Genomic DNA, 54946 nt, shown 5'->3' on the forward strand with positions numbered 1-54946 from the left:
TTGGGCACGATGACATCCTTCCAGCCCGTCCCGCAGGACAAGCCAACTCAGATGTCACCTACTCGTGCAGCAGACCCATTCCCGGGATCGTGGTGGCGAAGGGGAAATCTGACGGGGATGCCACGTTGCCACCTCACATGCAGATGTCATTGGATGCGCTCTTGTCCTCGATCTTGGCTGCGGTTCGCCTCGCTGGAATCGACGTCTACCGCAACGACGAAGATGAGCTCCCCTCAACGGGATTCACGCGCGCTGCAATCCGAGGAACCGTCGCGGACCTAGTTGCGGAAGGGCTGCTCCATGCCGGAACAGAACTGCACTGCACACGTGCCGGACGGCAAGGTGTTGGCACGGTTGCATCAGACGGTCAAATCATCGTCGACGGTGTCGGATACAAGGCGCCATCGCGCGCAGCTGGTGCGTCCCTGGGCGCGGATACCTCCACGGGATACGGAGGTTGGGAGATGTGGCATGTGGGTTCACCCGGCGGCCCGACGCTCGCGGCGCTGCGAGCTGAACTGCGGGGACGTTAGAAGCGCCGACGCCTTGGGAGAGCCACGCTGCGGCGCGACTCGTGGACGGGTCGCACTTCGATGTCGTGGGCAAGGGCTACCGTGTTGTTGTGGAACTCACCGATGTACTGGACCACGCGGAACGAGAGCGTCTCGCTGCGCTTGGCGCGCTTGATGGCGCAAGGCAAGGTGAGCTGGGGCAGTTCTTCACGCCGGCCCCCGCCGCGCAGCTCATCGCATCGATGGCGAAGCTCCCGCCTGTTGATACGCTGCGTGTACTCGATCCTGGAGCCGGATCAGGCATGCTGTCGGCCGCGGTTATCGCCCGCGTACTCGCAGAACGTCCCGAATCTTCGATAGAGGTGGTCGCGCTCGAACGCGATCCCACGGTCATCCCGCACCTACGGGCAACCCTCGGAGCATGCGAGAGTGCATCTAGTGGACGTTTGTCGGTTCGAATAATCGAGGCGGATTTCATCCTCGGCTCGACCGGTATGGATGGACTGCTACCAAGCTTGGGCGAGTTCGACTTGGTTATTGAGAACCCGCCATACGGAAAGCTCGCTGTGTCGAGCGCACACCGGCGCGCGATGCGTGGGTCTGGGGTCGATGCCCCGAACCTGTACGCTGCGTTCCTCGCGCTCTCGGTGTCCGCTCTTCGACCCGGGGGTCAGATTGTCGCAATCACCCCTCGGTCGTTCTTCAACGGCCCATACTTCTCCACTTTCCGCCGATTCTTTCTGAGCCGTGTCGCACTAGACCACATTCACGTATTCGAGTCGCGCTCGACCGTCTTTGCAGACACCGGCGTCCTTCAAGAGAACGTAATCTTCGCGGGAACGATTGACGGTGATCGTCAACAAGTCGAGCTTTCGGTTAGTCGCGACCATACCGACGCGACTTCGCGGCGCACCGTCCCCTATGACGAGGTCGTCCAGCCGCACGACCCGCACCAGTTCATTCGACTCGCGACAGATGCCGAGGATATGGCAACGGCGGAACTCATGCTCTCGCTACCCAGCAGCCTAAGCGACCTTGGCGTGGAAGTGTCTACTGGGCGGGTTGTCGACTTCAGGTCACGTCATGCACTGCATCACGACGCGACTGACGGCGCGGTCCCTCTCATCTACCCGGGAAACATTCGGGAAGGCAAAATCGATTGGCCGAGGGAAATCCGCAAGCCTCAGTGGTTCTCGACGACCGAGCCAAGAGATCAGAACCTACTTGTTCCGGACGGATGGTACGTCGCAGTTAAGAGGTTCAGCGCAAAGGAGGAGCGACGTCGCATCGTCGCCGGCGTATGGTCACCCATGATGGCTGGAGGGAGGGTTGCATTCGAGAATCACCTCAATGTATTCCACATTCGAGGCGCTGGCCTCGATGAGGCTCTCGCGCGGGGTCTCACCGTTTGGCTCAATTCGTCGTTGGTCGATCGCTTCTTCCGCACGTTCTCAGGGCACACCCAGGTGAACGCGACCGACCTCCGCTCAATGAGATACCCGAGCCTAAACATGCTTCGAGCGCTCGGAAAGACCGGCGCAATCATGCAAACGGAGGTAGACGAAGCTGTGCGGGAACAAATCGCAGCCTGAGACTGCCGGCCATCATCAACGCTCGATAGCACCCATGAGCGTTTCCTCCACATCAATTCTCAGGTTGGGCAGGCGCGGCGTACTGGCCGCGGATCACGCTTTGGCCCCGCTGGCAGCCGCTACCTGCTGTACAGAAGTGGGAAGCCTTCCTCACGCATGATCGCCTCGTCCTGATCGAATTCATCTTCCAGATACGTCACGAACTGCGAGAATGGCCGGAACATGCCCGTCTTGTAGTAGGCGGCATCCCGGGTCTCCCGAGGACGTCGACGCACATCGACAAGATTGTCGATCATGTCCCACGGCCGCGCGAACCATAGCCCGACACCTACGAACCGCTCAGTTGGCGCTTGCGCGCGCCCAATGACCTGCGCGTGAAGCAGGAAGACCGGGGCTTCCAGATCCGAAGCAGCACTGACGATGTCGTCACAGTCCGTTGTGTCGAGCTGGAACTGGGCCATGGGAGAACCAACTCCTCCGTGCGGAAGCGAGCTCCGACCGCTCTTCAGCTCGAGCCCGAGGCGCGCTGAGCCGTTGGCGGAGCGCGCGACAAAATCCGCGGTCGCCACCCTGTTGGGGTCGGAGCGCAGTCCTCGCGGCTGGAGTGTTACGGGGTCGACTTCGGACAACTCCAGTTCCGCGAGGTCGCCAAGAAGCTCCCGCCACTGAGTCTCGACGTATCGCGCCGAAGCGATGCCGCGACCCAGCGAGCGGATCACCCGATCACACGTGCCGCACAGGAACCACTGAGTGAGGCTCACGACCGTCTCTGTGTTGCAATGACTGCAATAGCCCTCGATCTGCTCCCCCGAGATCCACTCCGGATCGCGACCGCTGAACGCGTCCGCCGAAAACGCCTGACGGCACGCCTCGCACAAGAAGTAGGACCGCAGCTCGCTGTCTCGCGCAGGCGCTGAGTCTCGAGCGCAGGTGTACGAGGCGTAGGGATCGGCTGCGAGGCTGCGTCCAGTTGAAGCCAGGGCAGCGACGATAGTTACAAGCGATGACTCACCAATTCCCGGAATCGCGAGGACCTCGCGTCGGTTCAATGCAGCAAGTCCATCCAGATCGGTAATTCCAACCTTCTTGAGTCTGGTCCCAACCCCGCGCATATGCTCAATAGAATCGCTCACGCGAATCGACAGTAACGGAGTTCGACCGGGCACAGGCACCAACGTGGCGACCACGAGCAGGCCGACCATCCGAGGCAGAGGACCTGCGACGTCACGCACCCGCAGCAGATCTTGTGCCATTAATGTGCCATTAAGTGCGCGAAGACGAACTGAAACCAACTGTAACGGTGTCGAAGAATCCCAGATCAGCGCGATATCGCGACAACAAGAACTGAGCGGAAACCGCCCAGGCTCACTGAAAATCGAAAGGTCACCGGATCGATGCCGGTCGGAGCCACAACGAAAACCCCCGGGAGACCGGGGGTTTCGTCGTTTCACCTGCACGTCGACGTGTCACCACGTGCGTGAACCCGCCGGGGGCCGCACCACGCGGCCCCGACGAGGATTCAGTAGGGGTGATTCGCGTTGTTGTGCGTCGGGATGTCGATGTTGATCTGCTGGAACGGCTCGAGGTAGAAGAGCGCGAACTTCCGGATCAGCTCCTCGAACGCGGTGTACAGCGCCGGCGCGCCGGGCAGCGGCAGGCCGGCCTCGCGAAGCTTGATGAACACCGGCCACACCTCCTCGACGGTCGCCTCGAGGACCGGGCGACGGGTGAGCTCGAGCATGTCGGTCACCTCGTCGCCGAGCATGTAGCGCGTGACGGCCTCGAACAGCGGCTGGGTGACGAGGGAGAAGTCGATGTACTGGCCGAGGTTGACCAGCATGTCGGCGAGCTTCACCCCCTCATCCGTGCGGGCCAGGATCGGAACGAGCACCTGCTGGCGCTGCAACTCCGCCTCTTCCCAGCTCGAGGGGATGAATTCGTCGATCACACCCAGCATGTGGGCCGTCACCTGCCACAGGTGCAGGTAGGCATCCCGCTCGTTCTGCGGGATCTCCACACCCCACTCGTCGAGCTTCTGCATGACCGACGAGGCGAGGCTGTGCCACGTGATGAGGATGTCGAACTGACTGATCGGCCGCTTCTCCGGCTCGTCGGCGACCTGCATCCAGTACGGCGACTGCGGCAGCAGGTGACGCACGGCGGAATGCGTCAGGCGCGTCTTGACGCACGTGACGATCATCTTCCCGTCCGGCCGGTAGGCATGGAAGTCGCCGATGTCGTACCCGAGCTTCGCGGTCTTCGCGATGCGATCCCTGATGTCGGCACCGCCCTTCGACCAGTACACGGCCCGGGCCTCGCGCGGGATCGCGGCGCTCATCATGCCGCTGTTCATTCCGTAGAGGACGCCGAGGTACAGCCCACGCTTCGTGGCGAACCGGTACGCGACATCGAGCTTGCCGAGGTCCGCCCAGTCGGGAAGCCTGCGCGCCTCGTTGACGACACGCCTCACGTCGGACGGCAGGAGCCACGACGGGGACTGCCAGTTGTAGACCCAGGGCTTGAGCAGTGCGTTGACGCCGGGGACGCCGCCGCGGTCGAGCAGGTCGGCGATGACCGGGTCGGTGAGGTCGTCCCAGACGTACCGCGGGTCGCGAACGGTATCGGTCGCGGCGATGGACCCAGCCGAGGACCACGTCCATGCGTGTGCCGGCGAGATCGCGTTGAGAGCACCTGCGGCACCCAGGGCTCCACCTGCGAGCAGCAGTTTGCGTCGACTGAGATCTGGCATATCGAACTCCCTTGTCCTCCAGCTGCCGCGACGGTGCGGCTTCTGCGCATCGTATTGCCTTATCGGCAGATCGACAATAACTACCGACGATCTGCCGATACGGGTGGACTCCGGAGCTTCTCGCCGGGCTCGCGGTCCTGGCGGGAGGCGTACGGCAGGATGGCCGCATGGGGACAACGCGTCACCGCCTCCCACCCGACGAGCGGCGCAACCAGATCGTGGCCGCGGCCGGCACCGTCTTCGCCACGCGCGCCTACGATGACGTCTCGACCGGCGAGATCGCCGACGCGTGCGGCGTGAGCCGCGGACTGCTCGGCCACTACTTCCCCACCAAGCGCGCCTTGTACCTCGCCGTCGTGGAACGCCTGCTCGGGGCACCGCGGCTCCTGGCGCCCGCCTTCGTCGAGGGCGCGACGGTCGAGGACCGGATCCGACAGGGCACCACCGCCTGGGTGGACAAGATCGCCCGCGGTCGCGAGACATGGCTCGCCGCATCCGGCTTCCTCAACTCTTCGCTCGACCCCGACCTGGCTCGGATCGTCGACGCCTACATCGACAGCATGTCGGACCAGATCTGCGAGACGGCGGGTCTGCACGAGGTGCGTGACGACCCGGCCGTCCGCGCTGCACTGCGCGGGTACTCCGCCTACGCCACGACCATCACGCGCCGCTGGCTCACTGCGGGCGACATCTCTCGCGAGCAGCTCGAGACCCTGCTCAGCAGCACGCAGATCTCGCTCGCGCGACGCACCATCCCCGAAGTCCTCGGAACGGACTGACGCCGCCCGCATCCTCGTCTCGACCCCGACTACTTCCTCTTCTCCGTCTTGGCAAGCGTCTTTCTGCGAACCGTCGGTGGTGCTTCTCTTCGAGGACACCCCCCGCGATCACGAGGAGGAGGCGATGATGGACTCGAGCAGGACACGGCGTGAGGAGCAGCGGACGGGCGCACGGCTCCGGCGGCAACGCTGGACCGACGCATGCCTGGCGGAACTGCCGCGGCTGCGCGGGCGACGGCGCGGAGCGATCGAGGACGCCATCGTGCGCGCGCACTTCGATCTCGTGGCGGGGATCGCCCGGCGCGTGGCGCCGGGCTACCGGGAGCAGGAGGACCTGCGCCAGGTGGGGTGCATCGGCCTGGTGCACGCGGTTCGCCGCTACGATCCCGAGGTCGGCGACGACTTCGTGGCCTTCGCCATCCCGACGGTCATGGGTGAGATCAAGCACTACCTGCGCGATGCCGGATGGTTCGTGAAGCCGCCGCGTCGCGTCCAGGAGCTCGCCGTCCGGCTCGATGCCGCGAGCGGCGAGCTCTCGCAGCTGCACGGCCGCCCGGCAGACCTGGCCGAACTGGCCAGGCACCTCGGCGCGACGCCGCTCGACGTCGGCGAGGCGATGCGCGCGAGGGAGAACCTCCGCCCCGCATCGCTCGACGTGGCGGCGGGCGGTCGCGAGGAAGCCGAACCCGGCGCGATCGCCGGCGGCGAGGACGATCCGGGGTTCGAACGCGCCGAGATCCGCGTCACGCTGCGCCGTGCCGCGCGCAACCTGCCGGAACGGGAACGCCGCATCCTCTACCTGCGCTTCGTCGAGGAGCGCACGCAACGCGAGATCGCGGCCGACGTCGGCGTCACGCAGATGCAGGTCTCGCGGCTCCTGAAGGCGACGCTCGAGCGCATGCGGCACGAGCTCGAGGGCGGCGCGTCCGCCGAGCGACGAGCCGGGTCCGCGCGCGGCGGCACGGCTCCGGTCCCGCAGCGGGCCGGCCGACCGGTCGATCTCGCACCGGACACGGACGCGCTCGCGGCCTGACCCCGCCGCGGCGACGCGCCTCAGGCTCGGGTCGCCGCGCGGGCGAGCAGGTCCTCCGCCGCGGCCAGCACGTCGTCGGCGCCGACCGCGAGCAGGGCGGGGTCGGGCTCGTCGGTGAAGACTTCGCCGCGACGGACCGACGGGTCGGTCAGCACGACGTGCCGACCGGTGTCGGGCGGGCCCCACTCCTCCGGCGTCGCAGGGCCGAAGAGCACCACGGACGGCCGCGCGTAGGCCGTCGCGAGGTGCGCCGCGCCGGTGTCCGCGGAGACGACGAGCCGGGCATCGGCGATGAGGGCCGCGAACCCCGCGAGGTCGAGCCGACCGGCGAGGACCGCGGCATCCGGAAGCCCGGCCGCCCGGGCGACCGCCTCGGCGCGCTTGCGCTCCTCCGGGCCCGCGGTCACGACGACCGGCAGGCCGCCTCGGGCGAACGCTCGGGCGACCGCGGCGAACCGCTCGACGGGCCAGCGTCGGGCGCCGTGGAAGGCGCCGACGTGCACCACGACCGCTTCGCCGACCGCCGGGTCGGTGCCGGGCCGGGCGATCCCCACGTCCGCCGCATCCGCGGATGCGCCCCACGCCCGCACCAGCCGCACCCAGCGCTCCCGTTCCTGCATCCCCTCGATCCACTGCGGTCCCTCCGGCGAGTCGGGGGCGTGCGCCAGAAGCCGTCGCGGCCCGGTCTCGGCGAGGAGCCGGGTGCTTTCGGGGCCGCGTCCGTGCAGGTTCACGGCGAGGTCGACCGGGCGCCCTGGCAGGTCGAGCGGGTCGTCCAGCCCGTTCGCGGGCAGCAGTTCGTCCACGGCATCGACCAGTTCGACGAGCGGGGCGAGCCACGAGCTCGTCGCCAGGACGATGCGATGCTCGGGGAAGCCGCGCCGCAGCCCGCGCAGCGCGGGCACCGCGACGAGGAGGTCGCCGAGCTTCAGCGCGCGAAGCGCCAGGAGCATCGGTCGATCGGCTCCGCGCGCGGACATCGGGACAGGATGCCACCTCGGGGCCGGGAAGGGAACCCCCCTCCCGCGTCGTTTCGCCCGACCGCCTCTGGGTAGCGCCACGGTATGGACCATCGCCTCCCTCGCGCCGTGCTGTTCGACCGCGACGGCACGCTCATCCGCGACGTCCCGTACAACGGGGATCCCGATCTCGTCGAGCCCATGCCGACCGCCGTCCAGGCGGTCCAGCTGCTCCGCGCGCATGGCATCCGCATCGGCGTTGTGACCAACCAGTCCGGCATCGGCCGGGGCCTCGTCGGCGCCGCGGAAGTGGAGGCCGTGAACGCCCGGGTCGAGCTCGTGTTCGGCGGATTCGACGTGTGGCGCGTGTGCCCGCACCATCCGGACGACGGGTGCGCGTGCCGCAAGCCGGCGCCGGGGCTCCTCATGGACGCGTGCGACGCGCTCGGCGTCGCGCCGGAGGACGTGGCGATGCTGGGCGACATCGGCGCGGACATGGCCGCCGCCGAGGCCGCAGGGGTGCGCGGCATCCTCGTCCCCACCGAGGTGACGCGCCACGAGGAGATCCGAGCGGCGCGGGAGGTCGCCGCCACGACCGGCGATGCCGTCCGCACCCTGCTCGGGGACCGGAGCGCCGCATGATGGGCGTTCGCACCGAGCGCGTGCTCGTCGCGCGACTCGACAGCCTCGGCGACCTGCTGCTCTGCGGACCGGCGATCCGCGCCATCGCGGCGCGCGCCGAGGTGCACCTGCTGTGCGGACCCCGCGGCGCGGCCGCGGCGCGGATGCTGCCCGGCGTCGCCTCCGTGCACGTCTGGGACGCGCCGTGGATCGCATCGCCCCCGCCCGTCGCGTCGCGCGGGCACCTCGAGGAGCTCGCCGGGATCCTCGCCGAGGTGCGGGCCGACGCCGCGGTCGTGCTCACGTCGTTCCACCAGAGCCCGCTGCCGCTCGCGCTCCAGCTCCGCCTCGCCGGCGTGCCGCGGGTGACCGGCGCCTCCGTCGACTACGCGGGATCGCTCCTCGACGTCCGGTTGAAGCCCGGCGAGGACTTCCCCGAGTCGCAGTCCGAGGTCGTGCGCGCGCTCACGATCGCGGCAGCGGCGGGCTACGAGCTTCCCGAGGGGGACGACGGCCGCCTCGCCGTCGAGCCGCCGCCCGAGCGCTCGCCCGACCTCTCAGAGCTTCCGGAGCGGTACGTGGCCGTCCACCCCGGCGCCGCGGTCGGCGCACGCGCCTGGCCGCCCGCGAACCACCGCGACCTCGTGCGGCGCCTCGCCGAGCGCGACGTGCCCGTCGTCGTGACCGGCGGACCCGACGAGCGGGAGCTCACCGCCTCCGTCGCCGCCGACCTCGCCGTCGACCTCGGCGGCCGCACGCCCCTGCCCGACCTCGCCCGCGTCCTGCGACAGGCGGACGTGGTCGTGGCGGGCAACACGGGCGCGGCGCACCTGGCCGCCGCGGTACGGACCCCGATCGTGAGCCTGTTCTCACCGGTCGTCGACGAACGGTGCTGGCGACCGTACGGGGTCCCGGTCGTCCTGTTCGGCCGGACGGATGTCGCGTGCGCCGGCACGCGCGCGCGCGACTGCCCGGTGCCCGGTCACCCGTGCCTGGCCGACGTGTCGGCGCCGGCCGTCGCCGACGCCGTCCTCGCCCTTCGTCCCGCCGACGCGGCACGAGCCGTGCCCGCGGAGACGGGCTCGCGCCGAGCCGAGGCGGTGCCGGCATGAGGATCCTCATCTGGCACGGGCACGGCGGATGGACCGACGCGTTCGTCCGCGGACCCCACGAGTACCTGCTGCCCGTCGACGAGCACCGCGGCCCGTGGGGGCTCGGGCGGGGCGGACGCGACTGGCCCGCCGCGCGCGAGGTGCCCCTCGCCGAGCTCCGCGACGAGCACGTCGACCTCGTCGTCCTGCAGCGCACCGAGGAACTGGTCCTCGCCGAGGCCCTCCTCGGGCGCCGGCCGGGCCGCGACGTGCCGGCCGTCTTCGTCGAGCACAACACCCCAAGACCCGAGGCGGCGACCACGCGGCATCCGCTCGCCGACCGCGACGACCTGCTCATCGTGCACGTGACCTGGTTCAACCGGCTCATGTGGGACGTCGGCCGCACGCCCACCACCGTCATCGAGCACGGCGTGCCCGACCCCGGGCTGCAGTACCGGGGCGATGTCGAGCGCATCGCCGTCGTCGTCAACGAACCGGTGCGGCGCGGGCGGATCACCGGGACCGACCTGTTGCCGAGCTTCGCGGCCGCCGCCGGCGTCGACGTCTTCGGCATGGGCGCCGACGAACTGCCCGGCGCGCTCGGCCTCGACGCCGCGCGGCTGCGACCCTGCGGCGACCTGCCCACCGCGCGGCTGCACGCGGAGATGGCGCGGCGCCGGCTCTACCTGCACCCCATGCGGTGGACCTCGCTCGGGCTCTCGCTCATCGAGGCCATGCAACTCGGCATCCCCGTCGTGGCGCTCCAGGCGACCGAGGCCGCGCGCGCCGTGCCGCCCGGCGCCGGCTTCCTCTCGGCGAACGTCGGCGAACTCGTCACCGCGGCCCGGTCGCTGCTCGCGGACCCCGAGGAGGCCGCCCGCCTCGGCGTCGCCGGCCGCGAGGCCGCGCTCGAGCGCTACGGGCTCGCCCGATTCCTCTCCGACTGGGACGCGGTGATCGCCGACCAGGTGGAGCGCACTCCCGGCCGCGGTCGCGCACTCGTCTCGGGTGCCGCGACGCGGTCGGCCGGATGGAAGGAGACCTGATGCGCATCGCGATGGTGTCGGAACACGCAAGCCCGCTGGCGACGCTCGGCGGCGCGGACGCGGGAGGCCAGAACGTGCACGTCGCGGCGCTCGCCACGGCGCTCGCGCGTCGCGGCCACGACGTCCGCGTCTACACGCGGAGGGATGACGCGGCGCTGCCGCGCTCGGTCGACTTCGCGCCGGGCGTGGAGGTCGTCCACGTCGACGCCGGACGGCCCGAGCACGTGGCGAAGGACGACCTGCTGCCGTTCATGCCGGCCCTCGCCGAGGGCATCGCGGAGGACTGGGCCGGCTGGCCGCCGGACGTGGCGCACGGGCACTTCTGGATGTCCGGGCTCGCCACGCTCGACGCGGCCGACGCCACCGCCGATCCCCCGGCGGTGCTGCAGACCTTCCACGCCCTCGGCGTCGTCAAGCGTCGCCATCAGGGCGCGGCGGACACGAGCCCGCCCGAACGCGAGTGGCTGGAGCCCGGGGTCGGCCGCGGCGCCGACCGCGTGGTGGCGACATGTTCCGACGAGGCGTTCGAGCTGAAGAAGCTCGGCGTCCCCCAGGACCGGATCTCGGTCATCCCCTGCGGCGTCGACCTGCAGCACTTCCGCCCCGACGGCGACACCGCGGCGCGGGGCGACCGCCCGCGCGTGCTCGTCGTCGGCCGGATGGTGCCCCGCAAGGGCGTCGGCACCGTGATCGAGGCGATCTCGCTGCTCGCCGCGGACGGCGTCGACGTCGAGCTCCTCGTCGTCGGCGGCGGCGCACCGGCGGGCGGCACGGATCCCGAGCTCGACCGGCTTGCCGCCCTGGTGACGCGATTCGGCGTCGCCGACCGTGTCGAGTTGCGGGGCCAGCTGCCCCAGTCCGACCTTCCGCCGGTGTACCGGTCCGCCGACCTCGTCGTGTGCGCGCCCTGGTACGAGCCGTTCGGCATCGTGCCGCTCGAGGCGATGGCCTGCGGCCGACCGGTCGTGGCGTCCTCCGTCGGCGGGCTGATCGACACGGTCGTGCACGGCCGCACCGGGCTGCACGTGCAGCCGCGCGACGCCCGCGCCGTCGCCGACGCGATCCGCGAGCTCGTCGTGGACCCGGAGCGCGCCGCCCGGCTCGGCGCAGCGGGTCGCCGGCGGGTCGCCGCCCGCTACTCGTGGGACCGGGTCGCCGCCGACACCGAGCGCGCCTACCTGGCCACGTTGCGCGCACCGCGCACGGCGGGCACGGCCGCGACCCGAGGAGCGGTCCGATGAGCGGCACGACCCGCGTCCGCGTGGCGACGACGCCGGCGCCGGGCACCGAGACCGTCGCGGACGCCACCGCCGCCACCGCCGCCGCCGTCCTCGAACGCCACCTCGAGGGCACCCTCGACGTGGTGCGCCGGCTCGACGCCCACCGCGAGCGCATCGCCCGCTGGGGCCGGGTGCTCGCCGAGCGCCTCGACGCCGGCGGACGCCTGCTCGTCGCCGGCAACGGAGGCTCGGCCGCCGAGGCCCAGCACCTCGCGGCCGAGCTCACGGGGCGGTTCCGCGACGACCGCAGGCCCTTCTCGTCGATCGCCCTGAGCACCGACACGTCGGCCGTGACGGCGATCGGCAACGACTACGGGTTCGACGAGGTCTTCGCCCGTCAGGTCCGTGCGCACGGCCGCCCCGGCGACATCCTGCTCCTGCTCTCGACGAGCGGCTCCAGCGGCAACCTGCTGCGCGCCGCGGCCGCCGCCGCCGATCTCGGCCTCCTCCGCTGGAGCATGACCGGCAGCGCCCCGAACCCGCTGCACGCCGCCTGCGACGACGGCATCGCGCTCGACGGCGCCGCCGCGAACGTGCAGGAGGCGGAACTCGTGGCCGTCCACGCGCTCTGCGTGGCCTTCGAGCATGCGCTGGAGGACCGGTCGTGACCGGGCGCATCGTCGTCGTCGGCGACACGCTGCTCGACGTGGACCTCGCCGGCGGCGCGACTCGGCTCGCCCCCGACGGCCCCGTCCCGGTGGTCGATGTCACCTCGCGGAGGGAGCGCGCGGGCGGCGCCGGCCTGGTCGCCGCGCTGCTCGCCGCCGACGGGGTCGAGGCCACGCTCGCCACCGCGCTGTCGCGGGACGCCGGCGGCGACCGGATCCGACGCGCGCTCGGCGGCATCCGCGTCGCGGCGGCCGAACTCGCCGGACCGACCCCGACCAAGACGAGACTGCACGCATCGGGTCATCCGGTCGCACGCATCGACGAGGGCTGCGGGACGATCCCGCCGATCCGCCGGGTCGGCCCCGTGGTCGACGCGATCGCCGCGGCCGACGTGGTCATCGCCTCCGACTACGGCCGCGGCCTGCTCGGCGAGCCGGAGGTGCGCGCCGCGCTCGCGGAGTCGGCGCGGTCCAAGCCGATCGTGTGGGATCCGCACCCGCGCGGCGCCGACCCCGTCGAGGGCTGCGCGGTCGTCACGCCGAACCGGTCCGAGGCCGCCGGGTTCGCCGGCCGCCGGATCGACGATGCGGAGAGCGCCCTGGTGGCCGCGGCCGCGTTGCGCCTCAGGTGGGGCAGCGGATGCGTCGTGCTCACGCTCGACGCCGACGGCGCGGCCGCCGTGCTCGACGACGCGACGAGCCACCTGGTGGCCGCCCAGCCGATCGAGGTGCTCGACGCGTGCGGCGCCGGCGACCGCTTCTCCTCCGCCGTCGGCCTCGCGCTTGCACGCCGCTCGACGATGTCGGAGGCGATCGCGTCGGGAGTCCGCGCGTCGGGCGACTTCCTCGCCGCGGGCGGGGTGGCCGCCCTGCCGGCGCCGACCGCCGCGGCCCGGCGCCCGCTGCAGGCCGTCGGCTGAGCCGCCGGGCGCCCCGGCCCGGGTCGACGGACCCGCGAACCGAGCGACCGACCGACCCGACCGACCGACCGACCGACCGAAACCCGAACCGACCACGCCGCACCTCGCGGCGGAGAGGAGTCATCGTATGACCACCACGTCCACCGTCCCCGATCTCGCGACCGCGCCGGAGCCGCGCGGACCGCGCACCCCGGGCCGCACGCTGATCACCGGCGGCGCCTCCGGCCTCGGCGCCGCCATCGCCGACGCGGTCGCCGCCGCCGGCGGGCGCCCGATCGTCCTCGACCTGGCCGAGTCCCGCGGCGGTCACGAATCGCACGCCGTCGACGTCTCGTCGACGCGGGAGCTCGAGCGGATCGTCGACGAGGTCGCGCAGGCCCACGGCGGCCTCGACTCCGTCGTCACGGCGGCGGGCATCGACCGGCCCGGCCCGCTCGACGGCGTCGACGCCGCGGAGTGGGAGCGCGTCATCGCGGTCAACCTCCTCGGGACCGCAGCGACCGTGCGCGCCGCACTGCCGCATCTCGTCGCCACGCGCGGTCGCGTCGTGACGGTCGCCTCGACGCTCGCGCTGCGGGGCGCCGGCGACGCCACGGCGTACGCGGCGTCCAAGTTCGGCGTCCGGGGCTTCACGCAGGCGCTCGCCGCCGAGACCGCCGGCCGCGTGGGCGTCACCGGGCTCATCCCCGGCGGCATGCGGACGCCGTTCTTCGACGGTCGCGACGAGCAGTACCGCCCCGGACCCGATGCCAGCCTCAACGACCCGGCCGACGTCGCGGCGACGGTGGTGTTCGCGCTCAGCCAACCGCCCGGGTGCGAGGTGCGCGAGCTGCTGGTGTGCTCGTCCGGCGAGACCTCCTGGCCGTGAGGTCGCGAGCGTCCGCGAGCACGGCGTCCGGGTCGACCTCGGCCACGAACGAGACGTCGTGCTCGCACCGCTCGACCGTCCAGCCGACCTGGGTGACGTCCACGCCGCACACCGGGCACGCGACGACGAACGACAGGTGGACCCGGTGGCGCTCCCGCCCGAACGGGGCGGCGTTCATGGCGTTGCCGAACCAGTAGATCCCGACGGTCGGCGCGCCGACCGCCTGAGCCAGGTGGCGAGGGCCGCTGTCGTCGGCGACGACGACCGAGGCGCGCGCGAGCACCGCTGCGAGCATCCCGAGGGGCATCCGTCCGGCCAGTCGGATGACGCGAGCCCCCGCGTCGCCGACGGCGCGCACGAGGTCCGCCTCGAGGTCCCGGTCCGACGCATCGCCCACGACCGCGATGCGGAGTCCGTCCGCCGCGAGCCCGCGGGCCACGTGCGCGAACCGCTCGACGGGCCAGCGCCGCCGCGGATCGGTCGCGCCCGGATGCAGCACCGCGAACGGCGTCCCGTCCGGCATGAGCCGGGTCGAGCGCTCGAGCTCGTCGGGTCTCACGGCGACGACCGGTTCGAGGTGCACGGGCGCGGCGCCCGCGAGGCCGGCGACCTCGAGCCCGCGCATGACCTCGTGCTGGTAGTAGGCGTACCGCAGCGTGCGTTCGAGGGGTTCCGCGTCGTCGGTCGCCGACCCCACGGTGTGGCGAGCGCCGAGGGCGAGCACGAACGGGTTGGAGTTGCGCCCGCCGCCGTGCAGCTGCACGGCGAGGTCGTACCGCTGCGCTCGCTGCCGCGCGAGGAATCGGTCGATCCGCTCCGCCGTGGAGGACGCGCCCGACCGGACCCCCGGCGCGACGGGCAGCACCTCGACCCGGTGCACGGGCCCCGGCCGTCCGTGGAGCAGTTCCCGGTGCGCCGGCGTGCCCAGCAGCACGAGCTCGGCGTCCGGGTAGCTCGCGGCGAGCGCCGTCATCGCCGGCATCGCGAAGAGCAGGTCGCCGAGGCCGCCGCCTCGCAGCACCGCGATGCGGCGCACTCGTTCGAAGGTCGGATGGGGCGCTGCGGCGGCGGGCATGCGGGTCCTTTCCGGGATGGTCCTTGCCACGGCGTTTCCCCGCGCAGGCCGCATCGAAACCCGACGCATCGTCTCGGTGCCGGTTGGGTAGGGGCAGACCATGGAGACGACAGCAGCCGCGGCGGAGCGCATCCGCCGCCTCCGTCCGCGCGTGGTGGTCGTGGGCGACGCGATCCTCGACCGATGGTGGCGCGGCAGCAGCCGGCGACTGAGCCGCGAGGCTCCGGCGCCTGTGGTCGACCTGCTCGACCAGGTCGATGCGCCGGGCGGGGCGGCGAACACGGCGGCGAACGCGGCCGCGCTCGGCGCGGCGTGCGAGCTGGTCGCCGTCATCGGCACCGACGAGACCGGCGATGCGCTCGCCTCGGCCCTGGCCGAGGGCGGCGTCGACCTCGGCAGGGTCCATCGCGATCCGCGGCACAGGACCGTGTCCAAGACGCGCATCGTCGCCGACGACCAGGTCCTCGCGCGCGTCGACGACGACCGGGAGAGCCCGGGTGCGGCCGGCGGGTCCGTCGGCCGCACGCCGGACCCGTCGGCGCGCGAGGCCCTCGTCACCGGTCTCCGGGAGGCGGCCGCCGGTGCGGACGTCGTCGTGGTCAGCGACTACGGGTTCCCGGATCTCCCCGAGCTCGTCGCGGACGCCCTGGGCGCCCTGCCGTCCCGCCCTCCGCTCGTGGTGGACGCACACGAGGTCGCCCGCTGGCGTGACCTGCGACCGGATGTCGTCGTGCCGAACTCCGACGAGGCCGACCGGCTGCTCGGGGGCGGCCTGGGCCGCGGTCGGGAACGCCGCGCGGGCGTCGTGCGGTCCGCGGCGGACCTGCTGGAGCGTTCGGGCGCGTCGAACGTGATCGTGACCCTCGACCGCGAGGGCGCGATCCTCATCACGGCCGACGGAGCCGTGGCCACGACGACGGCGCACCCGGTCGCCGAGCGGTTCGCGTCGGGCGCCGGCGACACGTTCACGGCCGCCGTCGCGGCGGCCGTCGCGGTCGACGTTCCCCTCGAGGAGGCGATCCGGCTCGCGCAGGGCGCCGCCGATATCGCGCTCTCGCACGAGGGCACATCGGTGTGCGCCGGCGACGAGCTCGCGGCCCGACTCGCGCGCTCCCCCGCCACGCTGCTCGATGCCGGGCCCCTGGCGGCCCGCATCGACCGGCACCGCGCGGACGGCCGCCGCATCGTCTTCACGAACGGATGCTTCGACGTGCTGCACGTCGGACACACCACGTACCTCAGGCAGGCGGCCGAGCTCGGCGACATCCTCGTCGTCGGCGTCAACAGCGACGATTCCGTGCGCCGGCTGAAGGGCCCGGACCGGCCCGTGAACTCCGCGGAGGATCGGGCCGGCCTCCTCGCCGCGCTCGAATGGGTGGACTACGTCGCCGTGTTCGCGGAGGACACCCCGATCGCGCTCATCGAGCAGCTCCGGCCCGACGTCTACGTCAAGGGCGGCGACTACAGCCCCGAGATGCTGCCGGAGACGCCGATCGTCGAGTCCTACGGCGGCGAGGTGCGGCTCGTCGACTACGTCCCCGATCGGTCGACGACCTCGCTCATGCACCGCATCCGCACCTCGGGCGAGCCGGACGGCGAGCGCGTGCGGTGACGGACCGGCGTCGCCGGCGTCCCGTGCCCGGCAGGCCCGGGCGTCACCCGCGCCGGGGCCGCCCGATCCGCCCCGCCGGACGCGCGGCGGAGGGCAGCTCGCCGAACGCCTCGGCGTACGACTGCGCGAAGCGCGACAGGTGCACGAACCCCCAGCGGCGGGCGATCACGGCGACGCCCTCCTCGGTCGGGCTGAAGCGCAGCTCGTCGCGCACGCCCGCGAGGCGGATGTCGCGGAGGTACTCCGACGGCGAGCGGCCGAACTCGGCCACGAACGCGGCGTGCAGGCCACGCGACGAGATGTGCACCGCGTCCGCGATGCCCTGTACGGTGATGGGCTCGGCCGCGTGCGCGTGCATGTGGTCGACGGCGGCACGCACGATCGCGGAGCGCGGGCCGGGCGGCATCCGCCGCCCCTCGAGGTCGAGCCGGACCGTCTGGAATGCGTACACGTAGGCGACCGCGAGGCGGGCGAACGCGGCCTGCGCCACGATGGGCTCCGCGAACGCCTCGGGCGCGGCGAGCATGGCCGACCGGACTCGGTGCGCGATCCGCTCCCAGTAGCGGCCGAGCTCCGAGCTGCGGGGCGCCACGTCGAGCAGGCGCGGCTCGGTCGCCGGCTCCCCCGTGACGGTGCGCGCGACGGCCGCGACGCCCTCGCGGTCGAGCATGACGGCGCGCGCGGCGACCGCGTCCCACCGGGCTGCGAGGCCCTCGCGCGGCTGGAGGTACGGCAGCGACGTGTCGACCGCCGTCCGCCCGTGACGCAGATCGAAGTCGCGCCCCTTGGCCGAGATGACGACGAGGTCGTCGGAACCGGCGACGGATGCCGCGGGGGCGGCGAACGCGTATTCGATCACGGTGAACGACGGTGCGGTGTCGAAGCGCAGCCGCACCCGGAAGCGACCCGGGTCGGCGCGACCGAACGCGAGGCGCGGGACCATCGGCTCGAACGCGCGGCACGCGGCTTCGGGATCGCGCGTGTCGAACGCGGAGCGGGCGAGTCCGACCATGACCATCCTCTTGCCCGGCGTCGGGGGTGTGCCGGGTCCGGCAAGTGTACGTCGCACGACGCGCGTTGGATATCCGGAATCGGAACAGTTCGCCGCCGCGCCCTCCGGCCGGTCGACGCGCGCCATAGCGTCTGGATTGCGGGCGGCGCGAGCTCGACGGAGGGGGACCGCGAGATTCAGCGCCGCCCGCGAAGCCCCCGCACCACCCCCGCCGTCGGAAGGAGTCCGGCCGAGATGGGTTCACTCGTCTACGACAGCCGCCTGTCGGTTCCCATGGACGACCGCACGCTCGCGCACCTCCAGGTCGTCGTGCTCGGCAAGCTCCGACGGCGGGAGCGCTTCGCCCTCACGGCGACCGTCGACGGACACGAGGTCGGTCTCTGGCTCGGCCCGTCGGTCGCCCTCGAGTTCCGGTACGCGGAACGAGCTCGACCGGCGATGAACCGGGCGTGGCTCGAACTGCTGGCGGATGCCGCAGCCTCGCGTGACGGGCTCGTCATCGTGCCCGAACCGGTCGAGGTGCCTGAGGCGGCGCCGATCCGGCGGACGCCGCCCGCGCCGTTCCCGGCCCCGGCACCGGCGGCGCCGGCACGAGCGCCGCGCCCGCGCCGGCTTCCCGACGTCGCCTGAGCCGGCGATCCGAGCCGACCGACCTGGAGCAGCGGGAACGACGCCGCTACAGCTCGACGACCGTCATGCCCGAACCCGCTCCCCCGGCCCGGCTCATCGCGGCGAGCGCCTCGGGCACGGCCTCGAGGGAGATCGTGCGCCCGACGAGCTCGATCGGACGGAACGCCTCGGAGGCGACCGCGCCGAGCATGTCGGGGTACTCGTGCGCGGCCATGCCGTGGCTGCCGAGGATCTCGAGCTCGCCGTCGATCACGGCGTCCATCGGCATCGCGGCGGTGGCGTCGCCGGCGAGCATGAGCCCGATCTGCACGTGCCGCCCGCGCTTCCTCAGGCTCCGGACCGACGCGAACGAGGTCTCGGGGCTGCCGAACGCGTCCACCGACAGGTCGACGCCGCCGCCGCTCGCCTCGCGGACCCGGTCGGCGGCACCCTCGCCGCCGCGGATCGGGGTCGCGCCGAGCTCGGCCGCTGCGGCGAGCGCGGCGTCCGAGACGTCCACTCCGTAGACCGGCACGCCGGCCGCGACGGCGATCATGATGGCGGAGAGGCCGACCCCGCCGCATCCGTGCACCGCGACCTGCTCGCCGGGGTGCAGCCGACCCCGGCTGATGATCGCCCGGTAGGCGGTCGCGAAGCGGCATCCGAGCGACGCGGCCTCGACGAACCCGAGCGAGTCGGGGAGGCGGATGAGGTTGAGCTCGGCCTCGTCGACGACGACGTACTCGGCGAACGAGCCCCAGTGCGTGAAGCCGGGCTGCCGCTGGGCGTCGCAGACCTGCTCGTTGCCGGCGAGGCACTCGGCGCACCGGCCGCACGCGCAGATGAACGGCGCGGTGACGCGGTCGCCGACGGCCCAGCCCGCAGCATCCGTCACCTCGGAGCCGAGCTCGGCGATCTCGCCGGCGAACTCGTGGCCCGGCACGTGCGGCAGCGCGATGCCGCCGTCGTGGCCCATCCACCCGTGCCAGTCGCTGCGGCAGAGTCCGGTCGCGCGCACCCGGACGACGGCGCCGCGCGGCGGGCAGGCCGGCCGGTCGACGTCGACGAGCTCGGGCTCCTCGCCGAATCCGCGGTACATGACGGCGCGCACAGGTCCTCCTCCGGGGTGGTGGCAGGCCGCCCGCGGTGCGGGCACCGTGCGCCGGGTCGCGCGCCCCCCTCGGCGATGACTGACGGATGCCGCGGCGAGGCGACCCACGGAATCCTATCGGGCGCGGGGGCGCGGCCGAGAATAGCGGGCCGGACGGCGAGGTGGTGTCGGCGGGGGATCGGTCCTGATGCCGCATTCCCCTCGGGGCAGGATTGTGGAACAATCGTGACCATGCGTTCCGTGCTGCTCGTGCTCGCGGCTGCCGTCTGCTTCGGCACGACCGGCACCGCGCAGGCGCTCGGCCCCGCGGTCGACCCGCTGTCGGTCGGCGCGGCGCGCATCCTGATCGGCGGTGGCGCCCTCGCGGCGGTGGCGCTCGACATGCACGTCGCCGGACGTCGGCGCGATGCGACCGGGACATCCGTCGCGCCGACGTCCGTCGACCGCGCGCCGCGCGGACCCGCCTGGCCGGCCGTCCTGATCGGCGCGGCGGGCGTGCTCGCCTACCAACCCGCGTTCTTCGCCGGCACGGCCGCCAACGGCGTAGCGATCGGCACGGTCGTCGCGCTCGGGTCCGCACCGGTCCTCACCGGCCTCCTCGACTGGGCCGTGCGGCGCCGCTTCCCCGGCCGGACGTGGATGGTCGCCACGGCGCTCGCGACGGTCGGGGTCGCCGTACTCGCCTCGGCCACCGGGACGGGGCCCGCGGCCGTCGACCCGCTCGGCATCGCGGCGTCGATCGGAGCGGGCGCGTCGTACGCCGTGTACACGCTCGCGGGCAAGTCCCTGCTCGACCGCGGGTGGGCGTCGTCGGCGAGCATGGGCGCGATGTTCGGCGTGGCCGCCGCCGCGAGCCTCCCCGTCCTGCTCGCGACCGACACCGCATGGCTCGCGACCGCCGAGGGGCTCGCGATGGCCCTCTGGCTGGGACTCGTGACGACGACCGTCGCCTACCTCCTCTTCGGCGCGGGCCTGAAGCGACTCGCGCCCGCGACCGTCTCGACCCTGACCCTCGCCGAGCCGCTCACCGCGACGCTCCTGGGCGTCCTCGTCCTGCAGGAGCGCCTCCCGGCGACCGCGGTGGTCGGGCTCGCGGTCCTGGCGTCGGGCATCGTGCTCCTCGCCCTCGCGAGCAGTCGACGGATGCCGCGCGACGGCGCCCTCGCGACGGCGTCACCGACGCACGGCCCGATCGCTCAGAGCTCGGAGCCGGCGACCTCGAAGGTGTTGCAGGCGCCGACGCCCTCCTCGTAACCCGTCGCGAACCAGCGGACGCGCTGTTCGCTGGTGCCGTGCGAGAACGTGTGCGGGGTGACCTGCCCCTGCGTCGCCTCCTGGATGCGGTCGTCGCCGACCGCGGCCGCCGCGTCGATCGCCTGCTGGTACTCGTCCCGGCTGATCGGCCGAAGGAAGGTCTCGCCGTTGGCATCCTCCGTCGTCGCGGCGGCGCCCGCCCACGCTCCGGCGAAGCAGTCCGCCTGCAACTCGACCCGCACCGCGTTCGAGGTCGGCCCGGTCTGCCCGTCCCGGGTGGAGTCGAGCACGCCCGCGATGTTCTGGATGTGGTGGCCGTACTCGTGCGCGACGACGTACATCTCCGCGAGCGGGCCGCCCTCCGCCCCGAACCGCTGCTCGAGCTGGTCGTAGAAGGACGTGTCGATGTAGATCGTCTGGTCGGGCGGGCAGTAGAACGGCCCCGTCGCCGACGAGGCGTTGCCGCAGCCGGTGGACACCGCCTGGCTGAAGAGCACGAAGCCCTGCGGGCGCACGTAGTCGACGCCGATGCTCGGCGAGGCCTCCGACCAGTACGCGTCGAGCGAGGCATCCGCGCCCTTCATGCGGCAGTCGATCTGCTCGTTCGCGTCCTGACCGGTCTGGCACTGCTCGAGGGCCGAATCCTCACTCGTGCCGCCGCCCGTGCCGCCGCCCACGAGGCCGGACAGGTCCACGCCGAGGAACTGTCCGATCAGCACGATCGCGAGGACGCCCAGGCCGCCGCCGACGGCGATCCCGGTGTTGCGCCCGCGGCGCGAGGTCTTTCCGCCGCCGATGTCCGCCTTCGGATTGAACGTCATGGCACGAAACTACCGCTCGTCGTCGCCGTCGGGCCCGGCCTTCCGCTCGGCGTCGCCGGAGGCTACGCTCGACGGCCGAGGCGCGTCGTCGTCGTCCTCGTCGTCGTCCTCTTCGTCGGAGTCGTCGTCGTCCTCTTCGTCGTCCTCGTCGTCGTCCTCTTCGTCGGAGTCGTCGTCGTCCTCGTCGTCGTCCTCTTCGTCGTCCTCGTCGTCGTCGCCTTCGTCGTCGTCGTCAGCGTCGGCTGCGCCGTCGTCATCCTCGGCGTCGTCGGGCTCGACACCGACCTCGTCCTCGTCGCCGGGACCCTCGAGCTCCCGGCGCTCGGTCGCCTCGTCCTCGCGGCCGGCGAACCGATCGGTCGCGGCGATGAGGGCGTCCAGGATCCCCGGCTCGTCGAACGCGTGGCCCGCATCGTCGATGATCCGGAACTCGGCCTCGGGCCAGGCCCGGTGCAGGTCCCATGCGGTCATCACGGGCGTGCACATGTCGTACCGCCCCTGGATGATCACGGCAGGGATGCCGCGCAGCCGGTGCGCATCCCGGATGAGCTGCCCCTCCTCCCACCATCCGCCGTGCCGGAAGTAGTGGTTCTCGATGCGCGCGAACGCCGTCGCGTACTCGGGCGAGGTGAACCGTGCGATGGTGTCGGCCTGCGGCAGCAGCGTGATGGTCGACGACTCCCACCGCGACCACGCGATCGCGGCGGGCTGGTGCACGGCCGGGTCGGGGTCCGTGAGCAGCCGGTGGTACGCCTCGATGAGGTGCACGCGCTCGCCGATCGGGACGGGCTCGAGGAATTCCTCCCAGAGGTCGGGGAAGATCGCAGACGCGCCGCCCTCGTAGAACCAGTCGAGCTCCTGCCGGCGCAGGGTGAAGATCCCGCGCAGCACGAGCTCCGTGACGCGCTCCGGGTGCGTCTCGGCGTAGGCGAGGGCGAGCGCGCTGCCCCACGATCCGCCGAGCACCTGCCACCGGTCGATGCCGAGGTGCGCGCGCAGGCGCTCCAGGTCGGCGATGAGATGCCAGGTCGTGTTGGCCGAGAGGACCGCGCCGGGCTCCGAGGCGTGCGGGATCGACAGCCCGCACCCGCGCTGGTCGAAGAGCACGATGCGGTATCGCGCCGGGTCGAACAGCCGGCGATGCGCGGGATTCGTCCCCCCGCCGGGGCCGCCGTGGAGGAACACCACCGGCTTGCCCTCGCGGTTGCCCGAGACCTCCCAGTAGATGTGCTGGCCGTCGCCGACGTCGAGCATCCCCGTCTCGAGCGGCTCGATCTCCGGATACAGTTCCCTCATCGTTCCCCCTTGTCCGCTCACGGTAGTGGACGACCGGATGGCACGCCGACGGCGCGCCGCCGCGGCATCCGCGCTCGTCGGTGTCGGCGCCCTCCCAGCGGCGCCGCCTACGGTGCGGTCATGCGCCCCATCCCCGATCCGGTCCGTCCCGGCCAGGAGTCCGTGTGGGACTACCCCAGGCCGCCACGGGCGGAGCGCCTCGACGTGCGCGTCACGATCGACCTCGGCGGCGAACGCGTCGTCGACACCCGCGACGTCGTGCGCGTCCTCGAGACGAGCCATCCGCCCGTCTACTACCTGCCGGTCGACGCGTTCGCGCCGGGTGCGCTGGTGCCTGCGGCGGGCGCGTCGTTCTGCGAGTTCAAGGGCGCGGCGAGGTACTTCGACGTCGTCGGGGGCGAACGCACGGCCGATCGGGCGGCGTGGAACTACCCGACGCCGTCGCCGGGGTTCGAGGCGCTGCGCGATCGCGTCGCCGTGTACGCGGCGCCGATGGACGCCTGCACGGTCGACGGGGAGCGGGTTCTCCCGCAGCCGGGCGGCTTCTACGGCGGCTGGATCACCGCCGGCGTGGCGGGCCCGTTCAAGGGCGGTCCCGGTTCGATGGGGTGGTGACCGTCACGGCGTAGGCTCGGAACCATGAGCCGCAGACCGGTCACGATCACGATCACCGGCGCCGGGGGGCAGATCGGCTACGCGCTGCTCTTCCGCATCGCCTCGGGCGCCCTGCTCGGGCCCGACACCGCCGTGCGCCTGAACCTGCTCGAGATCCCGCAGGGCCTGCGGGCCGCCGAGGGCGCGGCGCTCGAGCTCCAGGACTCCGCGTTCCCGCTCCTCTCGCACGTGGAGGTGACCGCGGACCCGGCCGTCGCGTTCGACGGCGCGAACGCGGCCATGCTCGTCGGCGCCCGGCCGCGCACCGCGGGAATGGAGCGCGGCGACCTGCTCGAGGCCAACGGCGGCATCTTCGGGCCGCAGGGGCGGGCGATCAACGACCATGCGGCCGACGACGTGCGCGTCGTCGTGGTCGGCAACCCCGCCAACACCAACGCGCTCATCGCCGCCTCGCACGCCCCCGACGTGCCGAACGACCGCTTCACCGCGCTCACGCGCCTCGACCACAACCGGGCGCTCGGTCAACTGGCCGCCGCCCTGGACACCCCGGTCGGCGGCATCCGCGGGGTGACGATCTGGGGCAACCACTCGGCGACCCAGTTCCCGGACGTCTCGCACGCGACCGCCGACGGCGACCCCGTGCCCGCCCTGCTGGCCGCCCGGCTCGGCGGCACGGATGCGACGCACGAGTGGCTGGCCGACCAGTTCATCCCGCGCGTGGCCAAGCGCGGCGCCGAGATCATCGAGGTGCGCGGCTCGTCGTCGGTCGCGTCGGCGGCGTCTGCGACGATCGACCACCTGCGCGACTGGATGCTGGGCACGGGCGATCGCGGACGCACGAGCGCGGCGATCTGGTCGAACGGCGAGTACGGCGTCGCCGATGGCGTGATCTCGTCGTTCCCCGTCGTCGCCGAAGACGGCGCGTGGCGTGTCGTCGAGGGCCTCGGGGTGGACGAGTTCGCGCGCGAGCGCATCGACGCCTCGGTTGCGGAGCTCGTCGACGAACGCGAAGCGGTGCGCTCGCTCGGCCTGATCTGACGCAGACGGATGCCGCGGCTCGCCGCGCCGGCATCCGTCATCGCCCGGCCTGCCGACCGCCGCCGGCGCAGCGGGCGGAGCGGACCCGGCGGCACGGCCTACGCTGGCAGCATGCCCGCACGCGAACCGCTCTCCCCCGCACGCCGACGTCAGCTGGTCGTCGGGCTCGTCGTGGGGCTCATCATCGGACTCGTCGTGAGCCTCTGGACCGGGTTCTGGCTGTGGCTCGCCGCGGGACTCGCCGTCGGGCTCGCGGCCGGCGCGATCATGAAGCCGCCCGGCGACGACGACGCCTCGCCGCGCACGCCGCGACGCTGACGCCGCCGCACGCGGCGGCGGGCCGGGCGCTTCGCGCCCGACCCGCCTCACGCGGCATCCGCTACCGCTTGCCCTTCTCCGACTTCTCGGGCGTGGGCATGGTGCCGGCGGCGCGCTGCGCCGCGTAGTGGGCCCGTGCCTCGTCCTGGCGCTCCTGCTCGGCGCCCGATGCGATCGAGGCCCGCAGGTGCTCGGGCCTGAAGCCGAAGGCGTCGACGAGGTCGAGCGCGTACGGGCGGAGGCGCTCGACGAGCCGGTCGATGTAGGCCGACACGGCCTGCGCGCGCTGCGGCGAGAGGCGACCGTGGATGAGGTACCAGGAGAGGTGCTGCTCGAGGAGGCCCAGGCCGAACAGGTCGCGGAGCCAGGTGAGCACCTGCTTCGTGCCCGGGTCCTCGGCGCGCGCGATGCCGCGCGTGAACGCCTCCCACTGGAGCAGTTCGGCGTGGGCGCGGGCGGCCTCGATGAGCTCGTTCTGGTTGCGGTTGAACAGCGCCGCCTGCTCGGCCTTCGAGAGCTTGCGGGCGTCGCGGAGGCGACCGGCGATCTCGCTGATCATCGTCTCGACGCGGTCGGTGAGCAGCTCCCGCTGCGTCTCCTCGTCGCGGAGCTCGTGCACCGAACGCGCGGTCGATCCGAAGTCGGCGACGGTCTGGGCGAGGCGCCGCAGGCCCGTGCCGTGGTAGGCGCGGTCCGCGGCCTGCGCGACGACGTAGCGGGCCATGGCACCGGCGTCGGCCTTCGCGAACTGCTTCGAGAAGTCGGTGAGCAGGCGCTTGGCGACCAGCTGCAGGAGGACGTTGTTGTCGCCCTCGAACGTGACGTAGACGTCGAGGTCCTGGCGCAGCCCGACGAGGCGGTTCTCGGCGAGGAAGCCCGCGCCGCCGCACGCCTCGCGCGCCTCCTGGAGGGTCTCGAGGGCGTGCCACGTGGACAGCGGCTTGAGTGCGGCGGCGATCGTCTCGAGGTCCTGGCGGTCGTCGTCGGTGTCGGCCTCGCCCGAGAACACCGCGTCGAACTTCACGAGGAACTCGTCGTGCGCGAAGACCTGCGCGTAGGTCGTGGCGAGCTTCGGGATCAGGCGCCGCTGGTGGCGCTGGTAGTCGAGCAGCACCTCCTCGTCGGTGTCGCTCCCGGCGTTGAACTGGCGGCGCTGCGTGCCGTAGGTGATCGCGATCGCGAGGCCCATGGCGCTCGCGATGGTCGCGGCGCCGTCGAGCGAGACGCGGCCCTGCACGAGCGTGCCCAGCATGGTGAAGAACCGTCGGCCGGGGCTCGGGATCGGGCTGGTGTACGTGCCGTCGGCCGCGACGTCGCCGTAGCGGTTCAGCAGGTCCTCGCGCGGCACGCGCACGTCGGTGAAGTGCAGCCGCCCGTTGTCGATGCCGTTGAGCCCGCCCTTGAGTCCGTCGTCCTCGCCGCCGATGCCGGGCAGGAACGCGCCGGTCTCGTCGCGCAGCGGCACGTAGAAGGCGTGCACGCCGTGGTTGACGCCCTTCGTGATCAGCTGGGCGAAGACCACCGCAGCGATGCCGTGCAGTGCGGCATTGCCGAGGTAGTCCTTCCACGCGCCGCGGAACGGCGTGTTCAGGACGAACTCCTCGGTCTCGGGGTCGTACGTCGCGGTCGTGCCGATCGCGGCGACATCGGAGCCGTGGCCGGTCTCGGTCATCGCGAAGGCGCCGGGGACCTCGAGGCTCATGATGCCCGGAAGGTACTTCACGTGGTGCTTCTCGGTGCCGAGATGCAGCACCGCGGAGCCGAAGAGCCCCCACTGCACGCCCGACTTGATCTGGAGGCTCGGGTCGGCCAGGACGAGTTCCTCGAAGGCGGCGATGTTGCCGCCGTGGTCGTCCTCGCCGCCGAGGGCCTTGGGGAACGCCTTGTGCACGGCGCCCGACTCGACGAGGAGCTTCAGCTGGCCGAGGACGCGCTCGCGGTGTTCGGCCATGGTCTGGCCGTCGATGCGCTGGAACTCGGGCTGTGCCGCCCGCTCGCGCGCGGCGAGCCGAGCGTCGGGCCACGTGCCGAGCAGCTGCCGGGCGAGCGCGTCGACGTCGACGACCGGAGCCGCGCTCGCGTCGATCGGGGTGTTCGCGGGAGTGGCGGCCGCGGCACGCTCGGGCGTGGCGGGGCGCTCCGTCTCGGGCGCAGGAGTGGCGTCGGTTCGGGATGCCGTGTCGACCATCGTCGGTTCGTCCTTCGTACGCGGGTTTGGGCTTCGTCTCACGGTACGGCGGGCCGCCGGACGGCGTCGGATCTGCGTCCGTCGCCTACAAACGCCGCTTCACGGCATCCGAGGACGATTGCAGAACCCTACAAACCGAGAGCCAGTCGCCCTTGGATCATCGACAACTCCGGTCAGCGCGTGAAGAACGCGCTCGCCTTCGGGGTCCACAGCAGGATGAGGACGATCGCCGAGACCGCCAGGCCGATCCACTCGCCGACCGGGAAGCCGAGGTAGGCGACGGCCATGAACAGCGAACCGATGAGCGAGAGCACCTGGAGCACCGTCACGATCAGTCGCGCCGGCTGGCTGCCGCGCAGCAGGCCGCCGGCGAGCACCGCGGTGATGAGGCCGACCACGATCGAGCCGATCGCCGCCGTGATCAGCGGCCCGGTGCCGCCGAAGCCGTCCACCACCTCCTGGTTCGGCAGGAGGAAGAAGAGGATCACGCCGGAGATCATGTCGATCGCGCCCGCGAGGAACGCGAGGACGCCGATGATCGTGATCGTGGTGGGCCGGCTGCCCTGTGCGGTCGACATTGCTACCCCCGAATCCGTGCCGCCGCGATGGCGACTCCTGGGCCGATGCTAGCGACGACGGGCGCGCGAACGCGAGTGACCGACGCCCCGTGCCGCGAATCGAGCGGATGTCGCGGCGCGCGCTGCGCGCGTGGACCCGAGCACGACGCGACGCGGAGCGCCGGGGGGGGGGCTCAGCCGGCGTGCTCGGCGACGACGCGCACGAGCGCCTCGCCGTAGGCGTCGAGCTTCTTCGCGCCGATGCCCGAGATGCCGTCGAGCTCGGCGACGCCGGAGGGCCGGCGCACCGCCACGGCGCGCAGCGTGGCGTCGCCGAACACGATGTAGGCCGGGACGCCCTGCTCGCGCGCCTCGCCCGCGCGCCAGGCGCGCAGCGCCTCGAACAGCTCGGCGTCGCGCGGCTCGAGGTCGGCGGCGGCGGGCGCCGCGGCACGACTCGTTCGCGAGGACCGCGTCGGTCGCTCCGGTTCGGTGCGGAAGGCGACCTCGCGCTCGCCCGAGAGCACGGCCGCCGAGGCATCCGTCAAGGTCAGCACGCCGTACTCGCCGACCGACTGGAGGAGGCCCTGCGCGAGCAGCTGGCGGACGACGCCGCGCCATTGCGCCTCGGACAGGTCGGCGCCGATGGACCACGTGGCGAGCGCGTCGTGGCCGTACTGCTCGACGCGGGCCGTGCGCTTGCCGCGCAGGATGTCGACCAGGTGCCCGGCGCCGAAACGCTGGCCGCGCTCGCGCTGGAGTCGGACGATCGTCGACATGAGCTTCTGCGACGCGACCGTGCCGTCCCACGAGGCGGGCGGCTCGAGGCACGTGTCGCAGTTGCCGCAGGGCGCGCTCTGCTCGCCGAAGTAGGCGAGCAGGTTCTGGCGGCGGCACTGCACGGTCTCGCAGAGCGCCAGCATGGCGTCGAGGTGCGCTGCGAGTCGGCGTCGGTGCGCGAGGTCGCCAGGGCTCTCGTCGATCATCCGGCGCTGCTGCACCACGTCCTGCAGGCCGTAGGCGAGCCAGGTCGTCGACGGCAGGCCGTCGCGGCCCGCGCGACCCGTCTCCTGGTAGTAGCCCTCGACCGACTTCGGCAGGTCGACGTGGGCGACGAAGCGCACGTCGGGCTTGTCGATGCCCATGCCGAACGCGATCGTCGCGACGACGACCACGCCTTCCTCGCGGAGGAACCGCTCCTGCGTGCGGCGGCGGGTCGCGGCGTCGAGGCCCGCGTGGTACGGCATCGCGTCGACGCCGTTGGCGGCGAGGAACGACGCGAACTTCTCGGTGCTCGCCCTTGACAGTGCGTAGACGATGCCCGCGACCGCGTTGCCCTCGGCGTCGCGGCCCTCGGTCCGCACGAAGTCGAGCAGCTGGCGGCGCACGTCGAGCTTCGGCGCGATGCGGTACTGGATGTTGGGCCGGTCGAAGCTCGAGACGAAGTGCCGGGCCGCGCCGAGCGAGAGCCGCTCGGTGATCTCGCGGTGCGTGGCCTCGGTCGCGGTGGCGGTGAGCGCGATGCGCGGCACGTCGGGCCACCGTTCGGCGAGCTCCGCGAGCGCGAGGTAGTCGGGCCGGAAGTCGTGCCCCCACTGGGCGACGCAGTGCGCCTCGTCGATCGCGAAGAGCGCGATCGTGCCGCGCTCGAGGAAGCGCTTCGTCTGCTCGGAGCCGAGCCGCTCGGGGGCGACGTAGAGCAGGTCGAGCTCGCCCGCGAGGTAGGCGCGCTCGACCGTCGCCCGCTCGGCCGGCGACTGGGACGAGTTGAGGTACCCCGCCCGGACGCCGTTGCGCACGAGCGCGTCGACCTGGTCGTGCATGAGCGCGATGAGCGGCGAGACCACCACGCCGGTGCCCTCGCGGAGGAGGGCCGGCACCTGGTAGCAGAGGCTCTTGCCGCCGCCCGTGGGCATGAGCACGACGGCGTCGCCGCCCGATGCGACGTGGTCGATGACGGCGGCCTGCTCACCCCGGAACGCGTCGTAGCCGTAGACGGTGCGGAGCGCGTCGAGCGCCGAGTCGAACCGGGCGGGTGCCGCTGCCGGCGCGGCGGCCCGTGGCATCCGCTCGCCCTCGGCGGAGAGGTTCGCCCGATCGGCGGGGGGCGGCGGCGCCCACTCGTCGTCGGGCGGTGCGAGCTCGTCGGGATCCCACGGGACCTCGTCGGCCCACGGGGGTGCGTCGACGGAATCGGCGGGCTCGCTCCAGGTCACCCGACGACCCTACCCGGCGGTTCCGACAGGCCCCACCGGCGTGGAACTCCCCACGACGAACGGATGCCGGGGAGGACGGGTCGCGGTGCGAGTCCCCTGTGAACCCGGCTCGCTCGAGCGCGTGCGACCTAGGCTCGCGACATGACCCGCATCGAACAGGCGCGCATCCTCGTCGTCGGGGCCAGCGGCGCGCTCGGAACGCTGATCGCCCAGCGCCTCGCCGACCGCGGTGCCCGACTCGTCAGGCACGGCCGGGATGCGGCGAAGCTCGACGATTCGGCCGGCGACGCCGTCGTCGCGGTGGACCTCACGGATGCCGACGCTCCGGAGGCGATCGTCGACCGAGCGGTCGACGCGCTCGGGGGCCTCGATGCGATCGTCATGGCCGCCGGCGTCGTCGGGTTCGACGGTGTCGCGGAAACCGCCGCGCAGGACCTCGAGACCCTGTTCACCGTCAACGCCCTCGCGCCGATGCGCATCATCTCGTCAGCGCTTCCGAAGCTGCAGGAGTCCGCCGCAGCGGGGAACGAGCCCGTGGTGCTCACCATCTCGGGGATCGTCTCGGAGCTGCCGACGGCCGGTCTCGCGAGCTACTCGGCCTCGAAGGCCGCGCTCGCGGCGTACGTTGCGGCGGCCGGACGGGAACTCCGGCGCAGCGGCATCCGCCTCGTCGACGCGAGGCCCGGACATACCGAGACGGGACTCGCGGAGCGCCCGCTGTTCGGCACGGCGCCGAGATTCCCGCGCGGGCACGACCCCGAGGCGGTCGCCGATCGACTCGTGCGGGCGATCGAGGAGGGCGCGACCGCGCTGCCGCCCGACGCGTTCACCGGAGCCTGAGGCGGCCCGGAGTCGCGCCGAGCGGCAGCGCGCGTCAACGACCGGGTGCCGGCCCGTCCTGAGCGTCGGTGCCGCCGGGAGCGGCCGTATCGTCGGGCTCCGCGGAGCCGTCGTGAACGGCCGTGCCGCCGGGAGCGGCCGTGTCGTCGTCGGCGCCGCGCGGTGAGCGGCGGACGAACAGGAACGCGACCGCGGCGGCCACGACCACCGCCAGCACGCCGGCGCCGATCCAGACCAGGTCCTGCGCTGCGCCACCGGACGCGGACGCGTCCTCGCCCGTGGTCCCGTCGGCCGCGTCGGCGTCGGCGCTCGTACCCGCGACGTCGGCGCACGGCGACTCGTCTGCCCCCGCGGCCAGGGTCTCCTCGTCGGCGGGCTCCCAGTCGAACTCGAAGTCGCCCGAGATCGGGTGCCCGTCCGCCGAGACGACGCGCCACACGACGGTGTACTCGCCCGGCTCGCCGAGTTCGGCCGCGACACTCGCGACGGGGCCGTCGATCGACGCGCACTCCGTCGCGTAGTGCAGGCCGTCCGGGCCGACGACGTCCATCGCCGCCGCCCCCTCGGCATCGAGCAGCGCATCGTTCGTCTCGAGCCAGACGACGCCGGGCTGCTCCGTGACCGTGGTCTCACCGTCGGGCGAGATCGCGACCACGGTGTTGTGCGCGGATGCGGGCAGGGCCGGTCCGGCGACGGCGGTCAGGGCGGCGAGCGCCGCCCCGGCCGCAGCGAGCGGAATGCTCCGTCGCGACATGGTCGTCAGGCCTTCTTCCCGCGACGGGCGAGGATCGCGACCGTCAGGCCGGCCGCGCCGACCGCGAGTCCCGTGATGCCGAGCACCCGGCCGACCACGTCGACCGAGCCCTCCGTCGCCGCGGTCTCCTCGGCCTCGTGCGTCTCGGCGTGCTCGTCGGTCGACTCCTCGGCCTCGGCGTGCCCGTGCGCGTCGCCCGTCGTCTCGGTGACCTCGATCGCCGGGGCCGGCATCTCCGGCTCGGCACCGTCGGCGGCCGACTCGCTCCAGTCGTTCTCACCCTCGACGCAGGACTGCAGCACCGGGAACTCGAGGCGCTCGCCCGCGGCATCCTCCGGCAGGAGGACCTGGACCTGGAAGGTCTCGCGGTAGCCGTCGGGCTGCGGCGTCTCGGCCGTGTACACGACCTGGCCGACGCGTTCGGCCACGACGTCGCCGTGCGCACCCTCGACTGGCTCGTCGAGCTCGACCATGACCTTCTCGACGGCCCAGCCGGACTTGAGGGTGGGCGTCACCGAGAGGATCGACTCGGGGATCTCGACGGTGTACGACGTGGTCGGCGAGCCGTCGCATCCGTGGCCGGAGGCGAACTCGAGGACGGCGTACGAGCCGGCCTCGGTCGAGCTCGGCGTGACGTTGACATGGGCCTGCGCCGCGACGGGCGCGGCGAGGGCGAGCAGGGTGCCGGCGCCGAGGGCGGTCGCGGCGGCGGCGGTGGTGCGGGTGATGGATCGCATCGGTGTTCTTCTTCTCCAAGAGGGGGGTGCGCGGACGCGCTGCCGTGTTCGTCGACAGGTGGTTCGGCGCGTCGGCGCGAACGGATTCGGGGTCGTGACCGCTCAGGCGGCCGCGTGTGCCGTGGGCGGACCCCGGTGCCGGAGGGAGGAGAGGAGCAGGATGCCGAGTGCGCGCGGGCCGTCGCGCCGGGTGACGGTCGCGTGCAGCTCGCGCACGACCGGGGCGAGCACGCCGGCGAGGACCGCGACGAGCAGGCGGACACCACGGGTGAGCGCGCCGCCGACGGCGGCGACGGCGGCAGCGGACCGGCCGAGGACCGCGAGGAACGCGACGGTGAGGACGGCGGCGGCAGCGTGCGCGACCGGCATCGCCGCGTGGCCGTGGTCGACGGCGACGAAGGCGTCGAGCGGGATGGTTCCGCCGGCGTGCAGCGCGTGGGCGTCGACGGATGCCGCGACGCCGGCGGGTCCGGCCGCGCCGACCGAGTAGAGCAGGTGCAGGGCGGCCTGCGCGACGAGCGCCGCGATCGAGGCGCGAAGCAGCGGCATCCGCCCGCCGACGATGAGCATCGCGACCGGGACGGAGAGCGCGAACGCGAGCGCCAGCGCCACCGGCGCGGGCGGCGTGCCGCCGCCGACCGTGTGCGCGAGGGATGCGGCGAGCACCGCGAACGCGGCGATGGCCGCGCCGCGCGCCGCGCGTGCACCCCGGGAAGTCACCCGACCAGCCTAACCGCCGCGCGGGAACGGGAACGGCCCCGGGCGCGATGCCCGGGGCCGTTCCGTCGTGGGGGTGACGTCAGCCGACGTTCAGGGTGAACGAGCTGGTCGTGCCGGTCGAGGGGACCGTCACGACGAACGTCGTCGGGCCGCTCGCGCCCGCGGGGACCGTGAAGGTCACCGTCGCCTTGCCGACCTCGTCGGTGTTCGGCGTGTACGCCGTGTCGATCGGCGCGCTGCCGAGCGGCGCACCGCCGAACGAGACGACCACGGTGTCGGCGTCGGTCTCGTCGCGAGTGAAGTCGAGCGACGACAGGTTCACCGTGACCGAGGCACCGGCCGAGACCGAGGTGCCGCCGGGCAGGTTCACGCCGACGGCGCGCTGCTTCAGGTCGGGCGTGGCCGTGCCGAACGCGTCGAACCAGTCGACCATCGACTCGAGGTCGATCTTGCCGCTGTCCGCCTTGTTCGCGCCGTCGCCGAGGGTGAAGAAGTTGTCACCGCCGGAGGCGAGGAACGAGTTCGCGCCGACCGAGTAGGTCGCCGCCGGGTCGATCGCGACGCCGTCGAGCCACATCTCGGTGATGCGCGAGCCGGCGGCAGCGGTCGGGTCGTACGTGTAGGTGAACGCCTCGTTGACGCCGAGCTTGAGGAACGGACGCGACGCGCCGGCCGGCTGCCACTGCTCCTCGAGCACCTGCTTGATCTGCGCACCCGTGAGGTCCATCGAGACCAGCGTGTTCGCGAACGGCTGGACGGCCGCCGCCTCGGCGTAGGTCACCTCGCCCGACGCCAGGTCGGCACGCAGGCCGCCCGGGTTCATGAAGGTGATGTCGACGCTGCGGGTGCCGTCGACGTTCAGGGCCCAGAGCTGCACGTCGGCCACGAAGTTGCCGAGGACGGACTCGCCGCCGCGGTTCTCGGGGAACGACGGTGCACCGGCCGGGTTCGCGCGCACGGCGCGACCGAAGTTCGCCGTCGCGTCGCCGAGCACGACGCTGCCGAGCTCCTTGGCGACCGCGACCGCATCGGTGACGATGGGCACGACGTCGGGGTCGGGCTCGGCGATGTAGCCGGTGATGTTCCCGTCCGCGTCGCGAACCGCCATCGTGTAGATGGTGTTCTTCATCCGCGCGATCTTGCCGCTCTTCGCGTTGTAGGTGATCTCCATGTTGCTGAAGCGCTCACCGTACTGGCCACTCGAGATCACCGGTCGGCCATCGATCACGTGGTTGTACGCGAGGTGCGTGTGGCCCGAGACGATGGCGTCGATGTTGTCGTTGGAGTTCAGCACGATGTCGCCGAACCGGGAGTTCGGGTCGGTCGCCGACTCGACGGTCGTGTCTGCCGCGCCCTCGTGGACGAGCAGGACGACGATGTCGGCCTCGCCGTTCGCGTCGTTCCCGTCGCTCAGCTGGTCGGCCACGCGGTTGGCGGCCTCGACGGGCGGGCCGACCTCGATGTCGGCGATGCCGGCGGGGCTCACCAGCGACGGCAGCTCGTCGGTCACGGCGCCGACGAATCCGAGTCGCACGCCCTCGAACTCGGCCACCCAGTACTCGGGAAGCGCGGGCTCGCCGGTTGCCTTGTCGTAGACGTTCGCGCCGAGGTACTCCCACAGCGCGAGCGGCATGACGCGGTCGGTCAGGTCGTCGAAGCCCGCGTCGAACTCGTGGTTGCCGACGGAGCTCACGTCGAGCCCGGCCTCGTTGAACGCCTCGATGGTGGGCACGTCCTGCTGGATGAACGACGTGAAGGTCGAGGCGCCGATGAGGTCGCCGGCGGCGGCGAAGACGGTGTTCGGGTTCGCGTCGCGGATCTCCTGCACCGCACCCGACAGGCGGGCGATGCCCGCGGCGCTGCCGTTCTCCTCGATGCGTCCGTGGAAGTCGTTCACGGTCACGAGGTTCAGGTTGACGAACGCCTTCGACTTGGCGAGCGCCTGCGGCGGCAACCCGCCGTCGGGGATGGCCTGCGCGGACAGCGCGCCGCCGAGGGCGAGCGCGAGGGCGGTGGCTCCGGCGAGCGCCCCGGCCACGGCGCGACCTCGGGTGCGCGTGGTGGACGTGGCACGGCGAGCCGCACCGGGGGAACGTTGCTGCATTGCGTGATCTCCTCTGCAAGACGGATGCGGGAGATCGGCCTACGCGTTCCCCCGGCGTCGCACATGCCCACCCCGGGTACGGGCGGGCATGTTCGGCAGCCTATGGCGGGGCCCGCGCAGAGGGAAGGGACTTGACCCACTCGTCACGCGGCGTTCAACGAATCAGCCGATTTTGCTCGGATGAGCAGCATCGCTCGCTCAGATGAGCAGGATCGGCGGTCGCGTCTAGGCTGATCGGCGATGCTCACCGCGGTCCTCTCGCTCTCCGGCGCGATCGTCTACGGCGCTGCGGACTTCCTCGGCGGCCTCGCCGCGCGGCGGCTGGGCGCGCTGCTCGCGACCGCCGTCGCGTCCGTCGCGGGCCTCGTCGCGATGCTCGCCGCGCTGCCCCTGCTCGGCGGCGTCTGGACTCCGGTCGACCTCGGCTGGGGCGCGCTCTCGGGCGCCGTCGGCGCCGTCGCGATCGCACTGCTGTACGCCTGCCTCGCGATCGGTCCGATGAGCATCCTCTCCCCGCTCACGGCACTCATGTCGGCCATCACGCCGATGCTGTGGGGCACCCTCGTCGGCGCCGAGCGTTTCGGGCCGCTCGGCGTCTGGGGCATCGGCGTCGCCCTCGTCGCGGTCGTGCTCGTCGGATTCGTGCCCGAGCGCGGTGCCGTGCGGCCCAGCGCGCGCGGGCTGCTGCTCGCGGTCGGCTCCGGACTCGCGATCGGCGGGTACTACATCGTGATCTCACACACGGCGGATGCCTCGGGCGTCGTGCCGCTCGTCGCGAACCGCGTCGTCTCGGCGACCCTCCTGTTCGCCGCCTTCGGCGCGTTGACCGTGTTCGCCACCCTGCGTGCCCGATCCGGCGCGCTGGACGTGAGCGCCGCCCGATCGGGTGCGGCGGGCGCGACGGCGTCGGCCGACCTCGGCCCGGTGCCGGATGCCCCGCGGCCGAAGGCAACCGGCCCGACGCGCTTCCGCGACCTCCGGGTGGCGCTCGCGCTCGCCCTCACCTGCGGCGTGGTCGACGCGACGGCCAACGTGCTCCTACTGCTCGGCATCCGCGCGGGCGACCTCGCGGTGGCGGCCGTGCTCGGCGCGATGTACCCGGCGGGCACGATCCTGCTCGCGGCGATCGTCCTGCGCGAGCGCATCGCGCCGGTGCAGTGGGCCGGGCTCGCGCTCGCGCTCGTGGCTGCAGGCCTGCTCGCGCTGGCCTGAGCGCGCGACGCTGGGCGGCCGTACGGGATCGGCGCCCTGACGCGACGCGAGTTCAGAGCCGGACGACCTCGCCGACCCGGACCACGGCGGTGCCCTCCTCGGCCGACGCCTCGAGGTCGACCACGCCGCGGATCCGCCAATCGTGGTGGCCCGCCGGGTCGTCGATCACCTGCTCGACGCGCCAGGTGCCGGCCGCGGCATCCGTCTCGTCGATCGTGACGAGCCGCGGCGAGCGCGCCGGGCCGCCGGTGAGGATGTCGTCGTGCTCGTCGTAGTAGCGGTCGAGCACGTCGGGCCAGCCGACGTCGGGGTCGAGCTCGGCGAGCTCCGCGTCGCGTTCCAGCGCGGCGAGCTGCACCCGCCGGAACAGCTCGTTGCGCACCAGCACCGTGAACGCACGGCGGTTGGTGACGACCGAGGGCGGCGCGGGCGGCACGACGGGCGCCTCGTCCTCGGGCAGGTGCGCGGTCGGGTCGACCAGCTCGGCCCACTCGTCGACGAGGCTCGAGTCGACCTGGCGCACGAGCTCGCCGAGCCACTCGATGAGGTCGAGCAGCTCCTCGTCCTTGTGCTCGTCGGGCACGGTCTGGCGGATCGCACGGAACGCGTCGGAGAGGTAGCGGAGCACGAGCCCCTCGCTGCGCTGCAGCTGGTAGTACGACACGTACTCGCCGAACGACATGCTCCGCTCGAACATGTCGCGCACGACCGACTTCGGGCTGAGCTCGAAGTCGCGCACCCACGGCTGGCTCGACGCGAACGTCTCGAACGCGTGCGCGAGCAGCTCGTCGAGCGGCTTCGGCCAGGTGACCTCCTCGAGCAGCGCCATCCGCTCGTCGTACTCGACGCCGTCGGCCTTCATCGCGGCGACCGCCTCGCCGCGGGCCTTGTACTGCTGCTGCGACAGGATCGGGCGCGGATCGTCGAGCGTCGACTCGATGATCGACACGACATCGAGCGAGTAGTGGCCCGTCCCCTGCTCGCTCGTCTGCGGGTCGAGCAGCTCGATCGCGGCGAGCGCGAACGGCGACAGCGGCTGGTTGAGCGCGAAGTTCGGCTGGAGGTCGACCGTCAGCCGCAGCTCGACGCCGAGCGCGGCCCCGCTGGTCTGCGCCGAGTGATACCCCTCGCGCCGAGTGATGCCGGTGGACCGGTATCCCTCGGCGGCGCCGGTATCACTCGGCGAATGGGGCGCAGCGGGGAGGATCTCGACGACGTCGGCGTCGCGGAGCGTGCGGAGGATCCCGAGCGCGCGGCGCGCGAGCTCGTACTGGCGGGCGCGCGGCTCGTGGTTGTCGAAGACGAGCGAGCGGATGCCGCCGACGACGTCGCCGCCGCGTCCGACGACGTTGATCAGCATCGCGGCCGTGAGCGCCAATTGCGGCACGAGGGGCTCGGGCTCCGCGTCGACGAGGCGCTCGAACGAGCCCTCGCCCCATGTGACGAAGCCGGCCTGCGGCTTCTTGCGCACGATCTTCTTGAGCTTCTTCGGGTCGTCGCCCGCCTTGCGGATCGCGGTCTCGTTCTCGATCTCGTGGTCGGGCGCGAGCACCACGACGGTGCCCGCGGTGTCGTAGCCGGCACGGCCGGCCCGCCCCGCGATCTGGTGGAACTCGCGCGCGGTGAGCTGCCGCATCCGCTGCCCGTCGTACTTCGAGAGCGCGGTGATGAGCACCGAGCGGATCGGCACGTTGATGCCGACGCCGAGCGTGTCGGTTCCGCAGATCACGCGGAGGAGGCCCCGCTGCGCGAGCGTCTCGACGAGGCGCCGGTAGCGCGGCAGCATGCCCGCGTGGTGCACGCCGATGCCCGCGCGCACGAGGCGCGAGAGGATCTTGCCGAACCCGGTCGTGAAGCGGAAGCCGCCGATCGCCTCGGCGATCTCGTCGCGCTGCTCGCGCGTCACGACCCGGATCGACGACAGTGCCTGGGCGCGCTCCATCGCGGCGGCCTGCGAGAAGTGCACGATGTAGACGGGCGCCTGCTTCGTGGCGAGGAGGTCCTCGACGGTCTCCTGCACGGGCGTCTTCGCGTAGGAGAAGTGCAGCGGCACGGGGCGCTCGACGCCGGTCACCCGCGCGGTGTCGCGGCCGGTGCGACGCGTGAGGTCGTCGGCGATGTCCGTGACGTCGCCGAGCGTCGCCGACATCAGCACGAACTGCGCGTGCGGCAGCGTGATGAGCGGCACCTGCCACGCCCACCCGCGGTCGGGGTCGCCGTAGTAGTGGAACTCGTCCATGACGACCTGGTCGACCGCGGCATCCGCCCCCTGCCGGAGCGCGAGGTTCGCGAGGATCTCGGCCGTGCAGCAGATGATCGGGGCATCCGCGTTCACCGAGCTGTCGCCCGTGACCATGCCGACGTTCGCGGCGCCGAAGATCTCGACGAGCTGGAAGAACTTCTCGCTCACGAGCGCCTTGATCGGCGCCGTGTAGTAGGTGCGACCCCACGGCCGGCCGGCGTCGCGGTCGGCGGCGGTGCGGGCGACGGATGCCGCATGCGCCGCGACCGCGACGAGCGACTTGCCCGTGCCCGTGGGCGTCGACAGGATCACGTTCGCGCCGGAGACGAGCTCGATGACCGCCTCGTCCTGGGCGGGGTAGAGCGCGAAGCCCCGGCCGTCGGCCCACTCGACGAACGCGTCGTACATGGCGTCGGGGTCGTACGGGCGCGGGGCGGCCTCGAGCAGGGTGGGGGTCATCCGTTCGAGTCTGCCGCATGCGGCGCGGCGGCGCCCGCCCGGCGTGCACGACGTGATGTCGCATCGCGGCGCTCTCGAGACGTCACGGATGCAGGGTCCCATCGTGCCTGCGCGACGTCTCGTCACAGGAGGGCGCTTCCGGCCGGGTCTGCCGCCCACCCCCGACGCCGTGCGGGGGCGCCTCCCCCAAGGCGCCCGCCGCACGGTCGGATCCGGGGGGAGCCGGCCTGCGCCGCCCTCGCGGGTCGGGTTGGCGCGGCCGGCTCTCCGGTCGGCGACGAGGAGACAGTTCCCCCTGCATGTCCTCGGTGCTCGACCGTGTCCAACGGTACGGAGGGCGAGCGCGGCGGGCATCAGGGGTAACCCTGAAGGTCGGATGGCGGTGGGCCTCAGGCCCGCCGATCGGCGTCGGCGTCGGCGTCGGCGTCGAGCCACGCCACCGAGGCCTCGACGACCTCGGCGATCGGCGCGTCGGCGTCGACGACGACGGCCGGCTCGTCGGGCTCGGGCGGTTCGAGCGTCGAGAGCTGCGAGGCGAGCAGCGCCGCCGGCATGAAGTGCCCGGACCGATCACCGGCTCGCTCGGCGAGCTCCCGGTCCGAGAGGTCGAGGTGCACGAACCGGGTGCCGGGGGCGGCGAGGAGGATGCGCTCGCGGTAGCCGCGCCGCAGCGCCGAGCAGGCGACCACGATCCCGGGCCGCGCCGATTCCGCGAGCACCTCGCCGACGCGGTCCAGCCAGGGCAACCGGTCCGCGTCGGTCAGCGGGGTGCCGGCGCGCATCTTCGCCACGTTCGACTCGGGGTGGAGGTCGTCGCCGTCGACGAAGGGCACGTCGAGCCGATCGGCGAGCCGCTCGCCGACCGTCGACTTGCCCGAGGCGGACACGCCCATGACGACGACGGGACCGGGTGCGCGCGTCATCGCACGCCTCCCGCGTCGCGGCCCTCGGGGTCGGGCCGCACCGTCGGCCGCACGACGGAGCGCACGTCGCCGCCGGCGACGAGCTCGACCACCGCCTCGACCGCGCGGAAGACCCCGATGGCGAGCAGCTGCACGAGCAGCACGGGTGCGAGCAGGGCGAGCGGATACGTCAGCACGATGACGAGGCGCGCGAGGCCGCCCCATGCCAGGGCTGCGAGCGCCGGCGCGAGCGCGAGCAGCAGCCAGGCCGGGTGCGCGATCACCGCGAGCACCACCGCCGCGACGACGGCGAGGACGCCGAGGCCGACCTGGCCGAGCAGCAGCCACCCGCGCCATCCAGCGTAGGTGCGCTCCCGGTCGGCCGAGACCCAAGCCCACATGAGCCGGGCGCGGAGCACCGGCACGCCCTGCTCGCGGAGCGCGCGGTGGAAGAGGTCGTCGTCCTCGCGGCGTTGCGCGAGCGCGGCGGCGGGGTCGTCGAGGGCGGCCGCCGCGAGGGACTGCGCGTCGTGCAGGATCGCCGGGGCGGACTGCCGGCCGTAGCTCGCGATCAGCCCCCAGAGGGGCGTGGGCACCGACGCGAGGTCGGTGATGCCGGCGGGCGGGGGCGCCTCGCCGGCGGCCGGGGCGCGGTAGCGCCGACCGGTCGGCTCGTCGACGTAGACGACGGGCGCGCGGAGCGCGAACCGGTAGCCGTCGGCGGGTCGCTGGGCGAGCGGCAGCTCGTCGAGCACGGCGCCGTCGTCGCGCAGGAAGGGCATTCGGGTCTCCTCGCATCGGTGCGTTGCACCATCCTGCCGCCTCCGACCGTCACGACGGAACCGGGCGGGGATCGATGGAAGGGCGAGCGGATGCCGCGGGCCCGCCGCCGCGGGCCCGCCGCCGCCGGCCCGCCGGCGCCGATCAGCCGAGCAGCACCGACACGAGCAGCAGCACCGGCACCGAGCCGACCGTCGTGACGAACACCGTGTCGCGCGCCACGACCTCGGCGGTCTCGTACCGCTGCGCGAAGTTGAACACGTTCTGCGCGGTCGGCAGCGCCGCGAGGACGGTGACCGCGTAGAGGTCCTGCCCGTCGAGGCCGAACACGAACGCGCCGACCGTCCACGCGATCACGGGCATGATCGCGAGCTTCAGCGTGGCCGCGATCACGACGTCGCGCAGTCCCGTGCCCGGCTCGAGGAGCCGCTTCCCGTGCAGCGAGATGCCGTACGCGATGAGCATCAGCGGCACCGCCGCCTGGCCGATGAGGTGGACCGGGTCCTGGATGATCGGCGGCAGCTCGAGGCCGGACACCGAGACGAGCACCCCGAGGAGCGAGCCGATGATGATCGGGTTCGTGAACGTCGAGCGCAGGATGCCGCGGACGGAGGTCCGGCCCTCGACGGTCGCGCCGAGCACCGCGAGTGCCACGGGGGCGAAGAGCAGCAGCTGCAGCAGAACGATCGGCGCCGAGTAGGCGGCGTTCCCGAGCAGGTACAGCGCGATCGGGATGCCGATGTTGTTGCCGTTGACGTAGCCGCTCGCGAGCGCGCCGATGGTGGTCCGTGCCACGCCGCGCCGCAGCACGAGCAGCGAGATCGCGCCGAACACGAGCATGACCGAGGCCGCGGCGATCGCCGAGACCGGCAGCAGCGCCGAGAACAGCGCGTGCACGTCGGACGTGGACAGCACCGAGAAGAGCAGGAACGGCGAGAGCACGTTGAAGTTCAGGCGCGCGAGCACGGGACGCGCGTTCGGCCCGAGCACGCCCGTGCGCGCGGCGATCCAGCCGACGACCACGGCGAGCGCGATGACCGCGAACCCGGTGAGGATGTCGATCACGCGTCGCCGCCGTCAGGCGGGGCGGGAGCGCCCGCGGAGCTCCACGTCGAGCCGCCGCGGGGATCCCGCCGGGTCACCAGCGGTGGTGCACCGACGCGCGGATGTCGCGGTCGTACAGGTCGCGGACGGCCGCGTCGAACGACTCCGGCAGGTCGAGCGACCCGGCGGCCGCGTTCGCGCGGGCCTGCTCGGGGTTCCGCGCGCCCGGGATCACGGTCGAGACGCCGTCCTGCCGGGCGACCCAGGCGAGCGCGACCTGGGCGGGCGTGGCATCCGGCGCCGCCTGCTTCGCCAGTGCCGAGAACTCGGATGCCGCGCGCACGCCGGTCGCGTAGTCGACGCCCGAGAACGTCTCGCCCACGTCGAAGGACTCGCCGTGCCGGTTGTACGAGCGGTGGTCGTTCGCCGCGAACTCGGTGTCGAGCGTGTAGCGACCGGAGAGCAGGCCGCTCGCGAGCGGCACGCGGGCGATGATGCCGACGCCGTACTGCGCGGCGACCGGCAGCACCTCCTCGACGGGCTTCAGCCGGAACGCGTTGAGGATGATCTGCACCGTCGCGACGTTCGGACGGGCGATCGCGGCGAGCGCCTCGTCGACCTTCTCGACGCTCACGCCGTACGCGGCGATCGCGCCCTCGGCGACCAGCGTGTCGAGCGCGTCGTAGACGGCGTCGTCGGAGTAGACGGAGGTCGGCGGGCAGTGCAGCTGGACGAGGTCCAGCGTCTCGACGCCGAGGTTGCGGCGGGACCGGTCGGTCCAGGCGCGGAAGTTCTCGAGCACGTAGTTGTCGTGCTCCTGGGGCATCCGTCGCCCCATCTTCGTCGCGACCGTGACGCCGGCGCCGGGGTTGGCGGCGAGCCAGCGGCCGATGAGCGTCTCGGAGCGGCCGTCGCCGTAGACGTCGGCGGTGTCGAACACGGTGACGCCGGCCTCGTGCGACGCGTCGAGCACCGCGAGCGCGTCGGCCTCGTCGACCTCGCCCCAGTCGGCGCCGAGCTGCCAGGTGCCGAGTCCGATGGCCGAGACGGTGCGGCCCGTGCGGCCGAGGGTGCGGGTCTGCATGCGGTGCTCCTTGTCGACGGATGTCCCGTCCGAGCCTAATCGCGGGGCGTAGGGTGGCGGGCATGGACGGGACGGCGAACACCCAGCCCACCGACGGCGCCAGGCGGAGGCGGCCCGAGCTCCCGAAGACGAGCATCGAGCGATGGGTGTTCTGGCCCGCAGCGGTCGTCGTCATCGCGTTCAGCGCCTTCGCCCTGCTCGCGCCGCACCTCGCCGAGACGTTCTTCGGCGCCATCCAGGCCTCGATCGTCAACGCGTTCAACTGGTACTACGTGCTGATCGCGGCGTTCTTCGTCGCCTTCGCGCTGTTCGTCGGCTTCAGCCGGTACGGCGACATCCGGCTCGGCGAGGACGACGACAAGCCCGAGTTCTCGCTCGGCGCCTGGTTCTCGCTGCTGTTCGCCGCCGGCATGGGCATCGGCCTCGTGTTCTACGGCGCGAGCGAGCCGCTCAGCCACTTCGTCTCGCCGCGACCGGGCGTCTCGGGCACGCCCGAGCAGCTGGCGCAGTCGGCGCTGAGCCAGACCTACCTGCACTGGGGAATCCACGCCTGGTCGATCTACGTCGTGGTCGGCCTGGGCCTCGCCTATGCCATCCACCGCAGGAAGCGCCCGATCTCGATCCGCTGGACGCTCGAGCCGCTGCTCGGCCGCCGCGTGCGCGGCGCGTGGGGCAACGTGATCGACGTCGTCGCGCTCGCGGGGACGCTGTTCGGCGTGGCGACCTCGCTCGGCCTCGGCGTCCTGCAGATCAGTGCCGGGCTCGACGCCGCGGGGATCGTCGAACCGACCGAGACGACGCAGGTCGTGATCATCCTCGTCATCACGGTGTTCGTGCTCGCGTCGGTGCTCTCGGGCGTGACGAAGGGCATGAAGTGGCTCTCGTCGACGAACCTGATCCTCGCGGGCGTGCTCGTGCTCTTCCTCCTCACGTTCGGGCAGACGGCCTTCCTGCTCCGCGAGTTCGTGCAGTCGATCGGCGCGTACATCCAGAACTTCATCGGCCTCTCGTTCAACGTCAGCGCCTTCCAGGGCGCCGAGGGCGAGGCGTGGCAGGCCTCGTGGACGTCGTTCTACTGGGGCTGGTGGATCTCGTGGGCGCCGTTCGTCGGCATCTTCATCGCGCGCATCTCGCGCGGCCGCACGGTGCGCCAGTTCGTCGCGGGCGTGATCATCGTGCCGACCCTGATCGGCATCCTCTGGTTCAGCGTGCTCGGCGGGTCGGCGCTGTACCTCGAGCTCACCGACCCGGGCAGCCTCGTCGGCGCCGACGGCGCGGTCGCAGTCGAGAGCACGCTCTTCGCGCTGCTCGACTTCTTCCCCGCCTCCGGGTTGCTCACCTTCGGTGTCATCCTGCTCATCACGATCTTCTTCGTCACCTCGTCGGACTCGGGCGCACTCGTGATGGGCATGATCGCGACGGGCGGGCAGATCAACCCGCGGAAGTGGGTCCGGACGTTCTTCACGCTCGTCACCGCCCTCCTCGCGATCTCGCTGCTGCTGACCGGGGGCCTGCAGGCGCTGCAGACCGCGGCCATCATCATCGCGCTGCCGTTCAGCATCGTGATGCTGCTCATGTGCTGGTCGACCGTCATCGCCTTCAGCCGGGAGCGGCGGGCGTACGAGCTCGCGCGGCGGGCGCAGTTCGTCGACCAGATCGGCGAGTACTACGGGCTCGAGGTCGAGGCCCCGCTCGAGGAGGGCGCAATGGGCCGCGGGCCCAGGTGGGTGCGGCAGCTCGGTCGTCGACTCGGACTCAGGCACGACCAGCCGACGATGCCGGTGCTGCGGGTGCCGGGTGCGGCGGCGCCCGGAGGAGCGGGCGAGACGGATGCCGCGGGGCGGCCGCTCCGGCCCGTGCTCACGCACGTCGACGGCGACCTGCCGCCCCGGCACGCGTCGCACCGTTCGCTGGACGCGGTCAACGCCGACGCCGGCGGCGTCGCGACCGAGGACGTCGACGAGATCGTCGACCACGATCCGCGAGCGCGCGGCGACGTCGCCGAGGTGCCCGATCGCACGACCGACGACGACGGGCGGGATCCGCTGCACTGACTGGCCCCCTGCGGGATCGGCTGCGCCGATCCGACGGTCAGTCCGGCCGGCGCCCGGCGCCCGCGGATCGCATGCGCCACGACGGATCGACGGCGACCAGCCGCACCTCGGCGAGCGCCCCGTCGCGGACCTCGGCCGTCATGAACGTCGCGACGGGCTGGCGGCGGCGGTCGGTCGGCGACCCGGGGTTGAGCAGCCTGAGGCCGCCGGGCGCGGTCGTGTCCCACGGGATGTGGCTGTGCCCGAAGACGAGCACGTCGAGGTCGGGGTGGTCGGCCGCCATGCGCGCCTCGCGCCCGGCCGCCGGGCCGGTCTCGTGGATCACGCCGACGCGGAGCCCGTCGACGTCGATCACGGCGAAGTCGGGCAGGCGCGCGCGCAGGTCGGCGCCGTCGTTGTTGCCGACGACGCCGACCAGCCGCCGAGCGCGCGCTCCGAGTGCGTCGAGGGTCGCGACATCCACCCAATCGCCCGCGTGGACGACCAGGTCGGCGGCGTCCACCTCCGCCCACACCTCGGGCGGGAGGCCGCTCGCGCGCTTCGGCACATGGGTGTCGGCGAGGAGGACGAGGGAGGCCACGCCTCAGTCCCGCTCGTCGCCGAAGCCCTGCTCGTCGCCGAAGCGCCCACGCGCCCGGAGCGGGATCAGGGGCCGCTCACCCCGGACGCGGAGCTCCTGCACCGCCCACGTGTTGCCGTCGGGGTCGGCGAACCCGAAGAAGGTGCCGCCGTCGCGCGGGTCGATGACCTGGACGGGTGAGGCGTCGACCCCCCGCCGGACGAGTTCGGCGCGCGCGGCCTCGGCGTCGGCGACGACGAGCTGCAGGCCCTTCAGCGAGCCCGGCGGCATCTCGGTCTGCGCGGGCAGCGTGCCGATGACGATCGAGCAGCCCGAGCCGGTCGGCGTGAGCTGCGCGAACCGGTGCTCGCCCGCGTGCGTGTCGTGGTCGAGCGCGAAGCCGACCCGGTCACGGTAGAACTCGATCGCGCGATCGATGTCGGCGACGGGCAGGATGACGACCTCGAGCGTCCAGTCCATGGTGATGCTCCTCTTCCGGAAGTTTCTTCGGACGGTCGGCGGATGCCTCGCCTCAGCCGGCCAGGACGGCGTCGAGCCGCTCGAAGCCCTCGATGACGCCCTTCGCCATGCCGTGCTCGACCATGGCGTCGCGCGCCTCGAGGGTCGGGTAGACGGCGTGGCCGCGGAGCCGCGTCCGTCCGTCGCCGAGGTCCTCGAACGCCATCGACTCGATGCTCACGACATCGGGCGCGCCCTCGAACTCGAAGGTCTGCACCGCGAACTCGTTCTCCCGGACGGAGTGGAACGTGCCGTTGAACGCCCAGCGGCCGCCGTCGGGATCGACGTGGACGTAGCGGTACCCGCCCTGCGGCCGGAAGTCCCAGCGCTCGATCTGCATCTCGTAGCCGTTCGGGCCCAGCCACTGCGAGACCTTCTCGGGGTCGCGGTGGGCGTCGAAGACTGCGGAGACCGGCGCGTCGAACACGCGCTCGATGTCGACGTAGGGCAGCCCCTCGGGCGCGTCGATGGTGACGGGGTTGGTGGTCTCGGTGGTCATGGTGTCATTCCTGTCCGGTGGATGCCGCGGCATCGGGGCCGTCGGCGGAGGCGAGCAGTGCGTCGAGACGACGGAACCGCTGCTCGTGGATGAGGCGGTAGCGGTCGATCCACTCGGTGAGCGTCTCGAGCGCGGCCGCGTCGAGGTGCACGGGGCGGCGCTGCGCGTCGCGGCTCCGGGTGACGAGGCCCGCTGCCTCGAGCACCTGGATGTGCTTCGACACCGCCTGCGTGGTGATGTCGAACGGTTCGGCGAGTTCGGTCACGGTCGCCGGCCCACGACTGAGCCGGGCGACGATGCTGCGGCGCACCGGGTCGGCCAGCGCCATGAAGGCGCGGTCGAGCCGATCGTCGGCGGCTGCGGCATCCATTATTCAACCAATCGCTTGATCAACTGATCGGTTGTTAATGTACGCCGCGAGGGCTCATCCGTCAACACCCGTCGCGGACGTCGTCGGTCGGGTGCATGATCGGCGGTGCGGGCCGTTCGCCCCGCACCGGTTCCGATCGAGGAGACTTCGATGTCCGTGCTGCTCAACCCGTACCTCAGCTTCCGCGACGAAGCGCGCGAGGCGATGGAGTTCTACCACTCGGTGTTCGGCGGCGAGCTGACGCTGAGCACGTTCGCCGACTTCGGCCAGGGCGACGCCGAGGGCGTCGAGGGCGACAAGATCATGCACGGCCAACTCCGCTCCGACCGGCTCGCGCTGATGGGCGCCGACACCCCCAACGAGATGCCGTTCGAGGCCGGCACGAACTTCGCCGTCTCGCTGAGCGGCGGCCCGGAGGACGAGGAGGCACTGCGCGGCTACTGGGAGGCCCTGTCCGACGGCGGCGACGTGGTGCTCCCGCTCGAGCAGTCCCCGTGGGGCGACGCGTTCGGCATGCTGAAGGACCGCTTCGGCGTGCAGTGGATGGTGAACATCGGCCAGGCGACGCCGCCCGAGGGCGGCGGAGCGCCGGCCGACGGCGACGCGGGTGCCGCCGGCTGAGGCCCGAGCGCCCGAGCGCGCGAGCGCGCGGGCGCGCCCGGCCGGGTGGCCGGGTGGCCGGGCGCGCCCGTCGTGCCGGTCGTACCGCGTCAGTCGAAGAGCTCGGACAACCAGTCGTCCTTCTTGAACGACGGACGCCGGGTCGGAGCATGCTCCGACCCGGCGTCCGGGAAGTGCGGGCGGCATCGCCCGCGCGCGATCAGATCGCGCGGATGTTCTCCGCCTGGAGGCCCTTCTGGCCCTGGACCACGTCGAACTCGACGTTCTGGCCCTCCTCGAGCGAGCGGTAGCCGCTGCCCGTGATGGCGCTGAAGTGGGCGAAGACGTCGGGGCTCCCGTCAGCGGGAGCGATGAAGCCGAAGCCCTTTTCGGCGTTGAACCACTTGACGGTTCCGGTTGCCATGCTGCTGTGTCCTTCGTTCGAACCGGGCCGAACGGTTCGGCCCGCTCACGTTCGGCCGTTCGGCCGTCCGCAGGCCCGACGACGGATGCCGGCGGGCGGTGGTCCGAGGGGCCGGCCGTGCATCGCACGCGCTGCCCTCGGTCTCGGGTCATGCCTGCGGAACGTGCCGCCTCCGGGCAATCGATCGTGATACGGGCGGGCGCCCGCGTATGTGGAGGAAGTTCGAGCCTATCGCATCGGCCGCGCCCGGGCACAGGATCCGACGTCACATCGTGACCCGGGATGGGCACCGGTCCCCGTCGGTCGTCGGCGCGCGCCGCCGCTAGAGTGACCGGGTGCCGACCCCCGGACCCGACCCCGCCGACCCCGCGCCCTCCCCCGGGCGACCGGCCGCCTGGCGCCTCGTGGTCGTCGGCGTGGTCGGCGGACTGCTCTCGGGGCTCTTCGGCGTCGGCGGCGGCATCGTCATGGTGCCGCTCCTGATGCTGCTCGCCGGGATGGACCAGCGCCGCGCCTCGGCCGCCTCGCTCGCCGCGATCGTGCCGACGGCGCTCGCCGGCTCGATCGCGTACCTCGCGAACGGCCAGGTCGACCTCGTCGCGGCGGGGCTCGTCGCGATCGGCGGCATCGCCGGCGGTTGGATCGGCGCGACGCTGCTCGCGAGGCTCCCGCTCGAGTGGCTGCGATGGATGTTCATCGCGCTGCTCGTCGTGGTCGCCGTTCGCCTCGCGCTCGGCACCCCTGACCGCCTGGCCGACCCGGTGCCCCTCGAGCCCGGCCCCGCCGTCGGGCTCGTCGCGCTCGGGCTGGTCGTCGGCATCGCCTCCGGCCTCTTCGGCGTCGGGGGCGGGCTCATCATGGTGCCCGCGTTCATGACGGTCTTCGGGCTCGGCGACCTCATCGCCCGCGGCACCTCCCTCGTCGCGATGATCCCGACCGCCGTGAGCGGCTCGGCGAAGAACCTCCGCGGCGGGCTCGTCGACCTGCGCGTGGCCCTCATCGTCGGGATCGCCGCGACGGTGGCGTCGCTTCCGGGCGTCGCGCTCGCGTTCCTCATCCCGCCTGCGGTGGGCGGATGGCTCTTCGCCGCGCTGCTCGTCGTCGCCGCGGCCCAGCTCGCCGTGCGTGCCGTCCGGGCCCGCCGGTCCGGAGCGGCGTGACCGGCTCGGACCCGGCGTCGGCCGGGTGGCATCCCGACCCGACCGAACCGCACCTCCTCCGGTACTGGGACGGCACGGGGTGGACGCCGCACACGGCCGCCGCGGCGGCGTCGGCTCGCGAGCCTGACGCCGAGCTCGCGCACGCCGCCGAGGAGCCCGCGATGCACGCGACCACGCGGATGCCCGAGCCGCTCTCCGACACCACCACGGTGCCGCTGCGGCCGGAGACCCCCTGGGTCGGGCCGATCGCGCACCCCGCCGTGCGCCTGCTCACCGCGGCGAGCGTGCTCACCGCCGTCGCGTCGTTCGTCGTGGCGTGCGCGGCGCTCGGGGTGGCGCTCGGGGGCTGAAGCGCGGAGCGCCGCCGCGGCGCGTCGGCGCCCCGGTGGTCTCGGCGTCGGTCAGGCGCGCGCCTTCGCCTGGAGGTACCGGCGCTCGGTCGCGTTCAGCGCGATGCTCGCCGCGACGGCGAACTCGGCGCGAGCCTCGTCCGAGCGCCCGGCGAGCGCGAGCAGGTGGCCCCGCACGGCGTGCACGCGGAAGTGCCCTGCGAGGGCGGGTTCGAGCGCGACGACCGCCAGGTCGTCGAGCGCACGTTCGGGCCCGTGCACCATGGCCACCGCGACCACCCGGCCGAGTTCGACCATCGGCCCGGGACCGACGACGCGGAGCAGGTCGTAGAGCCCGAGCACCTCGACCCAGTCCGTCTCGGCGGTCGACGGCGCCTCGGCGTGCACGGCGGCGATCGCCGCCTGCAACTGGAAGGGACCGGGCTCGCCGGTCGCGAGTGCGCGCTCGACCATGCCGACGCCCTCGTCGATGAGATCGCGCCGCCACAGCGTGCGATCCTGCTCGTCGAGCGGGACGAGCTCGGGCGGGCCGCCGGGCGACGTGACGCGCAGTCGCGCGGGCCGGCGCGCCTCGGTGAGCAGCATGAGCGCGAGCAGCCCGTCCGTCTCCGCGGACCATGGCACCTCGGCCGGCGTCGCCGCCCGGAGCAGTCGGGTGAGCCGGATCGCCTCGGCCGTCAGGTCGGGGCGCGCGAGCGCGTCGCCCGCGCTCGCCGTGTGGCCCTCCGTGAACATGAGGTGGAGCACCTGGCGTACGGCCGCGGTGCGGCCGGGCAGCTCCGGGGCCTCGGGCAGCCGGAATCGCGCGCCCGCGGCGCGGATGCGCTGCTTCGCCCGTGAGATCCGCTGGGCGACCGTCGCCTCGGGCACGAGCAGGCCGCGCGCGATCTTGCCCGTCGTGAGCCCGCCGACGGCGCGGAGCGTGAGCGCGAGCTGCGACGGTCGGGACAGCGCCGGGTGACAGCAGAGGACGAACAGGGCGAGCGTGTCGTCGCGAGCGGATGCCGCGGGCGCGCGCCCCTCGTCGACCGGCGCGAGCACGGCGTCGCGCTCCTCCCGCCTGCGGCGCGCGATCTCGTTGCGCACCGCATCGACGTGGCGCCGCTGGGCCACCGCGACGAGCCAGGCGCGCGGATGCTCCGGCACGCCGTCGCGCGGCCACTGCGTCGCGGCCGCGATGAGCGCCTCCTGGAGGGCGTCCTCGCTCGCGTCGAAGTCGCCGGTGCGCCGGACGAGGACGGCGAGCGCGGAGGGAGCCGCCGAACGCAGGATCGATTCCATCCTGCGCCCGCGCTCCCCCTGCGGGTCGGTGCTCACGCCACCGAGACGTCGGGCTCCGCGTCCTCGGCGAGGATCGGGTGGACGTGCACGCCGCCCCACGACGCCTCGGGCAGCCGGGCGGCGATCTCGACCGCGCGCTCGGGAGACTCCACGTCGACGAGGTAGTAGCCGGAGAGGAACTCCTTCGTCTCGGCGAGGGGCGCATCGGTGGCGACGCCGTCGGTCGAGCGCACGGCGCGGGCGGTCTCTCGACCGGCCAGCTGCTCCGCGTCGACGAGCTCGCCCGATGCGCGCAACTCGCTGACGAGGTCGATGTAGGTCGCCATCGCCTCCGACTGCTGCTCGGGCGTGAACGCCTCCCAGGCGGCGCCCCACTGCGCGTTGGACTGGATCAGGATGAGGTACTTCACGGTTCGCTCCTTGCCTCGGTGTGCGGGGGCGACGATCGTCCCCATCAGTATGTCGAGGCCGACCTCGCATCCTCGACACGATCCCCGATTCCGCCGACGGATCCGGCGCCCGCTCCGCTAGCAGAGGCATCCGCCCCTGACAAGGGCTGGGATCGGTTCGCCGGTCCTCGTAACGTTGCCGTCGACGTCGCACCCGAACGCGACGCACGATCGGAAGGGGGCCCCGAATGGGTGAGTCCGACAAGATCGGCAACAAGGCCGAGGAGCTCAAGGGCAAGGCCAAGGAGGCCGCCGGCAAGGCGACCGACGACGAGCGACTCGAAGCAGAGGGCCGGGGCGAGCAGACCTCGGCCAACCTCAAGCAGGCCGGCGAGAACGTGAAGGACGCGTTCCGCTCGTAACGGCCACGGACTGATGGGGCGCGCATCGCGGGGGTGCGCGTCCCATCATCTTGTCCACCCTCCCCGAATCGACTTCTCTCAGGAGTCTTTCGGGCGGATGGTGCGGGGCGGAGTCTCCGGTTCGATTCCGCCGTGAGCGATATCGGCCGACCGACGTATGTCGGCGGCATCCGCTTGGATGCAGTATTGACGATGCGACTCGGGCGACGGCCCGAGCCCGGACGGCGCGGCATCCCGCGTTCGCACACCCCGTACGCACCTCGCGGAGAACCATGCTCGGAAAACTCCTCATCCGCTATCTGAAGCCCTACCGGTGGCTCATCGCCGGCGTGCTCCTGTTCCAGTTCCTGTCGGTGCTGGCGACGCTCTACCTGCCGAGCCTCAACGCCGACATCATCGACGAGGGCGTCTCGAAGGGCGACACCGGCTACATCTGGTCGACCGGCACCTTCATGCTCGCCATCTCGCTCGGGCAGATCGTCGCCGCGATCATCGCGACGTACTTCGCCGCCAAGGCCGCGATGCGCGTCGGCCGCGACATCCGCAACGACGTCTTCGACAAGGTCAGCGCGTTCAGCGAGCGCGAGGTGTCGCACTACGGCCCGGGCTCGCTCATCACGCGCAACACCAACGACGTGCAGCAGGTCCAGATGCTCGCGATGACGGGTGCGACGATGCTCGTCAGCGCGCCGCTCATGGCCGTCGGCGGCATCATCATGGCGCTGCAGCAGGATGTCGGACTGAGCTGGCTCATCTGGGTCGCGGTGATCACGATCCTGGTCGTGGCGAGCCTCGTGATCAGCCGCATGGTGCCGCTGTTCCGCAGCTTCCAGAAGCGCCTCGACGCCGTGAACCGGGTCATGCGAGAGCAGCTCACCGGCATCCGCGTCGTGCGCGCGTTCGTGCGCGAGCCCATCGAGCAGGCGCGGTTCGAGGTCGCGAACCACGACATCATGGATGTCGGCCGCCGGGTGGGCACGCTGTTCATCACGCTGTTCCCGCTGTTCATGCTCGTGCTGAACCTCACCGTGATCGGCGTGATCTGGTTCGGCGCTGCCGAGGTCGACGCCGGGAACGTGCAGGTCGGCACGCTCTTCGCCTTCATGCAGTACGTCGGCGTGATCCTCGGCGGCGTGCTCATGGCCGCCTTCACGACGATCATGATCCCGCGCGCCGCGGTCTCCGCCGAGCGCATCGGCGAGGTGCTCGCCACCGAGACCACGCTGCCCCGACCCGAGCACCCGATCGCGGAGTTCCCGACGCCGGGCACGGTCGAGTTCCGGGATGTCGCATTCGCGTACCCGGGCGCCGAGCACGCCGTCGTCGAGGGCGTGTCCTTCCGCGCCGAGCGCGGCGAGACCGTGGCGATCGTCGGCTCCACCGGTGCGGGCAAGACCACGCTCGTCTCGCTGATCCCGCGACTCTTCGACGTGACCGGCGGCACCGTGCTCGTGAACGGCACCGACGTGCGCGAGGCCGACCTCGACGAACTCTGGAAGACCATCGGGCTCGTGCCGCAGCGACCGTTCCTGTTCGCCGGGACCGTGGCCTCCAACCTCCGGTTCGGCCGCGAGGAGGCGACCGACGAGGAACTCTGGCATGCGCTCGAGATCGCCCAGGGCCGCGACTTCGTCGCCGCGATGGAGGGCGGGCTCGACGCGCGCATCTCCCAGGGCGGCACCAACGTCTCGGGCGGGCAGCGCCAGCGCCTCGCGATCGCGCGGGCCATCGTGCACCGCCCCGAGATCCTCGTGTTCGACGACTCGTTCTCGGCGCTCGACCTCACGACCGATGCGAGGCTCAGGCAGGCGTTGTGGCGCGAACTCCCCGAGGTGACGAAGGTCGTCGTCGCCCAGCGCGTGTCGACCATCACCGACGCCGACCGGATCGTCGTGCTCGAGGACGGCCGCGTCGTCGGCCTCGGCCGGCACGACGAGCTCGTCGAGACCTGCCAGACCTACCGCGAGATCGTCGAATCCCAGCTCGGAGTGGAGACCCAGGCATGAGCCGCGAGAACAGCACCCCGAAGCGCCGCGGCGCGCGCGGTCGGGCCGCGGCGGCGGTCGCAGAGGCCCAGCAGCCGACGCTCGAGCAGCTCGAGGAGCAGCAGCTCGCCGAGGAGGCGCGCATCAACTCGGGCTCGTGGGACTCGGTCGCCCCCGGCAAGGCGCAGGACTTCGGCCGCAGCTTCCGCCGGATGCTCGGCCTGCTCGCCCCGTGGAAGTGGTCGTTCGCGTTCGTCTCGCTGCTCGGCGCGATCGGCGTCGTGCTCACGGTGATCGCCCCGAAGGTGCTCGGCGAGGCGACGAACGTCATCTTCGAGGGCTGGATCTCGCTCCAGCTCCCCGCGGGCGTCACGCAGGAACAGGTCGTCGAGCAGCTGCGCGCCACCGGGCAGGACGACCTGGCCAACATCGTGGGCGCTGCGACGCTGACCCCGGGCGAGGGCATCGACTTCGTGCGCCTCAGCCAGCTCGTCATCATCGTGCTCATGCTCTACGTCGTGGCGTCGATCCTGTCGTGGATCCAGGGCTACGTGATCAACGTGATCATGGTCCGGGCGATGTACGGACTGCGCGAGCAGGTCGAGGCGAAGATCCACCGACTGCCGCTCAGCTACTTCGACCGCACCCAGCGCGGCGAGCTGATCTCGCGCGTCACCAACGACATCGACAACATCACCCAGACGATGCAGCAGTCGCTCTCGAGCGCGCTGACGAGCATCCTCACCGTCATCGGCGTGCTGGTCATGATGTTCTCGATCTCCTGGCAGCTCTCGCTGGTCGCGCTCGTCGCACTGCCGCTCATGGGCGTCATCTTCGGCATCATCGGCCCGAAGTCGCAGGCGGCGTTCGGCATCCAGTGGCGCAAGGTCGGCCGCCTGAACGCCCGCGTCGAGGAGTCGTTCTCGGGTCACGCGCTCGTCAAGGTCTTCGGCCGCGAACGCGACGCGAGCGAGAAGTTCCGCGCCGAGAACGAGGAGCTCTACGAGGCCGCCTTCAAGGCGCAGTTCCTCGCGGGCATCATCATGCCGGGCATGCAGTTCATCGGGAACCTCACCTACGTGGGCATCGCGGTGCTCGGCGGCCTGATGGTCGCCGGCGGCCAGCTCCGGCTCGGCGACGTGCAGGCGTTCATCCAGTACTCCCAGCAGTTCACCCAGCCGCTCTCGCAGCTGGGCGGCATGGCCGCGGTCGTGCAGTCGGGCACGGCATCGGCCGAGCGCGTCTTCGAACTGCTCGACGCCGACGAGGAGGAGGCCGACGCCCCCGACGCCCCCGCGGCCGTCGATGGCCGCGGCGTCATCGAGTTCGATCACGTCGCCTTCTCGTACACGCCCGACCGGCCGCTCATCCGCGACCTGTCGTTCCGCGTCGAGCCGGGCCAGACCGTCGCGATCGTCGGCCCGACCGGTGCGGGCAAGACGACGCTCGTCAACCTCGTCATGCGGTTCTACGAGCTCGACGGCGGTCGCATCCTGATCGACGGGCAGGACATCGCCGAGCTCACGCGGCACGACGTCCGTGCGCGCACCGGCATGGTGCTGCAGGACCCGTGGCTGTTCGGCGGCACGATCCGCGAGAACATCCGCTACGGCCGCCAGGACGCCTCCGACGACGAGATCGTGGCCGCCGCGAAGGCGACCTACGTCGACCGGTTC

52 protein-coding genes and 1 pseudogene (1 of these 53 cut by a window edge) are annotated in these 54946 nt (G+C 72.4%); 26 read left to right on the forward strand and 27 right to left on the reverse strand.

The genetic code is table 11. The features are described 5' to 3' along the window. Positions 1–143 precede the first annotated feature (143 nt). The gene (locus ACQ393_RS13220; RefSeq protein WP_430647585.1) at positions 144–533 is read left to right on the forward strand and encodes a hypothetical protein; all 390 of its coding nucleotides are present in this window, start codon (positions 144–146) and stop codon (positions 531–533) included. A gap of 89 nt (positions 534–622) precedes the next feature. Next, positions 623–2104, forward strand: a complete 1482-nt coding sequence (locus ACQ393_RS13225) for an Eco57I restriction-modification methylase domain-containing protein (protein ID WP_430647322.1) — start codon at positions 623–625, stop codon at positions 2102–2104. A gap of 119 nt (positions 2105–2223) precedes the next feature. Here the strand turns inward: ACQ393_RS13225 and ACQ393_RS13230 are convergent, their stop codons facing one another. Together ACQ393_RS13230 and ACQ393_RS13235 are read right to left on the reverse strand one after the other, a co-directional pair. Next, a complete protein-coding gene (locus ACQ393_RS13230) occupies positions 2224–3306 on the reverse strand; it encodes a helix-hairpin-helix domain-containing protein (RefSeq protein ID WP_430647323.1) in 1083 nt (360 codons plus the stop codon). A 317-nt stretch (positions 3307–3623) separates the two neighbouring features. After that, positions 3624–4853 carry an oxygenase MpaB family protein gene (locus ACQ393_RS13235; protein ID WP_430647324.1) on the reverse strand — a complete coding sequence of 410 codons (1230 nt, stop codon included), beginning with the start codon at positions 4851–4853 and terminating at the stop codon, positions 3624–3626. A gap of 167 nt (positions 4854–5020) precedes the next feature. Here ACQ393_RS13235 and ACQ393_RS13240 point away from each other — a divergent pair, with 167 nt between their 5' ends. Beyond that, positions 5021–5632, forward strand: a complete 612-nt coding sequence (locus tag ACQ393_RS13240) for a TetR/AcrR family transcriptional regulator (protein ID WP_430647325.1) — start codon at positions 5021–5023, stop codon at positions 5630–5632. Positions 5633–5759: 127 nt separating this feature from the next. Continuing rightward, positions 5760–6665: a sigma-70 family RNA polymerase sigma factor gene (locus ACQ393_RS13245; protein WP_430647326.1), complete on the forward strand. Its 906-nt coding sequence runs from the start codon at positions 5760–5762 to the stop codon at positions 6663–6665. Between the two features lie 20 nt (positions 6666–6685). On the opposite strand, the gene ACQ393_RS13250 is transcribed toward ACQ393_RS13245, so the two are convergent. Next, positions 6686–7645, reverse strand: coding sequence for a glycosyltransferase family 9 protein (locus ACQ393_RS13250; RefSeq protein ID WP_430647327.1), 960 nt, complete (start codon positions 7643–7645; stop codon positions 6686–6688). Between the two features lie 84 nt (positions 7646–7729). On the opposite strand from ACQ393_RS13250, the gene ACQ393_RS13255 reads away from it, so the two are divergent. The 7 genes from ACQ393_RS13255 to ACQ393_RS13285 all read left to right on the forward strand — a co-directional run bounded on the left by ACQ393_RS13255 (position 7730) and on the right by ACQ393_RS13285 (position 14058). After that, positions 7730–8266 (forward strand): D-glycero-alpha-D-manno-heptose-1,7-bisphosphate 7-phosphatase, encoded by a 537-nt coding sequence (locus ACQ393_RS13255; protein WP_430647328.1) that lies wholly within the window; start codon positions 7730–7732, stop codon positions 8264–8266. Then, complete coding sequence (locus ACQ393_RS13260) at positions 8263–9357, forward strand: glycosyltransferase family 9 protein (protein WP_430647329.1); 1095 nt, start codon at positions 8263–8265, stop codon at positions 9355–9357. The genes ACQ393_RS13255 and ACQ393_RS13260 overlap by 4 nt, the downstream gene beginning before the upstream one ends. Then, positions 9354–10382 (forward strand): glycosyltransferase, encoded by a 1029-nt coding sequence (locus ACQ393_RS13265; protein ID WP_430647330.1) that lies wholly within the window; start codon positions 9354–9356, stop codon positions 10380–10382. Before ACQ393_RS13260 ends, ACQ393_RS13265 begins: the two co-directional genes overlap by 4 nt. Next, positions 10382–11623: a glycosyltransferase gene (locus ACQ393_RS13270; RefSeq protein WP_430647331.1), complete on the forward strand. Its 1242-nt coding sequence runs from the start codon at positions 10382–10384 to the stop codon at positions 11621–11623. Before ACQ393_RS13265 ends, ACQ393_RS13270 begins: the two co-directional genes overlap by 1 nt. After that, positions 11620–12270 carry a D-sedoheptulose-7-phosphate isomerase gene (locus tag ACQ393_RS13275; protein ID WP_430647332.1) on the forward strand — a complete coding sequence of 217 codons (651 nt, stop codon included), beginning with the start codon at positions 11620–11622 and terminating at the stop codon, positions 12268–12270. The genes ACQ393_RS13270 and ACQ393_RS13275 overlap by 4 nt, the downstream gene beginning before the upstream one ends. After that, positions 12267–13190: a PfkB family carbohydrate kinase gene (locus ACQ393_RS13280; RefSeq protein WP_430647333.1), complete on the forward strand. Its 924-nt coding sequence runs from the start codon at positions 12267–12269 to the stop codon at positions 13188–13190. Before ACQ393_RS13275 ends, ACQ393_RS13280 begins: the two co-directional genes overlap by 4 nt. 127 nt (positions 13191–13317) lie before the next feature. Continuing rightward, positions 13318–14058 (forward strand): SDR family oxidoreductase, encoded by a 741-nt coding sequence (locus tag ACQ393_RS13285; RefSeq protein WP_430647334.1) that lies wholly within the window; start codon positions 13318–13320, stop codon positions 14056–14058. On the opposite strand, the gene ACQ393_RS13290 is transcribed toward ACQ393_RS13285, so the two are convergent. Then, positions 13988–15133: a glycosyltransferase family 9 protein gene (locus ACQ393_RS13290; protein ID WP_430647335.1), complete on the reverse strand. Its 1146-nt coding sequence runs from the start codon at positions 15131–15133 to the stop codon at positions 13988–13990. The two genes, ACQ393_RS13285 and ACQ393_RS13290, sit on opposite strands and share 71 nt — an antisense overlap. 100 nt (positions 15134–15233) lie before the next feature. Between ACQ393_RS13290 and rfaE2 the strand changes: the two genes are divergently transcribed. Next, the gene (gene rfaE2 / locus ACQ393_RS13295; protein WP_430647336.1) at positions 15234–16745 is read left to right on the forward strand and encodes a D-glycero-beta-D-manno-heptose 1-phosphate adenylyltransferase; all 1512 of its coding nucleotides are present in this window, start codon (positions 15234–15236) and stop codon (positions 16743–16745) included. Positions 16746–16788: 43 nt separating this feature from the next. Here rfaE2 and ACQ393_RS13300 read toward each other — a convergent pair whose 3' ends face one another. Beyond that, on the reverse strand, positions 16789–17757 hold the full coding sequence (locus ACQ393_RS13300; RefSeq protein WP_430647337.1) for a helix-turn-helix transcriptional regulator: 969 nt from the start codon (positions 17755–17757) through the stop codon (positions 16789–16791). Between the two features lie 234 nt (positions 17758–17991). On the opposite strand from ACQ393_RS13300, the gene ACQ393_RS13305 reads away from it, so the two are divergent. Then, positions 17992–18387, forward strand: a complete 396-nt coding sequence (locus ACQ393_RS13305; RefSeq protein WP_430647338.1) for an ATP-dependent DNA ligase — start codon at positions 17992–17994, stop codon at positions 18385–18387. A 46-nt stretch (positions 18388–18433) separates the two neighbouring features. Here the strand turns inward: ACQ393_RS13305 and ACQ393_RS13310 are convergent, their stop codons facing one another. Then, positions 18434–19477: a zinc-dependent alcohol dehydrogenase family protein gene (locus ACQ393_RS13310; protein WP_430647339.1), complete on the reverse strand. Its 1044-nt coding sequence runs from the start codon at positions 19475–19477 to the stop codon at positions 18434–18436. Between the two features lie 231 nt (positions 19478–19708). Here ACQ393_RS13310 and ACQ393_RS13315 point away from each other — a divergent pair, with 231 nt between their 5' ends. Beyond that, positions 19709–20731, forward strand: coding sequence for a DMT family transporter (locus tag ACQ393_RS13315; RefSeq protein WP_430647587.1), 1023 nt, complete (start codon positions 19709–19711; stop codon positions 20729–20731). On the opposite strand, the gene ypfJ is transcribed toward ACQ393_RS13315, so the two are convergent. Together ypfJ and pip are read right to left on the reverse strand one after the other, a co-directional pair. After that, positions 20674–21552: a KPN_02809 family neutral zinc metallopeptidase gene (gene ypfJ, locus ACQ393_RS13320; protein WP_430647340.1), complete on the reverse strand. Its 879-nt coding sequence runs from the start codon at positions 21550–21552 to the stop codon at positions 20674–20676. The two genes, ACQ393_RS13315 and ypfJ, sit on opposite strands and share 58 nt — an antisense overlap. 339 nt (positions 21553–21891) lie before the next feature. Continuing rightward, positions 21892–22848 (reverse strand): annotated as a pseudogene (gene pip / locus ACQ393_RS13325) (prolyl aminopeptidase); the annotation flags it as partial. Between the two features lie 120 nt (positions 22849–22968). Between pip and ACQ393_RS13330 the strand changes: the two are divergent. The 3 genes from ACQ393_RS13330 (at position 22969) to ACQ393_RS13340 (ending at position 24819) form a co-directional block, all read left to right on the forward strand. After that, complete coding sequence (locus ACQ393_RS13330; protein ID WP_430647341.1) at positions 22969–23463, forward strand: DUF427 domain-containing protein; 495 nt, start codon at positions 22969–22971, stop codon at positions 23461–23463. 24 nt (positions 23464–23487) lie between these two features. After that, positions 23488–24501 carry a malate dehydrogenase gene (locus tag ACQ393_RS13335; protein ID WP_430647342.1) on the forward strand — a complete coding sequence of 338 codons (1014 nt, stop codon included), beginning with the start codon at positions 23488–23490 and terminating at the stop codon, positions 24499–24501. Positions 24502–24612: 111 nt separating this feature from the next. Next, positions 24613–24819: an HPP family protein gene (locus tag ACQ393_RS13340; protein ID WP_430647343.1), complete on the forward strand. Its 207-nt coding sequence runs from the start codon at positions 24613–24615 to the stop codon at positions 24817–24819. Between the two features lie 61 nt (positions 24820–24880). Here ACQ393_RS13340 and ACQ393_RS13345 read toward each other — a convergent pair whose 3' ends face one another. From ACQ393_RS13345 to recQ, 3 genes are all read right to left on the reverse strand, one after another. After that, positions 24881–27007: an acyl-CoA dehydrogenase gene (locus ACQ393_RS13345; protein WP_430647345.1), complete on the reverse strand. Its 2127-nt coding sequence runs from the start codon at positions 27005–27007 to the stop codon at positions 24881–24883. 173 nt (positions 27008–27180) lie between these two features. Next, a complete protein-coding gene (locus ACQ393_RS13350; RefSeq protein WP_430647346.1) occupies positions 27181–27585 on the reverse strand; it encodes a hypothetical protein in 405 nt (134 codons plus the stop codon). Between the two features lie 173 nt (positions 27586–27758). Next, positions 27759–29630, reverse strand: a complete 1872-nt coding sequence (gene recQ / locus ACQ393_RS13355) for a DNA helicase RecQ (protein ID WP_430647589.1) — start codon at positions 29628–29630, stop codon at positions 27759–27761. Between the two features lie 291 nt (positions 29631–29921). Between recQ and ACQ393_RS13360 the strand changes: the two genes are divergently transcribed. Then, positions 29922–30620, forward strand: coding sequence for an SDR family NAD(P)-dependent oxidoreductase (locus tag ACQ393_RS13360; protein ID WP_430647347.1), 699 nt, complete (start codon positions 29922–29924; stop codon positions 30618–30620). Between the two features lie 34 nt (positions 30621–30654). On the opposite strand, the gene ACQ393_RS13365 is transcribed toward ACQ393_RS13360, so the two are convergent. From ACQ393_RS13365 to ACQ393_RS13380, 4 genes are all read right to left on the reverse strand, one after another. Beyond that, the gene (locus tag ACQ393_RS13365) at positions 30655–31374 is read right to left on the reverse strand and encodes a copper resistance CopC family protein (protein ID WP_430647348.1); all 720 of its coding nucleotides are present in this window, start codon (positions 31372–31374) and stop codon (positions 30655–30657) included. A gap of 5 nt (positions 31375–31379) precedes the next feature. Then, positions 31380–32111 (reverse strand): YcnI family protein, encoded by a 732-nt coding sequence (locus ACQ393_RS13370; protein WP_430647349.1) that lies wholly within the window; start codon positions 32109–32111, stop codon positions 31380–31382. Between the two features lie 102 nt (positions 32112–32213). Beyond that, positions 32214–32831, reverse strand: a complete 618-nt coding sequence (locus tag ACQ393_RS13375) for a hypothetical protein (RefSeq protein ID WP_430647350.1) — start codon at positions 32829–32831, stop codon at positions 32214–32216. Between the two features lie 79 nt (positions 32832–32910). Further along, positions 32911–34935: a bifunctional metallophosphatase/5'-nucleotidase gene (locus ACQ393_RS13380; RefSeq protein WP_430647351.1), complete on the reverse strand. Its 2025-nt coding sequence runs from the start codon at positions 34933–34935 to the stop codon at positions 32911–32913. Between the two features lie 240 nt (positions 34936–35175). On the opposite strand from ACQ393_RS13380, the gene ACQ393_RS13385 reads away from it, so the two are divergent. After that, positions 35176–36147 (forward strand): EamA family transporter, encoded by a 972-nt coding sequence (locus ACQ393_RS13385; RefSeq protein WP_430647352.1) that lies wholly within the window; start codon positions 35176–35178, stop codon positions 36145–36147. A 52-nt stretch (positions 36148–36199) separates the two neighbouring features. On the opposite strand, the gene ACQ393_RS13390 is transcribed toward ACQ393_RS13385, so the two are convergent. The 5 genes from ACQ393_RS13390 to ACQ393_RS13410 form a co-directional block, all read right to left on the reverse strand. Further along, positions 36200–38848: a DEAD/DEAH box helicase gene (locus tag ACQ393_RS13390; RefSeq protein WP_430647353.1), complete on the reverse strand. Its 2649-nt coding sequence runs from the start codon at positions 38846–38848 to the stop codon at positions 36200–36202. Between the two features lie 389 nt (positions 38849–39237). Beyond that, entirely contained in the window at positions 39238–39771 is a 534-nt protein-coding gene (locus ACQ393_RS13395) for a gluconokinase (RefSeq protein ID WP_430647354.1), read from the reverse strand. Next, entirely contained in the window at positions 39768–40532 is a 765-nt protein-coding gene (locus ACQ393_RS13400; protein WP_430647355.1) for a DUF1353 domain-containing protein, read from the reverse strand. Before ACQ393_RS13400 ends, ACQ393_RS13395 begins: the two co-directional genes overlap by 4 nt. A 142-nt stretch (positions 40533–40674) precedes the next feature. Continuing rightward, positions 40675–41595 (reverse strand): AEC family transporter, encoded by a 921-nt coding sequence (locus tag ACQ393_RS13405; RefSeq protein WP_430647356.1) that lies wholly within the window; start codon positions 41593–41595, stop codon positions 40675–40677. A gap of 73 nt (positions 41596–41668) precedes the next feature. Continuing rightward, positions 41669–42658, reverse strand: a complete 990-nt coding sequence (locus ACQ393_RS13410) for an aldo/keto reductase (RefSeq protein ID WP_430647357.1) — start codon at positions 42656–42658, stop codon at positions 41669–41671. A 62-nt stretch (positions 42659–42720) separates the two neighbouring features. Here ACQ393_RS13410 and ACQ393_RS13415 point away from each other — a divergent pair, with 62 nt between their 5' ends. Further along, positions 42721–44712, forward strand: a complete 1992-nt coding sequence (locus ACQ393_RS13415; RefSeq protein WP_430647358.1) for a BCCT family transporter — start codon at positions 42721–42723, stop codon at positions 44710–44712. 37 nt (positions 44713–44749) lie between these two features. On the opposite strand, the gene ACQ393_RS13420 is transcribed toward ACQ393_RS13415, so the two are convergent. The 4 genes from ACQ393_RS13420 to ACQ393_RS13435 are packed head-to-tail and all read right to left on the reverse strand — an operon-like array spanning position 44750 to position 46659. Then, a complete protein-coding gene (locus ACQ393_RS13420; protein ID WP_430647360.1) occupies positions 44750–45292 on the reverse strand; it encodes a metallophosphoesterase family protein in 543 nt (180 codons plus the stop codon). Between the two features lie 3 nt (positions 45293–45295). Further along, positions 45296–45751 (reverse strand): VOC family protein, encoded by a 456-nt coding sequence (locus tag ACQ393_RS13425; RefSeq protein ID WP_430647361.1) that lies wholly within the window; start codon positions 45749–45751, stop codon positions 45296–45298. 52 nt (positions 45752–45803) lie between these two features. After that, positions 45804–46289 (reverse strand): SRPBCC family protein, encoded by a 486-nt coding sequence (locus ACQ393_RS13430; RefSeq protein WP_430647362.1) that lies wholly within the window; start codon positions 46287–46289, stop codon positions 45804–45806. Positions 46290–46293: 4 nt separating this feature from the next. Next, on the reverse strand, positions 46294–46659 hold the full coding sequence (locus tag ACQ393_RS13435; protein WP_430647364.1) for an ArsR/SmtB family transcription factor: 366 nt from the start codon (positions 46657–46659) through the stop codon (positions 46294–46296). A 150-nt stretch (positions 46660–46809) separates the two neighbouring features. On the opposite strand from ACQ393_RS13435, the gene ACQ393_RS13440 reads away from it, so the two are divergent. Beyond that, positions 46810–47280, forward strand: a complete 471-nt coding sequence (locus ACQ393_RS13440) for a VOC family protein (protein ID WP_430647365.1) — start codon at positions 46810–46812, stop codon at positions 47278–47280. Positions 47281–47479: 199 nt separating this feature from the next. Here ACQ393_RS13440 and ACQ393_RS13445 read toward each other — a convergent pair whose 3' ends face one another. Then, entirely contained in the window at positions 47480–47683 is a 204-nt protein-coding gene (locus ACQ393_RS13445) for a cold-shock protein (RefSeq protein WP_400996499.1), read from the reverse strand. A gap of 335 nt (positions 47684–48018) precedes the next feature. Between ACQ393_RS13445 and ACQ393_RS13450 the strand changes: the two genes are divergently transcribed. Then, positions 48019–48843: a sulfite exporter TauE/SafE family protein gene (locus ACQ393_RS13450; RefSeq protein WP_430647366.1), complete on the forward strand. Its 825-nt coding sequence runs from the start codon at positions 48019–48021 to the stop codon at positions 48841–48843. Further along, positions 48840–49193, forward strand: coding sequence for a DUF2510 domain-containing protein (locus tag ACQ393_RS13455; protein WP_430647367.1), 354 nt, complete (start codon positions 48840–48842; stop codon positions 49191–49193). Before ACQ393_RS13450 ends, ACQ393_RS13455 begins: the two co-directional genes overlap by 4 nt. Positions 49194–49244: 51 nt before the next feature. Here the strand turns inward: ACQ393_RS13455 and ACQ393_RS13460 are convergent, their stop codons facing one another. Both ACQ393_RS13460 and ACQ393_RS13465 read right to left on the reverse strand, forming a co-directional pair. Continuing rightward, positions 49245–50474, reverse strand: coding sequence for an RNA polymerase sigma factor (locus tag ACQ393_RS13460; RefSeq protein WP_430647368.1), 1230 nt, complete (start codon positions 50472–50474; stop codon positions 49245–49247). Between the two features lie 32 nt (positions 50475–50506). Next, complete coding sequence (locus ACQ393_RS13465; RefSeq protein ID WP_430647369.1) at positions 50507–50884, reverse strand: YciI family protein; 378 nt, start codon at positions 50882–50884, stop codon at positions 50507–50509. 227 nt (positions 50885–51111) lie between these two features. Between ACQ393_RS13465 and ACQ393_RS13470 the strand changes: the two genes are divergently transcribed. From ACQ393_RS13470 to ACQ393_RS13480, 3 genes are all read left to right on the forward strand, one after another. Further along, positions 51112–51285: a CsbD family protein gene (locus ACQ393_RS13470; protein WP_430647370.1), complete on the forward strand. Its 174-nt coding sequence runs from the start codon at positions 51112–51114 to the stop codon at positions 51283–51285. A 272-nt stretch (positions 51286–51557) separates the two neighbouring features. Beyond that, positions 51558–53291, forward strand: coding sequence for an ABC transporter ATP-binding protein (locus tag ACQ393_RS13475; RefSeq protein ID WP_430647371.1), 1734 nt, complete (start codon positions 51558–51560; stop codon positions 53289–53291). Beyond that, positions 53288–54946, forward strand: the 5' portion of a protein-coding gene (locus ACQ393_RS13480; protein WP_430647372.1) for an ABC transporter ATP-binding protein. 483 nt of this gene lie beyond the right edge of the window; only the first 1659 of its 2142 coding nucleotides appear in the window; its start codon is at positions 53288–53290; the stop codon falls past the right edge of the window. The genes ACQ393_RS13475 and ACQ393_RS13480 overlap by 4 nt, the downstream gene beginning before the upstream one ends.

The sequence above is a fragment of the Agromyces sp. GXS1127 genome (assembly GCF_050565425.1).
Taxonomy (GTDB): Bacteria; Actinomycetota; Actinomycetes; order Actinomycetales; family Microbacteriaceae; genus Agromyces.

What these genes read in the sequence shown, in the direction of transcription:
- ACQ393_RS13440 (WP_430647365.1), top strand. Translation starts at nt 46,810, where the DNA reads ATGTCCGTGCTGCTCAACCCGTACCTCAGCTTCCGCGACGAAGCGCGC.
- recQ (WP_430647589.1), bottom strand. Translation starts at nt 29,630, where the DNA reads ATGCCACGGGCCGCCGCGCCGGCAGCGGCACCCGCCCGGTTCGACTCG.
- ypfJ (WP_430647340.1), bottom strand. Translation starts at nt 21,552, where the DNA reads ATGACGTTCAATCCGAAGGCGGACATCGGCGGCGGAAAGACCTCGCGC.
- ACQ393_RS13330 (WP_430647341.1), top strand. Translation starts at nt 22,969, where the DNA reads ATGCGCCCCATCCCCGATCCGGTCCGTCCCGGCCAGGAGTCCGTGTGG.
- ACQ393_RS13305 (WP_430647338.1), top strand. Translation starts at nt 17,992, where the DNA reads ATGGGTTCACTCGTCTACGACAGCCGCCTGTCGGTTCCCATGGACGAC.
- ACQ393_RS13245 (WP_430647326.1), top strand. Translation starts at nt 5,760, where the DNA reads ATGGACTCGAGCAGGACACGGCGTGAGGAGCAGCGGACGGGCGCACGG.
- ACQ393_RS13445 (WP_400996499.1), bottom strand. Translation starts at nt 47,683, where the DNA reads ATGGCAACCGGAACCGTCAAGTGGTTCAACGCCGAAAAGGGCTTCGGC.
- ACQ393_RS13250 (WP_430647327.1), bottom strand. Translation starts at nt 7,645, where the DNA reads ATGTCCGCGCGCGGAGCCGATCGACCGATGCTCCTGGCGCTTCGCGCG.
- ACQ393_RS13400 (WP_430647355.1), bottom strand. Translation starts at nt 40,532, where the DNA reads ATGCCCTTCCTGCGCGACGACGGCGCCGTGCTCGACGAGCTGCCGCTC.
- ACQ393_RS13350 (WP_430647346.1), bottom strand. Translation starts at nt 27,585, where the DNA reads ATGTCGACCGCACAGGGCAGCCGGCCCACCACGATCACGATCATCGGC.
- rfaE2 (WP_430647336.1), top strand. Translation starts at nt 15,234, where the DNA reads ATGGAGACGACAGCAGCCGCGGCGGAGCGCATCCGCCGCCTCCGTCCG.
- ACQ393_RS13380 (WP_430647351.1), bottom strand. Translation starts at nt 34,935, where the DNA reads ATGCAGCAACGTTCCCCCGGTGCGGCTCGCCGTGCCACGTCCACCACG.
- ACQ393_RS13270 (WP_430647331.1), top strand. Translation starts at nt 10,382, where the DNA reads ATGCGCATCGCGATGGTGTCGGAACACGCAAGCCCGCTGGCGACGCTC.
- ACQ393_RS13425 (WP_430647361.1), bottom strand. Translation starts at nt 45,751, where the DNA reads ATGGACTGGACGCTCGAGGTCGTCATCCTGCCCGTCGCCGACATCGAT.
- ACQ393_RS13460 (WP_430647368.1), bottom strand. Translation starts at nt 50,474, where the DNA reads ATGGAATCGATCCTGCGTTCGGCGGCTCCCTCCGCGCTCGCCGTCCTC.
- ACQ393_RS13290 (WP_430647335.1), bottom strand. Translation starts at nt 15,133, where the DNA reads ATGCCCGCCGCCGCAGCGCCCCATCCGACCTTCGAACGAGTGCGCCGC.
- ACQ393_RS13475 (WP_430647371.1), top strand. Translation starts at nt 51,558, where the DNA reads ATGCTCGGAAAACTCCTCATCCGCTATCTGAAGCCCTACCGGTGGCTC.
- ACQ393_RS13410 (WP_430647357.1), bottom strand. Translation starts at nt 42,658, where the DNA reads ATGCAGACCCGCACCCTCGGCCGCACGGGCCGCACCGTCTCGGCCATC.
- ACQ393_RS13335 (WP_430647342.1), top strand. Translation starts at nt 23,488, where the DNA reads ATGAGCCGCAGACCGGTCACGATCACGATCACCGGCGCCGGGGGGCAG.
- ACQ393_RS13370 (WP_430647349.1), bottom strand. Translation starts at nt 32,111, where the DNA reads ATGCGATCCATCACCCGCACCACCGCCGCCGCCGCGACCGCCCTCGGC.
- ACQ393_RS13235 (WP_430647324.1), bottom strand. Translation starts at nt 4,853, where the DNA reads ATGCCAGATCTCAGTCGACGCAAACTGCTGCTCGCAGGTGGAGCCCTG.
- ACQ393_RS13275 (WP_430647332.1), top strand. Translation starts at nt 11,620, where the DNA reads ATGAGCGGCACGACCCGCGTCCGCGTGGCGACGACGCCGGCGCCGGGC.
- ACQ393_RS13340 (WP_430647343.1), top strand. Translation starts at nt 24,613, where the DNA reads ATGCCCGCACGCGAACCGCTCTCCCCCGCACGCCGACGTCAGCTGGTC.
- ACQ393_RS13285 (WP_430647334.1), top strand. Translation starts at nt 13,318, where the DNA reads ATGACCACCACGTCCACCGTCCCCGATCTCGCGACCGCGCCGGAGCCG.
- ACQ393_RS13315 (WP_430647587.1), top strand. Translation starts at nt 19,709, where the DNA reads ATGCGTTCCGTGCTGCTCGTGCTCGCGGCTGCCGTCTGCTTCGGCACG.
- ACQ393_RS13385 (WP_430647352.1), top strand. Translation starts at nt 35,176, where the DNA reads ATGCTCACCGCGGTCCTCTCGCTCTCCGGCGCGATCGTCTACGGCGCT.
- ACQ393_RS13390 (WP_430647353.1), bottom strand. Translation starts at nt 38,848, where the DNA reads ATGACCCCCACCCTGCTCGAGGCCGCCCCGCGCCCGTACGACCCCGAC.
- ACQ393_RS13255 (WP_430647328.1), top strand. Translation starts at nt 7,730, where the DNA reads ATGGACCATCGCCTCCCTCGCGCCGTGCTGTTCGACCGCGACGGCACG.
- ACQ393_RS13230 (WP_430647323.1), bottom strand. Translation starts at nt 3,306, where the DNA reads ATGGTCGGCCTGCTCGTGGTCGCCACGTTGGTGCCTGTGCCCGGTCGA.
- ACQ393_RS13220 (WP_430647585.1), top strand. Translation starts at nt 144, where the DNA reads ATGTCATTGGATGCGCTCTTGTCCTCGATCTTGGCTGCGGTTCGCCTC.
- ACQ393_RS13395 (WP_430647354.1), bottom strand. Translation starts at nt 39,771, where the DNA reads ATGACGCGCGCACCCGGTCCCGTCGTCGTCATGGGCGTGTCCGCCTCG.
- ACQ393_RS13415 (WP_430647358.1), top strand. Translation starts at nt 42,721, where the DNA reads ATGGACGGGACGGCGAACACCCAGCCCACCGACGGCGCCAGGCGGAGG.
- ACQ393_RS13365 (WP_430647348.1), bottom strand. Translation starts at nt 31,374, where the DNA reads ATGTCGCGACGGAGCATTCCGCTCGCTGCGGCCGGGGCGGCGCTCGCC.
- ACQ393_RS13260 (WP_430647329.1), top strand. Translation starts at nt 8,263, where the DNA reads ATGATGGGCGTTCGCACCGAGCGCGTGCTCGTCGCGCGACTCGACAGC.
- ACQ393_RS13435 (WP_430647364.1), bottom strand. Translation starts at nt 46,659, where the DNA reads ATGGATGCCGCAGCCGCCGACGATCGGCTCGACCGCGCCTTCATGGCG.
- ACQ393_RS13430 (WP_430647362.1), bottom strand. Translation starts at nt 46,289, where the DNA reads ATGACCACCGAGACCACCAACCCCGTCACCATCGACGCGCCCGAGGGG.
- ACQ393_RS13345 (WP_430647345.1), bottom strand. Translation starts at nt 27,007, where the DNA reads ATGGTCGACACGGCATCCCGAACCGACGCCACTCCTGCGCCCGAGACG.
- ACQ393_RS13300 (WP_430647337.1), bottom strand. Translation starts at nt 17,757, where the DNA reads ATGGTCGGACTCGCCCGCTCCGCGTTCGACACGCGCGATCCCGAAGCC.
- ACQ393_RS13360 (WP_430647347.1), top strand. Translation starts at nt 29,922, where the DNA reads ATGACCCGCATCGAACAGGCGCGCATCCTCGTCGTCGGGGCCAGCGGC.
- ACQ393_RS13240 (WP_430647325.1), top strand. Translation starts at nt 5,021, where the DNA reads ATGGGGACAACGCGTCACCGCCTCCCACCCGACGAGCGGCGCAACCAG.
- ACQ393_RS13265 (WP_430647330.1), top strand. Translation starts at nt 9,354, where the DNA reads ATGAGGATCCTCATCTGGCACGGGCACGGCGGATGGACCGACGCGTTC.
- ACQ393_RS13470 (WP_430647370.1), top strand. Translation starts at nt 51,112, where the DNA reads ATGGGTGAGTCCGACAAGATCGGCAACAAGGCCGAGGAGCTCAAGGGC.